We start from the raw sequence: 56439 nt of genomic DNA on the forward strand, positions 1-56439 counted from the left end.
AAAACGACCCAGCGTTGGGCGCCCGACCCCCACCCCGCCAGCCAACGGCCACGTTGGTCCCCCCGCCCACCCCCAAGCCCGCCACCGCGCGGCCATTTGCGGGCGGGGGCTACCGCGTCTCCTGATCTGCGGCGCCAGGAGAATGCAGCTTCGCTCGACTGATGAGGGGCAGCTTGATCTGTTCCGCGCGCGCCCCAGCGTCATCACGCCACGCGACGCGCAGGATCTCATGTCGTGGCCTTTCTTCTCGCTCGCCAAATCCCGCCGTGTGACACCGATTGACTTTCGCATGGGCGAAGTCTCGATCCGCGTCGAGGCGACGATCGAACATGGCATGGCGACGATCTGGGACGCCGACATCCTGATCTGGGCAGCCAGTCAGATTGTTGATGCACGTGACAAAGGCCTTCGCACGTCGCGTCTGATGACGGCCACGCCCTATGAGATCCTTGCCTTCATCGAGCGGGGCGATTCCGCCCATAGCTACGACAGACTGAAGGCCGCGCTGGACCGCCTGCAATCGACGACGGTCGCCACATCTATCCGCCAGTCGTCCGAGCGACGGCGACATCGCTTCTCCTGGATTAACGAATGGAAGGAGCGAATGGACGTCAGCGGGCGCCCACTCGGCATCGAGCTCATCCTGCCCGACTGGTTTTATGCCGGCGTCATCGACGATGCACTTATTCTCACGATCGACCGCCAATATTTCGGGCTAACGGGCGGCCTGGAGCGCTGGCTTTACCGTCTCGTCCGCAAGCACGGTGGCCGCCAGACCTATGGTTGGAGCTTTGATCTCCGCCATCTCCACGTGAAGTCGGGCAGCCTGTCGCCCTTCAAGCGCTTCACCTTCGACCTGCGCGAGATCGTCCGTCGCCAGCCACTGCCGGGCTACCGGCTGGCACTCTCCATCGATCCCGACGGTCGGTCACGCCTGAACTTCCAACTCAACTCGGTCGATCCATTCGCGAGCGCCAGCGCAACGCCGTGCGCGCCACGTGGCCGCACCACTAGGGCTGTGAAATGACTGTGGACAGGCCCGTGCTATCAGGAACCGCAACACCCGTGCCATCAGGAACCGGATTCCCGTGCTATCAGGAACCGGAATCGGGCTTAAGCCATTGCAGCGATTGCCGAACCCGCTCCTCTAACGTTTCTAACTGTGAATCCTTCGGATTCTTTCTAACGGAAAGCGCTCATCCACGAGGCTGTGGACGACCGCGGAGCCAGGATCTTTCGGCCAGGCCGAGAATAATCATTGTCCGTTGTCCCTCGTGGAGCACGACTGTTTTCTTCGCCCCTCGTTGCGCCGCACTGACTGCTGGCCTCCGGTCATGGCGGCCAGCATGAGCAATCTCACCCATGTCGAACTGGTGTGGCTGAAGAAGCGGATCGAGAACTACATCCGGTTCGGCCAGGTTGCTTCCAACAGGAGCATCGACCGTAGCCGTCGTGTCGTCTCCTTTACGCCAGGCAGCATCTTCGCCTTTGTTCGCTGGACAGCGAACGACTTCGGCACTGTCGCTTCCCGCATCGATATCCTACGCGCTGTTGCCACCGGCGAGCGCAGCTCGACTGTCGCCTACGTGCGGCCTGGCGCCGGCCTCCTGCTTACAGCTATCGGATGGCCGAACGTCGAGAAGGTGCTGAAGATCATCGACGCTATCGAAGCGATCGGAATCGATGCCGTTGATGTGTCGCCGGATTACTGGCGGCATGCCCACAGCCGGCTCGCCGCGCGTGAGTCGCCCAGGCCCTATACTCGCCAGCGCCATGAGGCATGGCTCCTGCGCCGCCGAGTTGAGCCATGAGCATGCGCGCAACGATCATCGTCGCGATGTTCGGCGGCGCGGTCCTCGTCGCCGCACCGGCATGGATCGACCATCGACCGAAGTTGATCTGGAACGCGTCAGCGAGCGTCCCGGTCGGCCTCTACCGCGTCGAGCCTGTCGACAGGATCGGCGTTTCCGATATCGCCGTCGTCATGCCGCCCAAGCCACTGGCGGACTTGCTTGCCCAACGCGAATACCTGCCGAACGGCGTGCCGCTGCTGAAGCACGTGTTGGCACTCGGAGGCACGACGGTCTGCCGGCAAAGCGCAGCCATTATCGTCCGCGGCGTGACCTTTGGACATGCGCATGAGCGTGACAGTCGGGGCCGGCCACTGCCCGTCTGGCAGGGCTGCCACATCATTGCCGATCGAGAAGTCTTCCTCATGAACTGGAACTCGGGTGACAGTTTCGACGGCAGGTATTTCGGCCCACTCCCGCTCAATTCGATCATCGGTCGCGCGGTCCCGGTCTGGACCAGAGACGGCATTTCGCCGGTACCAGATGATTCTGGGGAAGCGGATCGCGGCGAGCGGTGACGGCTCGCACCAACCCTCACGAACGCTCATGAAAGGAGCACTGCAATGGCCCAGATCGGTACTTTCACCCGCAATGATGACGGCTTCTTCGGCAATATTTCGACCCTGACGCTCGACGCGAAACTCGCCATCCTGCCTGCCGAGAAATCGGACGTCGAGAACGCTCCCGACCATCGCGTCTTCTGCGAAGGCATGGAGATCGGCGCGGCGTGGGATCGCACTGGCGAGAAGGCCGGTGCCTATCTCTCCGTCTCCATCGACGATCCATCCTTCACGCAACCGATCCGCGCCAATCTGTTCCAGTCCGATGCCGAGAAAAGTGTCTGGGCCTTGCACTGGAGCAGGCAATCGAAGCGCGACGAACGGGGCTGATCGGATGCTCCGATTTCGCCTCAGCGAACTTTCTGCGACAAACCCTTTGATCGATTGGGCGCCGCTCAAACCCTCCGACCCGATCGCCCGTCAGGCGGCCGCCGCGCGCAGCGAAGGTCAAGGGGGGCTGAACGCTTGCCCGTCGTTCAAGACGTTCATGGCGACGCGGTTGGCGGCAAGCAAGTCCGGCCGGCGAAGCCTTGCCCTTGACGGAAGCGAGCACGGTGGCAGGCTGCAGGCGCGTCAGGATCGTGGTGCATGTGCTTTTATCTGCCGAGCCATTGCAGCACTGTCTGCAAGCGTCATGCTCGCCCTCCCAGCGTCTACTGTCCGTGCAGAGCCTTCCACGCATCGTGAGCGGCCGGCGCACTTCGGCAGCGTCATCTCGTCTTCTGATCCCTGGTCGGCGTATATCCGCGAGGCTGCCAAACGCTTTGCCATTCCCGAGCGGCTGCTCCGCGCTGTCATGCATGTCGAGAGCGTTGGTGACGTTCATGCGGTGTCGGGCAAAGGCGCAATGGGCTTGATGCAGATCATGCCGGCGACATGGGAGGAACTGCGCATCAAGTATCGCTTCGGCGATGATCCTTATCAGCCGCGCGACAACATTTTCGCAGGTGCAGCGTATCTCCGCGAGATGCTCGACCGCTTCGGTCGCAAGGGCTTCCTCGCGGCTTACAATGCCGGTCCTGGGCGATACGAAGAGCACCTTGCAACCGGTCGGCCGCTCCCGCGTGAGACGATCGACTACGTCAGGAAACTCGCGCCCCTGATCAATGGTTCGGTTGCCATTCCGATGCGTGCACGTGAAGGAGCGGGCAGGGCGAGCGCACTCGAAGCGGCGATATTCGCGCAGGTCGTGAACACACGGAATAGCTCGGCACCGCAGGGTGAGCGCGAGGCTAATGTTTCCGTTGAGACCGTCTTCACGGCGATCCGTTCACCCAGCGTGCGAGCACCCGTGGACAAAGCGGTCACCGATCTTGCGGCGCTCGTACCTCAACCGGACGGCTCGCGCAGTGAAGATGTATCAGTTCCGAACTCCGCTATTCGCAGTGCGTTTGTGCAGACCTCCGCCGCCACTCCACAATGACCTCAGCATTCCTGGTCAATCGCATTCCGACCTGTTCCGTCGTGGAAATTGCGGCAGGAGGGTTGGCCGTGAGAGAGGACGAAGAGGGATGGCAGGATAAAGGGCCGCGATGTGCGGCTCGGTCGGTTGGTTGTTTTTCTTATGGTTTTTGTCTCGCTTTGCGATGTGCTCGCGTAATTGGCGATGTGCACGCTCGCTGTTTTCTCAAGATTTACAATGGAAATCGCACCTCGCGGGCTCAGCGCCTATGAATCGTGACGACAGTTTTCGTGTGCGCCCCGGCCGTATCCGCTCCCGCACCGGCCAGCGCGCTCGCCCGTTCATATTCCAGGCGCTCGCAGCGGCACAGCGGGCGGGTGGTCATATCTCGCGAAAAGGCCGGATCACCTCCCCAAGCGCCTCGACGTTCGGTCGCGGCAGATCGGCAAGCATCCGCGCAAATCGCCTCATCACCGGCCGCTCACGCGGTGCCGTCGTCAAGGCGCGGGTGGTCCGGCAGTTCCGAGGCTCGGCTCCGCTCGCCGCCCATCTCGGATATCTCCGGCGCGAGGGCGTGACGCGCGACGGAGAGAAGGCGAAGATGTTTGGCCCGGATACGGACAAGGCCGACCATGATGCCTTCTCCGAGCGATGCAAGGACGACCGGCACCACTTCCGTTTCATCGTCTCACCTGACGATGCCCACGAGTTGGGCCACCTCAAAGGCTTCGCCCGCAATCTGATGGTCGACATGGAGCGCGATCTCGGTACAAAACTCGATTGGCTGGGCGTTGACCATTGGAACACCGAACATCCGCACGTCCATATTCTCGTTCGGGGTGTCGCCGATGACGGCGAGAACCTCGTCATATCGCGTGACTACATCCGCCAGGGCATGCGCGACCGGGCGAGCGACATCCTCACCCAGACACTTGGGCTACGCACCGATCACGACATCCGCCAAACAATCGAGCGGCAGATCGACAGCGAACGGTGGACACAGCTCGACCGCCAGCTTGTTCGTGATGCCGATCGCCATCGCATTATCGATCTCGCACTTCACCCTGATGGCCAGCCGGACGAATTTCTGACGCTCAAGGTCGGGCGGCTCCGCAAGCTTGAAAGCCTCGGCCTCGCCAGCGAGGTCGGCCCGGGCCACTGGATCATGGCGGATGAAGCCGAACCCACCTTGCGCGCGCTTGGCGAGCGCGGCGACATCATCAAGCGCATGCATCGCAGCCTAACCGGCCATGGGATCGACAAAGGCGCAGCCGATTATGTCCTTGCAGCTGAGCAGATCGACACACCTATCATCGGTCGGCTGTTGGAGCGGGGGCTCGACGATGAGCTACAAGGCTCGGCTTATGCCATCGTGGACGGCATAGACGGTCGTGCCCATCACATCCGGTTTCAAGATCTAGACGCTACCGGCGATTCCGCCCGGGGCTCGATCGTCGAGCTTCGTCGCTACGAGGATGCAAAGGGCTGCGGCCGCGTTGCACTCGCCGTCCGCTCCGACCCCTCGATTGAAGAACAAATCCATACCCATGGCGCGACCTGGCTCGACCGACAGCTTGTCGCGCGTGCACCCGTCGAAATTGGGGAGGGCGGCTTCGGCAGGGAAGTGAAGCAGGCGCTAAGGGATCGCGCCGACCACCTTATTGAGCAGGGCCTCGCACGGCGCGAAGATCAACGCATCGTCTTCGGTCGCAATCTGATCGACACGCTACGCGACCGTGAGGTGAACACATTCGGCGCTCAGCTCGCTGCCAAGATCGGACTGCCGTTCACGAAGGCTTCGGAAGGCGACCAGGTAGCTGGCATCTACCGGCAACGTTTCTCGCTCGCGTCCGGCCGCTTCGCCATGATCGATGACGGGTTGGGCTTCCAGCTCGTGCCCTGGTCACCATCGGTCGAGAAGCAACTCGGCAGTCACGTTGCTGGTGTTATGCGCGCCAATGGCGGCGGTGTGGATTGGAGCTTCGGAAGGAAGCGCGGACTCGGACTGTAGTGGATCAACGGTGACAAACAGGCAGCTACGATGGACCGGGCGAGCCACTGGGGATGCCTTGGCCGACGCTGCGATCATGCTGCTTGTGTCGACGCAGCTGGCCGACGCATTGGGGAAGTAACAGGTGGTTACGTCGTTGGAATCGGAGAAAACCGTGTCGCGATGTCGCGCGCGTCGACCTCCGTTATGACGTCGTGGACGAACCTGCGCTTGCTCACCCAATAAATGCAAGGCAGCCCTGACTCGTCATAGATTTCAAGCCTGGCCATAAGCTCGCCGCCGAGGTCGATGTAGACCGGGCAAGTGGCATCCAGCCATGTGCGGCGAGGCCGGATCCAGTCGTACTGGTGATGCCCTCGGTAGGACTCGATCACCTGTTGCCTGATCTGGTGCATGAAATAATACGTCCCGCCACGAGTGCGCGCCTTCGTGGCTTCAGGGTATTCCTGCCTGCATTCGGAAAGCTTGACGCACATTCCGACGGTCCCCCCGCGCATGTGCCGCTCGGCCTTTTCCCACACGAGATCTTGACCCAGTTCAGACTCCGGAGCCGGAAGCTCGTGGTAGATGTCGAAGTTATGTTTGAACCCGCTGCCGTCCACTACCCAGACCAAGTTGCCGTAGAAGGTCTCACGAGACAGCCGTTCGTCGTCCGTCATCGATGAGTGCTGCACCTCGATCACGATCCCTGTCGAAGTCTTTATGTCGGCGCGGTGGATTTCCCCGTCGTGCGCGACGTGGGAGATCTCCCTGCACTCCTCGGGAAACCTGCTTTTCCATTCACGATGCCACGGGGTTTCGTTCTCCCACCATGGATCGCAGTTCCGGCGGCCGAAATGCGCCCAGTGATGCAGGATGCGAGGACCGCATTTCGATACCATCGCCGACCCGCATGAGGGACAGCTGCCCCTACCTCCTGGAAAGGCCTCCCGGCGGTTACCGTCGACCAAGGCGTATTGCATGGCTCTATTTCCCGAGTCCTTCGAGCGTCTCGGCGACGAACGCCCAGCCGTCCTGCGTGACTAGGAATTCCCCGACGCTTTCGTCAACTGTCAGGTAACCTTTCTTGACGAGGGCTCCGGCCACCCATTTGTCGGGACGAAACCATGTACCATGCATCTCAATGCCGCGCAGCGGGATGCGACCTCCAGCGAAGACAAGGTACGACAAAAACAGTGCTCGCGTGCGGGGCGTATCATGCTTGGAGTCGTTGTTGTCCTGCCCCCAGTTGCCGTAATCGGCGAGGTTTTCGTACGGATAAGAATCGAAGCTCTTCGCCGAAGAAGGCTTGCCGTCGATGGACATGGCGATCGCGTCGATAATCCGCTTTGCTGTGTCCTTCTCAATATCCAGCATGCCTGCCCCTCCCTGTTGTTGCTGTCGCGCCCTTGGACTGGCACTCGGTCTAGCACATCATGGAGGCTTCATACGGATCGTTCGCGCATACCACGACGAACACTCCGCGGAATCGACGCGCGCCTCGGCGCACAAGTGGGTCGTGGCGATCAGGAAGCCAAGCGGAACGCTAAGTGAGGCTCGTCACCTTTCGGAAAGTTGGAAGTTCTTCGTCCGGCTCTTCACCGCTGGATGATCGACCTCAAGGACCACATTCGCCTGTTCGGCCTTCAGGCGCACGTAACCCCGGATCATCTTCTCCGTGAACTCGTACCAGCCTGCCCTCGTTCCGGTGAGGATTCGCGCATGGCTGGCCTGCTTGAGGCTGTTGATGCGCTGGTTGAACCTGTCACGGTCAAGCGCGTCCTCTGGACGATCCCTCATGATCCGTTGGTACGAGTCGAAGATGTCCGTGCTGCGCCGTCGCAGCTCGTGCCCGTCGGCGGCCGCCCAAAGGACTCCTTCGTAATCGTTGTTGTACTTCTGGGTCGCCTCCTCGTATGGGCCCCTCAGCCTCATCTCCATAGAGCTGGCGGCATCGGACATGGCCAGTTCGAACAGCTCTCCGGTCACCTTGCCCTCGTTGTCGGCCCCGTACACGCGCCAGAAGAGCTTCTCGGTCACGAAGTGGACGTAGTGTGGGAAACCGTCGCTGATCCTGGCGATGCGGTAGATAGTGTTGTCGTCGATCTCGATACCCAGCCTGTCGGCCGCGACCGTCACGATGTCGAAGCGGGCCTCCCATGGCAGTTGCGCCAGCCCGACCGTATGGAAATATCTGTCAGCGCTGCCGTGCGCAGCCATGATCGCATCGACGCTCTCGCCAATGCCGCAGAAGATAAACCTCGCAGTGACATGCTTGTCTGAAACTTGCTTTATGAAGTTAGTGAAATACTCCTGCTCCTCCTTGCTGCCGATCTGATCGAACTCATCGATGACGACAACAGGGCTGCCCGCGTAGCTGTCGCAGAGGAACTGCACCAGACGAACGGCTTCGTTTACCGAACCCGGCTCAGTCGCCGACGTCTCATAGGTCGTTATCTTGCCTCCGGCGGCGATGCCGAACCTGGCGAAGCCTCCTGCCCATTCCTTGATCTTCTTCTCGACCGTCGGATTCTTGTTGACCGCCTCGTCGAACATATCGCGCATGACGCTACCGAAAGTGCTCTTGCTGTCGCAGCCTATGACGATGGGATCGGCGCCTGCCGAAAGCCCGTAAGCGGCGGTCTGCGCCAGCGACGATTTCCCTACGCCCCGGAAGCCGTGGATCAGGACGTGCCGTCCCGACTGGTAGAGCGCCCTCTTGATGCCGCTGAGCTGCTCCTCGCGGCCTCTAAGGAACTCCTCCGACTGCAACGGCTGGGCGGGAGAAAGAACCTTGCCGAGCAACAGGCCGAATTCGTGTTCGGGTTGCGTGATCACAGGGCGCAGGTTTCTAAGTTGAGTCGTCATGGGCGTAAATGTACACGTGCGACGGGATGCCGCAAAGGCTGACAAGGGGCTATCCCTCGGCGATCACGCGAAGCCTTATGCGGACGATGCGCCGGAGCCTTTATGCGAACGATGGTTCACAGCGACAGGTTGATCTCTAATGGTACTACAGCGACATCCCTGTGTCCGCATCCATGCCTGTCGAATAGAGCAGCGGTCGCCCCAAGGAAAAGTTCTTCGAGGGCCATTTCCCATCGGAGGCGGGTTTCTTCTCACATCGACAGGCCCCTGAACCAAGGTAACAACCCGGAATCCGGCACCGCATCCAGCACGTCTCTCTAGGTCCGGGCGCACCATGCTGTCCTGACCTGCCCTTTAGCCTTGCATATCCGGAAACTCGACATTCTCTATCCACTCCCGATTATGCAGCCCGAGAGACGAGACGTGCCGGCGACCAGGATATTGTGGGGTCAGGTCCTTACCGTCCTTCTGATCGTACTCCTCACCACCTGGGGCGCGACGCAGTGGACGGCGTGGCGGTTAGGCTTCCAGCCGCAACTTGGCCATCCGTGGTTCGAGCTTGCCGGCCAGTCTATTTATCCACCGCCTGCATTTTTTTGGTGGTGGTTTTTCTACGACGCCTATGCGCCAGAGATTTTCCTGGAGGGTGCGCTGGTCGCGGTGAGTGGCAGCTTCATTGCGATCGCTGTGGCCATCGGGATGTCGGTGTGGCGGGCACGGGAGGCGAAGAACGCAGCCACCTATGGTTCGGCACGCTGGGCGACGCGCAAGGAGATCCAATCCGAGGGCATGGTCGGTCCGGATGGCGTTGTGCTTGGAAAACTCGACCGCGAATATCTCCGTCACGACGGTCCTGAACACGTTCTGTGCTTCGCGCCGACCCGAAGCGGCAAGGGTGTCGGCCTCGTTGTGCCGTCCCTGCTGACCTGGCCGGGCTCGGCGATCGTCCACGACATCAAGGGTGAGAACTGGGAACTGACGGCCGGATGGCGGTCGCGCTTTGGCCGCATGCTGCTGTTCGATCCGACCAATCCCGCATCGGCTGCCTACAATCCCCTGCTGGAAGTCCGGCGAGGCGAATGGGAAGTGCGAGATGTGCAGAACGTGGCCGACGTGCTCGTTGATCCCGAGGGGTCGTTGGAACGCCGGAACCATTGGGAAAAGACCAGTCACGCACTCCTGGTCGGCGCCATCCTGCATGTTCTCTATGCAGAGAAGGACAAGACGCTCGCCGGCGTTGCGAACTTCCTCTCCGATCCGCAACGGCCAATCGAGACGACGCTGCGCACCATGATGCTGACGCGGCATCTGGGTGAGGGCGGGCCGCATCCGGTCGTGGCATCTGCGGCGCGGGAACTGCTCAACAAGTCGGAGAACGAACGCTCCGGCGTGCTCTCGACCGCCATGAGTTTTCTGGGCCTTTACCGCGATCCGGTTGTGGCCAAGGTGACGTCTCGTTGCGATTGGCGGATCGCTGACCTTGTCGAGGGCGTGCGGCCGACGACACTCTATCTGGTCGTGCCGCCGTCAGACATCAGTCGCACAAAACCGCTCATCCGCCTCGTGCTCAACCAGATCGGCCGCAGATTGACGGAGGATCTCCATGCGAAGGATCATCGCCAGCGCCTGCTGATGATGCTCGACGAGTTCCCGGCACTCGGCCGTCTCGATTTCTTCGAAAGCGCGCTGGCATTCATGGCGGGCTACGGCATCAAGAGCTTTCTGATCGCGCAGTCGCTCAACCAGATCGAAAAGGCCTATGGGCCGAACAATTCCATCCTCGATAATTGTCATGTGCGGGTGAGCTTTGCCACCAACGACGAACGGACGGCCAAGCGAGTGTCGGACTCGCTGGGAACAGGAACCGAGATGCGAGCCATGAAGAACTATGCCGGGCACAGGTTGTCGCCCTGGCTCGGGCATCTGATGGTCTCGCGGCAGGAGACGGCGCGCGCCTTGATGACTCCGGGCGAGATCATGCAACTTCCGCCGACCGATGCCATCGTCATGGTGTCAGGTCTGTTCCCGATCCGGGCGAAGAAGGCGCGGTACTTCGCCGATCCGCGCCTTGCCGAGCGCGTCCTGCCGCCACCGAAGCCAGAAACGGCCCAGGGAATGTCGCGCCCCGACGACTGGACCGGCACAACAGTCCTTCCGGCGTCGAAAGACAATCCTAAGCAATCGAAGCCGGCCATGAATCCACAGGACGAGGATCCGGCGAATGGCGGCATCCGCCGCCAGCCCGAGATTCCCGAGCATGAGGACATTGCACCGGAGCGAACAACACAGCGCGACGACGAGTTCGACCTTGACCAGGACGAACCTGACGACGACGCTGTTCGTCGGCGCTCGGTAGACCAGATCATGCGGCGCGCCGCACGGCAGGCCGCCCTTGATCCCAACGACGGCATTGAGTTGTGAAGAACGCGAAGAAGAAACGGCTCTCGGCCTATCTCGATCCAGACGTGATGAACGCGCTCGCCGACTACGCCGCGCGGCGCGACGTCTCACTGTCGCTGATCGCCGAGGCTGCAATCGCCTCCTTGCTTTCGCCGGACGCCGACGAGCGAAAGGAAGCGGCGATCGCCCGACGCCTGGACCAGATCGACCGGCGCGTGCAGCGAGTCGAGCGCGACGTCGGCATCGCCATCGAGACGCTGGCGCTATTCGTCCGCTTCTGGCTCACCTCAACTCCGGCCTTGCCGGAAACCGCCCAGGCCGAAGCTCGCGCGAAGGGCCTGCAGCGCTACGATGGTTTTGTCGACGCGCTCGGTCGCAGGCTGAGCAAAGGACCAAAGCTCCGGCAGGAAATCGCCGAGGACGTGCCCGCGGCACCGCCGGCCGACACGGATGATTTGTCTGCGGGTTAGGTCTGAGCCGAGTTCGCCATTTCCGCCGCACCGCATTTCGCAAGTCTTTTCACGTCGCATCACGATCGCCGGTTTTGCTTGTTGCAAGGCCGATAGTCCTGCCTCTTCTAATCATCCCCGACAGCGGCACGACCAACTCGCCGCGAGGAATGGGGATCATCGTGGCAACCAGTCATCAGCCTGGCAGGGAAGCGGTTTCGCGCGGCGCGCGCATGCTGCGCACGGCGCTCGGCCCCGCCATCGCCGGCTTCCTTGAAGACCCGGCGATTGTCGAGGTGATGCTCAATCCGGACGGACGGCTGTGGGTCGACCGGTTGAAGGAGGGGCTGTCCGCCACCGACGAAATCCTTATCCCGGCCGATGGCGAGCGGATCGTTCGGCTGGTCGCGCATCATGTCGGTGCGGAAGTGCATTCCGGCAGCCCCCGTGTATCTGCCGAACTGCCGGAGACCGGCGAGCGTTTCGAGGGCTTGTTGCCGCCTGTCGTCGCGGCGCCGACCTTTGCCATCCGCAAGCCGGCCGTCGCTGTGTTTATGCTCGAAGATTATGTCGCGGCCGGCATCATGACAGAGAGCCAGGCCGGCGTGCTGCGGCTTGCGGTCGAAAGGCGGAAGAACGTGCTGGTCGCTGGCGGCACGTCGACCGGCAAGACCACGCTGGTCAACGCGCTTTTGGCAGAGGTGGCTAAAACCGCCGATCGCGTCGTGCTGATCGAGGACACGCGCGAGCTGCAATGCGCCGCCCCGAACCTCGTGGCGCTGCGCACCAAGGATGGCGTCGCCTCGCTTTCCGATCTGGTGAAGTCATCGTTGCGACTTCGCCCCGACCGCATCCCGATCGGCGAAGTACGCGGCGCGGAAGCACTTGACCTGTTGAAGGCCTGGGGCACCGGCCACCCCGGCGGCATCGGCACTATCCACGCCAGTTCCGCCCTAGGCGCACTCCGTCGACTCGAGCAGCTCGTGCAGGAGGCAGTCGTCACGGTCCCGCGCGCCCTCATTGCAGAGACGATCGACATTGTTGCCGTGCTCGCCGGCCGAGGCTCGTCCCGCCGGCTCGTTGAGATCGCTCTCGTAGACGGGCTCGATCCTGCCACCCGCGACTACCGTACGCTCGAGGCAAAGCTCGAGGCCACACCAACCGTGAATCCCCGATTCCCTATGGAGTCTCAGAATGAATCCGATCCGCTTCACTTCGTCATCTATCCGTAAGCTCGGTGCGGTGCTCCCGCTGGCCACGGCGACTGCTGCGGTCGCGGCCATGATGATCACGCGCGCTGACGCGGCCGGTTCTTCCATGCCGTGGGAGCAGCCGCTTCAACAAATCCTCGAATCCGTCGAGGGGCCAGTCGCTAAGATCGTGGCGGTGATCATCATCATCGTCACCGGCCTGTCGCTGGCTTTCGGCGACACGTCGGGCGGATTCCGCCGGCTGATCCAAATCGTGTTCGGCCTGTCGATCGCCTTCGCGGCGAGTTCGTTCTTCCTGTCGTTTTTCTCGTTCGGCGGCGGGGCGCTCGTCTGATGACAGGGTCCCTGCTGCAAGTCGACGAAGTCCGCGGCTTTTTCGCGCCGGTACACCGGGCGCTCACCGAACCGATCCTGCTCGGCGGCGCGCCGCGCGCGGTCGCCATCGCCAACGGCACGCTGGCCGGCGCGGTCGGATTGGGACTTCGCCTGTGGATCGTCGGCCTCGCCATCTGGGCGATTGGCCATTTCGCGGCCGTCTGGGCGGCAAAACGCGATGCGCAGTTCGTCGAGGTCGTTCGCCGGCACCTGCGCTATCCCGCGCATTTCGGCTGCTGAGAGGTTTTTCGCCCATGATGAACCTCGCCGAATACCGCAAACGCTCGTCCAACCTCGCCGACTACCTGCCCTGGGCAGCACTGGTCGCGCCGGGCGTTGTATTGAACAAAGACGGCTCCTTCCAGAGAACCGCCCGCTTTCGCGGTCCCGATCTCGACAGTGCGACGCCGGCGGAACTGGTCGGCACGACGGCGCGGCTGAACAGCACGTTGCGCCGTCTCGGCTCCGGCTGGGCGATCTTCGTCGAAGCCGTTCGGCTTGCCGCGCAGCACTATCCCGAAGGTCTCTTCCCCGACAGGGCCTCGGCGTTGGTCGATCTCGAACGTCGTGAACAGTTCGAGGGTGAGGTCGACCAGGAATCGTCCCAGTGGGGCGGTCGCCGGCCGAACGGGGAGCTGTTCGAGAGCAGCTACTTTCTCACCTTCGTTTGGATGCCGCCGGCTGAGGAAGCTTCTCGCATCGAGAGCTGGCTTTACGAAGGTCGGGAGAAGAGCGGCGTCGATCCGTGGGAACTCCTGAAGGGTTTTGTGGACCGCACCGACCGGGTGCTCAACCTGGTTGAAGGTTTTGTCCCGGAGGCCGCATGGCTCGACGATGCCGAGACTCTGACCTACCTGCATTCGACGGTCTCGACCAAGCGTCACCGCATCCGTGTTCCTGAAACGCCGATGCATCTCGATGCGCTGCTGGTCGATCAGCCGCTCGCGGGTGGATTGGAACCGAGGCTCGGCGATGCCCATCTGCGCACGCTCACCGTCATTGGGTTCCCGACGACAACTTTTCCGGGGATCCTCGACGATCTCAATCGGCTTGCCTTTGTCTATCGCTGGTCGACCCGGGCGATCATGCTCGACAAGGCTGACGCCACGAAGCTGCTGACGAAGATCCGCCGGCAGTGGTTCGCCAAGCGCAAGTCGGTCGCCGCCATCCTCAAGGAGGTAATGACCAACGAGGCATCCGTTCTTTTGGACACCGACGCCGCCAACAAGGCAGCCGATGCTGACGCCGCCCTTCAGGACCTTGGCTCCGACCAGATCGGCCAAGCTTATGTCACCGCGACGGTGACGGTGTGGGATGCCGATCCGTCGATCGCCGACGAGAAGCTTCGGCTGGTGGAAAAAATCATCCAGGGCAGGGACTTCACAGCAATCGTCGAGGGCGTCAACGCCGTCGAAGCATGGCTCGGCAGCATCCCAGGCCACGTTTATGCGAACGTCCGCCAGCCGCCGCTGTCGACACTGAACCTCGCCCACATGATCCCGCTCTCGGCGGTCTGGGCGGGACCTGTCGAGGACGAGCATTTTGGCGCCCCGCCACTGTTCTTTGCCAGGACGGAAGGCGCTACGCCGTTCCGATTCAGCCTGCATGTGGGCGATGTCGGCCACACCCTCGTCGTTGGCCCCACCGGTGCCGGCAAGTCGGTCTTGTTGGCGTTGATGGCGCTGCAGTTTCGGCGGTACGAGAACAACCAGATTTTTGCATTCGACTTCGGCGGCTCGATCCGCGCGGCCATGCTTGCCATGGATGGCGACTGGCACAATCTCGGCGGCAATGCGTCGAGCGGGCAAGGGCCGGACGATCCGCTCGCTCTGCTCACCTTGGCGGACCTGTCGGATGATTTCGACGCCGTTTCGCTGCAGCCGCTTGGTCGTATCCACCACACGTCGGAGCGGGCCTGGGCGGCCGACTGGCTCGTCGACATTCTTCAGCGCGAGGGCGTCCCCGTTACGCCGGTGGTCAAGGAATATCTCTGGTCGGCGCTGACCTCGCTGGCCAGCGCGCCGGTTCAGGAACGGACACTGACCGGCCTGTCGGTGCTGCTGCAATCCTCGCCACTGAAGCAGGCACTCCGGCCCTACTGTATCGGGGGTCCCTATGGCCGGCTGCTCGACGCCGAGCACGAGCGGCTGGGTGAGGCGTCCGTCCAGGCATTCGAGACCGAAGGCCTGATCGGCACGGGGGTTGCTCCGGCTGTGCTTGCCTATCTCTTCCATCGGATCGAGCAGCGGATGGACGGGCGGCCGACGCTGCTGATCATCGATGAGGGTTGGCTGGCGCTCGACGATGGCGGCTTCGCCGATCAGCTGCGGGAATGGCTAAAGACTCTTCGCAAGAAGAACGCCTCCGTCATCTTTGCCACGCAATCGCTCTCCGATATCGACGGCAGCAGAATCGCACCGGCCATCGTCGAAAGCTGTCCGACGCGGCTCTTTCTGCCGAACGAGAGGGCGATCGAGCCGCAGATCACGGCCATCTATCGCCGCTTTGGTCTCAACGATCGCCAGATCGAGATCGTCGCCCGGGCGACGCCGAAGCGTGACTATTATTGCCAGTCGCGGCGCGGCAACCGGCTGTTCGAACTGGGCCTTGGTCCGATCGGGCTGGCGCTGTGCGCCGCATCGTCCAAATCCGATCAGGCGGCGATCGACCGGGTCATCGCCGAGGGCGGTCGGCAATACTTTCTCGAGGCCTGGCTTGCCGATCGCGGTCTTTCCTGGGCGGCCGACCTCGTTCCCGATCTCACCAATGTCATCGACCAATCCGCAGAGGAGACCTCGTCATGAATTCCGTTCGCAAATGTCTTCGCGCTCGTCACATGGCAGCAGCCAGCGTCATCGCAACCGGGATCGCGCTGTCATCGGCGCCGGCGTCGGCGTTCATCGTCTTTGATCCCACCAACTACAGCCAGAACCTGCTCCAGGCCGCTCGCGCCCTGGAGCAGATCCAGAACCAGATCACCTCGCTGCAGAATGAGGCGCAGATGCTGATCAACCAGGCCAAGAACCTCGCGTCGCTGCCGACTTCGCTGGTTGGCCAGATCGAAGGCAATTTCTCTCAGATGAAGACCCTGCTCGGCGAGGCCGACAAGCTCGCCTACAGCGTCCAGGACATCGAGAGCCAGTTCACCTCGACGTACGAGAGTTTTAGTTCGGATCTCTCCAGCCAGCAGCTTGTCGATGGCGCGCGTGAACGCTGGCAGACATCGGTGTCGGCCTTCGAGCACTCGCTGAAGACCGGCGCCGTCGCCGTGGACAACATCGAGGGGACACAGGAACAGACGAGCGCGCTGGTCGGCGCCAGCCAGTCTGCCGTCGGCGTGCTACAGGCGACGCAAGCCGGCAACCAGCTTCTTGCCGTCCAGGCAAGGCAGGTGTCGGACCTGACGGCGATGATGGCAGCGCAGGGACGCGCCAACGCACTGGAGCAGGCGAGGCGGGCAGCTGCACAGGAACAAGCACGTGAACAGTTTAGCCGCTTCATGACAGGCAGTGGCTACAGCCCGTCATTCGTGAAGATGTTCCACGACTGAGGCGAGAGTCGCATGGATCTCAAGATCGCCGCCCGGATGACAGCCGTTCTTGCCCTTGGCGCCGCCATGACCGCCGCCTTCATGGCGTTGCGTGGCGACGGCCCGCAGGACGCGTCCTCCCCGCGCTCCGCACATCCGGGCGGCGAGCCGGCGCGAGTCGAACTTGCGCGATGCCGGAACATCGGCATGGCCGCGATAGCCGACGAAGCCTGCAGGAAGGCCTGGGCGGAAAACCGCCGGCGTTTCCTTCAGCCGACACGGTCCGCGGCACCGTACGCAGTTCCGTCAGTCGACAAAGACCAGAGCCGGCTCCTGCCCCTTCAGTCCTCGATGCCTCAGGGTGAGCAAGATCAACGCCGCCCGAACACGGTGACGCCATGAATGACACCGGCGTCATCGACCGCTTCCTGGAAACCTTTACCCGGTACATCGATTCAGGGTTCGGCCTGCTCGGCGGCGAAGTGGCCTTTCTCACGTCCACCCTGATCGTCATCGACATCACGCTCGCCGGCCTGTTCTGGGCCTGGGGCGCTGACGAGGACGTACTGCACCGGCTGGTGAAGAAGACGCTCTACATCGGCTTCTTCGCCTTCATCATAGGCAACTTCAATCGTCTCGCTGGCATTGTCTTCGAGAGTTTTTCCGGGCTCGGCCTGAAGGCGGGAGGATCAGCACTTTCCGGCTCCGCACTGCTGCAGCCTGGGCGCGTCGCCCAGGTCGGCATCGATGCCGGCAATCCGATCCTTGAGGCCGCCAGCCAGCTGATGGGCTACGTTTCCTTCTTCGAGAATTTTGTTCAGATCGCGGTGCTGATGATCGCCTGGGCGATCGTTCTCATCGCCTTCTTCATCCTCGCCGTCCAGATCTTCGTAACCCTGATCGAGTTCAAGCTGACGACGCTGGCCGGCTTCGTGCTGATCCCCTTCGCGCTCTTCAATCGGACCGCCTTCCTCGCCGAGAAAGTGCTCGGCAACATCGTCGCCTCCGGCGTCAAGATTCTCGTGCTCGCCGTCATCGTCGGCATCGGTTCGGGTCTCTTCGGCGAGTTCACTCAAGGTTTTGGCGCTGAACAACCGACGATCACTGATGCGCTGTCCCTTGTGCTGGGTGCTCTTTCGCTGATGGGGCTTTCGATCTTCGGTCCCGGCATCGCGACAGGTCTTGTTTCCGGCGCGCCGCAACTCGGCGCGGGTGCTGCTGTGGGCACCAGCCTCGCTGCCGCCGGCCTTGGTGCTGCCGGAGCCATGGGCGCCCGCGCCGGATTGAGCGGCGGCGCAAGTGCGCTCAGCGCAGGTGGGCGCATGTCGGCGGCCGCCGCACGTGGCGGCGCGCATTTGGCCGGCAGCACCTCGACAGCTTACGGCCTCGCCGCCGCAACATCCGGACAGAGCGGTGCAGGCTCGATCACCGCCGGCATTGCCGGTGTCGCCAAGGCTGGTGCCGGCACTGCCGTTCAGCCGGTGAAGCAGGCAATGTCGCGCGCGGCTTCAGCCCTGTCTTCCAGCCAGCAGGCTGGCCGCTCGGCCGCATGGACCGCAACGGGTGGAGAGCAGCCAGCAGCAGCTGCTTCAGGGCGTGCGTCGACTGCTGAATCTGGTGCCGAATCGCCGCCGGCATGGGCCAATCGCATGAAGCCCGGCCAGGCCATGAGCCATGGCGCCAGCATGGCCGCGCATTCCGTCCGATCCGGCGATCACGGCGGCGGCTCGACGAATGTTTCCCTCAATCAGGATGACCGCCGATGAACCTCTTCAAACGACCTTCCGTTCGTTACGGAACGACGCCTCAGCCGGAGACGCCGTATCAACGTGCTGCCCAAGCCTGGGATGAACGTATCGGCTCGGCTCGCGTGCAAGCGAAAAACTGGCGGCTGATGGCCTTCGGTTCGTTGGTCCTTGCCAGCGGCTTCGCTTCCGCCTTGGTCTGGCAGTCGACGCGCGGCTCCGTGGTTCCCTGGGTCGTACAGGTCGACAAGTTTGGCGAGGCGCAGGTGGTCGCCGCGGCCGTTGCTGACTATCAGCCGACCGATCCGCAGATCGCGTGGCATCTCGCTCGTTTCATCGAGCAGGTGAGAAGCATCCCGGACGATCCGGTCGTTGTCCGCCAGAACTGGCTGCGCGCCTACGATTACACGACCGACCGTGGCGCCATTTCTCTGAACGACTACGCCCGCTTGAACGACCCTTTTGCCAAGGTCGGCAAAATCCAGATCGCGGTCGAGGTCTCCAGCGTCATCCGTGCCTCGCCGGACTCGTTTCGTGTCGCCTGGATCGAGCGCCGCTACGAGAACGGTAGTCTGGCCAGCACCGGACGCTGGACCGCCATCCTCACGATCGTCACTCAACAACCCCGCGATGCCGACCGGCTGAAGGCCAATCCGCTCGGCGTCTATGTCAACGCCATCAACTGGTCGAAGGAGCTTTCATGAAGCGCGCGATACAAGCAGGAAGAGCAAGGGGACATGTTACCCGCAACATGACCAAGGCTCGGGTGCTTGCCCTGGCACTGCTGTCGGCGACGGCGCTCGCCGGCTGCGCTTCGAAAAAATACATTCCGCCGGAGATCGACTACGACGATGCGGTGCCTGCCGTGCAGAAGGTCGATCCGCCTGGTCCGGTGAAGGTGGTGGAACTGCCGAAACCGCTTCCACTGCCCGGTCAGTTGAAGCCGATAGAGACCAGCAAGGCGAAGGCGGAACCAGCCGATCCGAAACAGCGGATCAGCCAGGCGAACGAGGCCGCACGAATGCAGCCCGTCCGCGACGGTTTTATCAACGCGATCCAGCTCTATCCCTGGAGTGAAGGCGCGCTCTATCAAATCTATGCAGCACCTGGTCAGGTCACCGACATCGCGCTGCAGCCCGGCGAGCAGCTCGTTGGCTCCGGACCCGTCGCCGCCGGCGACACCGTGCGCTGGATCATCGGCGATACGCAGAGTGGGGCAGCGGACCGGCTTCAGGTCCACATCCTCGTCAAGCCGACGAGGTCCGATCTCCAGACCAACCTTGTCATCAACAGCGACCGTCGCACCTATCATCTCGAGCTGCGATCGACCGAAAGCACCTACATGGCCTCTGTGTCGTGGCAGTATCCTCAGGATCAGCTGATAGCGCTGCGGCGCCAGAACGCGCAGGCTTCCGCAGCCCAGCCGGTCGCTGCCGGCATCGACATCCAGAAACTCAACTTTCGTTACCGCATCGAGGGCGACGCGGCACCATGGAAGCCGCTACGCGCGTTCGATGACGGCTCAAAAGTCTATATCGAGTTTCCGTCCGGTATCGGTCAGGGTGAGATGCCGCCGCTCTTCGTCATCGGCCCATCGGGCGGCTCGGAACTGGTCAACTACCGCGCCCGGAAAAACTACTATGTCGTCGACCGCCTCTTCGCCGCGGCCGAACTGAGGCTTGGCGATAAAGATTCGGAGCGGCGTGTCAGGATTGTGCGCACCGATGGGAAAAGACCGCCGCGCAGCGCGGGGCTGTTCCGATGAACGACGTTGCAAATCCCCCCAACGTGGACATCAGGGCCGACCTGCGTCTGAGGCCTGAGCCCGCCAGGGTCACGCGCCTTTCGCGCAAGGTGCTGATCGGTCTAGGCGGAGTGGCCAGCGCTGCGATCCTTGGCACACTGATCTGGGCGCTCGACACCAGGCGGCGCAGCAACGACGAGCCGTCCGAACTCTTTACTACTGAAAACCGCACCACTGCCGACGGGCTCCAAACCCTGCCAAAGGACTATTCCGGTGTGCCAAGAATCGGCCCGCCTTTGCCCGGCGATCTCGGCCGGCCGATCCTGCGCGCGCAGGAGCGTGGACAGCCGGTGGCGGTGCCGAACATCAGTGCGCCGCGCGCCGATCCGGAGGAGCAGCGCCGCCTGGCGGAGATCGAGGCCGCGCGGGTTGCGAAACTCTTCACCGACACCAATGCGCGGGGAAATCCGGTGCGGCAGGATACTGGTGCGGGAAATATCGTCGCGGACACCATGTCGGGTTTGATACCCCCAACCGAGCCTTCGGCGCTCGATCCAGGCTCCGCTCAAAACATGCAGGATCGCAAACTGGCCTTCGTCGATACCGCACCGGATCGCCGAACCGTCAGTCCTGATCGTCTGGTGGACAAGGCTTCGCCCTATGTCGTACAGGCCGGCACGATCATTCCGGCTGCACTCATCACCGGTATCCGTTCCGATCTACCCGGTCAGATCACCGCTCAGGTCACGGAGAACGTTTACGACAGCCCATCAGGATCCTACATGCTGATTCCGCAGGGTGCGAGGCTGATCGGCAAGTATGACAGCCAGGTCGCCTTCGGTCAGTCACGCGTGCTTCTGGTCTGGAACCGACTGATCATGCCCGACGGCACCTCGATCGTGCTGGAGCGCCAGCAGGGCGCGGACACGGAAGGATTTTCCGGGCTGGAGGACGAGATCGACCATCACTGGGGTCAGCTGTTTCGTGCAGCGGCGCTCTCGACGTTATTGGGCGTCGGCACCAGCCTCGGTTCCAACAACAACGAGAGCGATATAGCCAAGGCGATCCGTGAAAGCACGCAGAATTCAATGAGCAATATCGGTCAGCAGATCGTGGGCCGCCAACTCGATGTCCAGCCAACGCTGACAATCCGGCCGGGTTTCCCGGTCCGCGTGATCGTCAATCGCGACATTGTGCTGGCACCATATGCCGCGCCGAAGGAACCATCATGACCAAGCTGAAGCTCTCCGCCATTCCCGACGACCGGCCCATTAAGATCACGGTCGAGCTGCCCGCCGCCGTTCACCGCGATCTTGTCGCCTACGCCGAAGTGCTCGGACGCGAGACGGGCCAGAAAGTTGTCGATCCGGCAAAGCTGATCGCGCCGATGCTGGCACGATTCATGACGACCGATCGCGCGTTCAGCCGAGCCCGGCGCGAAACTAGGTCAGGGTAAACGGGACGCGGCTCGTTTCTCTTCCACGAAGCGCAAGGCGATATCCGGCCTGCTCCGAATGAAGTCTGTAACTGCATCCAGAAACTCCGTTGCCTGCAGGGACGCGTCGAAGCCGCTCGACACCCTGCCGGCTTGTCCTTCTCGGACCGTCTTGACCATGGCGAGTGTATCGTCGAGGTCAGTCAGAACGCGGCGAAGGTTACGCAGGAGTTCGGTGCCGGCCAGGGTTGGTCGGACACCGCCTGTGCGACGTTCGAACAGGACCGTTCCAAGCGAGTGCTCAAGGTCACGGATGCGCCGGCTGAGAGCGGAATGGTGGAGCCCCAAGCGTCGGGAGGCGGCGAGAAAGCTGCCTTCCTCAGCGATGACAAGTGCGCAGTCAAGCGTAACGAGCTGGACGCGTCGCGGCATCGACCCTCCCTCATCTGGAGAAGTTATGACCCAAACGTTCACGAATGCGAGCTGCTGAGTCGCCCCGCCCACCAGCCGCGTTGAACCCCCTGGGGGAGCACTCTCTCAGGCTGTGTCGCGAGTGTTAATTGTCGATTGCGCCAGCCTGTGGGCCTGGCTTCCGCACTGCGTGCAATCGAGCAAGCGTCCGCTCGTCAAAGCTCGCGGTCACGGCCAACGTATCCTCGTTGCCGACGATCCGCGGCAGGCCGAGCGGCGTGACCCTGAAATGCAGCTGTACAAGTCGCAGCAGCCAAAGCGGGTTCATTTCGATGATGATTGTGTCGACGCCGCGGCCCAAGCCCCACTCGACAATACCGGACAAAAGCGCGTTCGCGACAGGACTGAGCATCCGTCCGCGTTCGCGATACTGTGGCTCGACACAGTATCGCGTCCATTCCCAGATGTTGTCTCCGCTAGGCCTGGCGCCATCGCACAGGTCCGGCAACACCTCCGACAGCAAGTGGGGTCGGGTCAAAGGGAGCATCCGTTGGTAGCCGACGACGCGCTCCTCGACAGTAAAGAGCATATGAACTGCATGCTCGTCGTCGAAGCCATCAATTTCGCGACCATCTTCGCGCCGCAGATCCGTCCAGCCCTTTTCTTCGACGAACACTCTGTGTCGAAGATGGAAAGCCTGGTCCATTTCCCGCTGATAGTTCACCGCGTTTTGCACTGTAACGATAAGAAGCATGTTGGTTGTCCTCCGGTTTCGAGGTCAACCAATGGTCGTTTCCGGAGGATGGCGGCATCACGCAATTGCGTGAGTTAGGCGATCAGACCGTGGCGAAACGCTTCCGCGACCGCATGTACGGTGTTTGCCACCCCGAGTCTCTCCCGCGCCGATCGCAGGTGAGTGTCTGCCGTATTACGACTGATTCCAAGGCGATCAGCGATTTCGTCCACGGTGAAACCCTCGGAGGCCCAACTGAGAACGTCCCTTTGTCGCGGAGACAGACGTATCGGTTTCGGGTGCCATTTTCTATCGGCGAGATTAGCCGCGCAGCCGAAAGCACAAGCGGCAACGAACTGAAAAGCGAGGCGGTCGTGAGGATCAGGATCCAGCTTTTCGCCTGCAATGGAGAATCCGACCGGCTGCCCCTCCAAGGTCGCGAATGGTATCGTCAGACCTTCGCATAGCTTGAATTCGGTCGCCTCCTCCATGATCCGACGACCGAGGGGGCCCACCTTGGACACTTTTTCGATCTCGCTCCAGAGGAATGGCGCGTTGCCGCGATTTACAAGTTGAATGGTCGGATCGCGAAAAAGATAGCCCTTGGAGAAGTAGCGCATGAACCATTGTTCTGGCCAAGCGTCGAGCAAAACATGTGAGGCCTGTTCATGTCTCAAAGCATGAAGCGGCGGAATTGGTCCCGCCAGAAGATTGGTCGCGCCAAACCTCTTCGCATAACCAAGCAAGGACCGACAAAGTTGTTGTTGGGTTGAGCTATTCCGGACGTCATTCAGAAATTCGAATGTGTCGTAGAGGCGCCGCCGCCAAACTGCGGTTGCTCCTACGATTGGTATTGTCCCAGATCGAGAACGGGTCATTGCTACTACCGGGCTGGCGCGCATGACTCGCCATGAGCGGGCGTAAGTTTGCGCAGTTCCGCCAGGAACAAATCTCAGGATTTGGAAACTTCGCTTGCCATTTTCAAAAACGATCTTGGCACCACTTTGTAAGATGGTCATCCAAACTTGGCTGGGGAAGATTTTAAATCTTGGACGATCAGAGACCGCCGATCCAACTCGCCGACACCCTGCGTAAAGGCGGGCTCAAGCTTCAGGTCCGCGACCTCCGCAAACTTTTCGGAAATCTGGAAGTTTTAAAAGGGGTCTCGCTTGACGCGAACGAGCACGATGTCATCTCGATCTTGGGCGCAAGCGGCTCGGGGAAAAGCACATTCTTGCGCTGCATAAACTTCCTAGAGTCCCCGACTAGCGGAACGATCACACTTAACAATGAGTCGATTAGGACCAAGGTCGGCCCGAACGGAAATCAACATCCCGCGGACCCAAAGCAGTTGCAGCGCTTCCGCGCAAAACTGGCCATGGTTTTTCAAAGCTTCAACCTGTGGTCTCACATGACGGTGCTCGAGAACGTCATTGAGGGGCCCATCCAGGTGCTGGGCATCGAGCGAGCTCAGGCGATCGCAACCGCCGAAAGCTTGCTCGACAAGGTAGGGCTAACCGATCGCAAGAACTACTACCCAGCCTTTCTCTCTGGCGGCCAGCAGCAGCGCGCCGCGATTGCGCGGGCGCTCGCGATGGATCCCGAAGTTCTGCTGTTCGACGAACCGACTTCAGCCCTGGACCCGGAGCTTGTGGGCGAAGTTCTGTCCATCATTCGCGCGCTGGCAGAGGAAGGCCGAACAATGATCATCGTTACGCATGAAATGGCTTTCGCGCGCGACGCCTCAAGTCGCGTCATCTTTTTGCGGGATGGGCAGATCGAAGAGGAGGGTGACCCTCGGACGATCATGACACGCCCATCGTCACCCCACTTCCAGCGCTTCCTCGCGCGAACGCATCGGTGATAAAACCACGGGAGGACTACTATGATACCTCGATTTGCAGGTGCTCTTCTGACGGCGGCCGCCATTTTTCTCATGGTGGGCGAAGCCGAGGCTGATCAGACTATTCATTTCGCCACCGAAGGAGCTTTCCCCCCATTCAATGAGCGGGCTCCGGACGGATCCCTTGCGGGCTTCGAGATCGATCTCGGCATGGCCATGTGCGCGAAGATGGGCCGTCACTGCGAATTCATCGCTCAAGAGTGGGACGGTATGATCCCTGGCCTGCTCGCTCACAAGTATGACGGCATATTCGCGTCCATGGCGATCACCGAGGAGAGAAAGAAAAAGATCGACTTTTCCAACAAATATTATGAGTCCGGCGGTGTTTTCGTGGCCCCGGTTGGCGTGACCATCGATGTTGCGGACAAGCAGCTCAAAGCCAAGACGGTGGGGACACTCTCCGGGAGCACCTATCTCTGCTATCTCGAAAAGACCTATCCAACGGCGAAAGTCGTTACGTACCCCAACGCCGACGCCCTCTATCTCGACCTGACGTCCGGCCGTCTCGACGCCATCTTTGCCGACGCTGTCGCTTCGGATTTTGGTCTGCTCAAGACCGACGCCGGCAAGAACATGGCGTTCGCGTCCAAGATCGTCACCGATCGCGGCTGCTTTGGAGAGGGAGCCGGCATTGGACTCCGGAAGGAGGACGCCCAACTGCGCGGGGAACTCAACAAGGCGATCACCGAGGTCCGTCAGGATGGAACCTACGACAAGATCGCGAAGAAGTACTTCGGCTACGACATCTATGGCAACTGATCGGACCATATAGTCGTGGAAGCAGTTCTGCAGTTCTCCCCGTTCCTGTTGGCCGGCCTTAGGGTGACAATCGCCTTGAGCATTCTGTCGGTCATGGTGGCCGTTACCCTGGGCCTCCTTGGCGCCTGGGCGAAGCTTTCAGGTTCAAGGAGAGCTCGGCGGATCGCAGAACTCTATACGACGCTCGTGCGCGGCGTGCCTGATCTCGTTCTCATGTTGTTGCTCTACTTCGGTGGCCAAATGGCATTGAACCGGATCGGCGCCGCCACAGGCTTGTGGGACTATGTCGAACTCGATGCGTTCACCGCTGGCTTCCTGGCCATCGGGTTCATTTTCGGATCCTACATGACAGAAACTTTTCGAGGAGCCCTATTGGCAATACCACGTGGTCAGATCGAAGCAGGTATCGCGGTTGGAATGGGCCGGTTGACGCTCTTTCGTCGCATAATATGGCCGCAATTGGTCCGATACGCCTTGCCCAGCTTCACCAACATCTGGCTCAGTCTTATGAAGACGACTGCCCTCGTGTCGGTGATGGGACTCGAAGATCTTGTCTACAACGGCTATGCCGCCGGCAAGACCGCACATCAACCCTTCACCTTCATGTTCGTTGTGCTGGTAACCTACCTGATCCTCACGTCGATCTCGGATTTAGGACTTCGTTGGCTCGATCGGCGCTATAGCGCTCACCTGCACCAGGCGTAAGCATCATGAACCTCGCCGATATCACCGCAGAACTTACCAGAATAAGCGAGACATGGTCCCCGGTCGATTTCATGTTGGCAGCAAAGCATGTCGACCTCTTCCTGCTGGGCCTGCGGAACACGATCATATTGCTGGTCGGCTCCCTGTGTCTCGCGAGCCTTCTCGCTATTCCGCTTGCTGTCGCCAGGGCGATGCGCACGCCAGTCTTGAGCACATTTGTATTTGCCTACACCTATCTGTTTCGGGGTACGCCACTGCTGGTCCAAGTCTACCTGCTATACTACGGCGCGGCGCAGTTCTCCTTCGTTCGAGACTCATATCTTTGGGTTATCCTGCGTGAGGCTTGGTGGTGCGCCTTCATTTCCCTAACCTTGTGTAGCGGCGCTTACATCACCGAAGTTTTTCGGGGAGCGATCGAAGCCGTACCCCGGGGGGAGATCGAGGCCGCCAAGGCTTGCGGCATGTCGGGCTTCACGGTTTTTCGTCGTATCACACTTCCAAGCGCACTAAGAAGTGCGCTTCCGGCTTACGCGAATGAGGTCATTTTTTCGGTCCACGCGACCGTGATCGCAAGTACGGTTACGATCATCGATATTCTCGGCGCGGCTAAGCAGTTCAACAATAAATATTATCTCGCCTTCGACGGCTTCGTTATTGCGGCGACTTTCTACATGACGTTGGTCTTCATTATCAGCCGTGGCTTTCATTTCTGGGAGAGCAAATGGCATCGCCATCTACCTCGGCGACACCACTCCTGATGTTTGCAGATTGGATTTTCAGAATTTGATGGAACATCTTGGCATCATCGATGCTTCTCTACCGGCTGACATACCTGAAGAAGGAGGGGGCCCGGCTCGCAAGCTGCGGTGCAGGTGAGATGAGCATTCGGCTTGACATCGATCTCGACGCGCCAGGACGGCAAATCGGCACAGTCTCCATATCTCTGGACTCTGCTGACGGATGCGAGCCTCAGGATATAGCGATGCCCATCGTTTCGGTGCGCTCTGGCGTCGGGCCAACATTGGTGCTGACCGCCGGAGTTCACGGGGACGAATATGAGGGGCAGGTCGCGTTAGCGGAGCTTGGCCGCTCGCTTGATATAAGCCGTGTAAACGGCCAAGTCATTATCATGCCAACCGTGAATGGTCCCGCCTGTTTCGCGGGGCAGCGCAATACACCACTGGATGGCATGAATTTAAACCGTGCCTTCCCTGGTACCCCCAACGGAACTTTCACAAGTCGACTGGCCCATTTTATCGAAGTCGAACTATTAGCACGCGCCGACTATGCCGCCGATTTTCATTGTGGTGGGGAGATACTCCATTTTCTGCCTTCCACGCTTTTTGTCGTCACCGGTGATGCCGCCGGGGATCAGAGGAGGATGAATCTCGCCGCAGCATTCGGAGCTCACTACTGCATGCTGTTTGGGTTCAAGACGATGGGCGTGGAAGTGGGAATAGATGCGGCGATGCTGCGGCAGAACGTCGTGGGCATCAGCGGAGAGTATGGCGGGTCGGCCGAACTGAGCATTGCGACGCTTGGACTTTGCCGGCAGGGTTTGCACAGACTGCTTTCTCATGTCGGGATAACAAAGCCTGAAACTCCACCAACGCTAATCCATCCGAAGTTGGTGGATGTTCGGGCCGACGAATGTTATGTGGTCGCTAAGCGCGAAGGGCTGTTCGAACCCTTGGTTAGGCTTGGGGAATACGTCAAATCCGGTTCCCCTGTCGCGCGGATGCACCGGCCTGACAGACCAGCAGAACCGGCCACTTTTGTCCGTGCGCGTTGCGACGGCATTGTAATGGCAAGTCGGGCGCGAGCCAAATCATCACCAAGCGACTGGCTCTTCGTTATCGGGCAGCCGGCGCAGCTTTGATTTTTGAATCGCTGAAAGATAAGGACTACGGAAATGCGTGCCTCACGGGGATTGGTTTGATGAGTGCATCACCCTCGTTTCTTGGTTTGCCCGCACGACTTGCAAACCAACGTTCGCCTCGAATCATCCTATTCGGTGTCGGTCACGGCAGCTCGTATACAGGGACGGACACCAGAGGGTACGCGTTGGCGCCCGACGCCATTCGCGCCGCAAGCAAGGATGGCGCTCGGGACGTCGAGAACTGGGATTTCGATCTTGGAGGGCCTCTCTTCAACGGTGAGCCCGGATGCTGCATCGACGCTGGCGACGTCCAGACCACCATGCATAACAACACAGGCAACCGGTTCGAGATCGAGGCGAAGACGAGAGCTGTACTGGCGCAGCAGGCAGTACCGGTTGTAATCGGCGGCGACTGTTCGGTAACGATTCCCTTCCTTGCAGGCTTTAAAGACCATGGGCCGATCTGGGTATTGCAAATCGATGCCCACATAGATTGGCGCGACGAGATTGACGGGGAACGCTACGGATCTTCAAGTCCCATGCGTCGGGCGAGTGAGATGCCACATGTCGCCGGCATGGTGCAGGTTGGATTGCGGAGCGTCGGTAGCGCGCGCACCGCCGACGTCGAAGACGCGCTTCAATACGGAAGTCTCTTTGTGACGTCTCGTGAAGTTCACGCGAGCGGCGTCGAAACCGCGCTGCAATGCATTCCGGATGGAGCGCACGTCGTCGTCACGCTTGATTGCGACAGCATCGACCCCGGTGACATGCCGGGCGTCGTGGCGCGCACGCCCGGCGGCCTCACTTACATTCAGATTGTCGACCTGATCGCAGGCCTTAGGCGCCGGACGAAAATCGCCGGGTTCAATCTCGTCGAATTCTTCCCCCCGGCCGATGTTGACGGGATTTCGGCTGTCATCGCCGCGCGCATTGTCACCAATGTCATCGGTTCTATCGTTCGGCAATACCGGGACTCGCGTTGAAGCCCGATCCCTCGCTCCGCTCTTTTCAGTGGTCGCAGAACGCAGGTAGCGGGGCAACGCGCTCAAGTCTGGTCCTGACGATGCAATTACCGGCAGGAGATTCGGTCACCTAGAATGAGGGGTGAGCGAGCAACACTCGAAAAGCCAGAATAGCTCGCGGCCGGAAAAACGCCTCAGGTGTCGAAGGAATTCTCATTCGAACCGCTCTATAAATATGCAAGCCTGTAGAGCGTTCCTGCCAGCACCTTGATGCTGGCGACGATGTCGGGAATCGAGGAAAATTCCTCCGGGGTGTGGCTTCTACCGTCCTTGCTACGAACGAATATCATCCCAGCGCGAGCGAGCTTGGACATCTGCTGTGTGTCGTGGCTGCCGCCGCTTGACAGCGCGCCCAGCTGGACGCCTTGATCCCCCGCGGCGGCCTTGATCGCCGTGACGATTTCAGGATGGCAGACGAGGGGCACTTGGTCTTCAACCACCGAAATCTTGACTTCCAGGCCGCGGCGATTGGCCACTTCATGGATCAGGGTTTCGTGCAAGGCATAAAGCCGCTTCAAGGCATCAGGACCAGGATGCCGGACATCTATCATGAAGGTTATCTTCGCTGGAATGATGGCCGGCAGGTTCGGTTCGACCCGGACTTGGCCGACGGTTGTTACGGCCGGTCGTCCCCACCGTTCCGCAGTTGAAATGACGCCGCTTGCGATTTCGGCGAACCCCGCCATCGGGTCGCGGCGCGAATCCATCGGAAAGGCGCCTGCGTGATTGGCTTCTCCGGTCAATTCTATTCGGTAGTGGCGAAGGCCGTTGATCGCAGTGACGAGACCGACCGCAAGGTCTTCGGCTTCGAGCACAGGCCCCTGCTCGATATGCAGCTCGATAAAGGCGCCGATGTCATTGCGCTCGGCGGTCGCCAAAGCATTCGGGTCCAGGCCAGCATCCTTCATGGCCTGGCCGATCGAGACGTCGTCGTCATCGACCAGTTCGTCGAGCTCGTGCCGCTCGATGCAGCCGGTTATGGCGCGCGAACCCCACAGGCTGGCGGCGGCGAAGCGGCTTCCCTCCTCCTCGCAAAGTGCAAGCACCTCCAGAGTGCGACGAGGCCTGCCGAATTGCTTGTTCAGCGCATCGATCGCGACCAGCGCCGCAATCGCACCGAGGGCGCCATCGTAGCGCCCGCCGGGCGTCTGACTGTCGATGTGCGATCCCGATACGATGGAAGGCCCGGCTTCTTTGCCTTCGAGTCTTCCCCAGACATTGCCGACAGCGTCCTGATGCACGGCAAGACCTGATTTCCGGCACCAGCCGGAGAAGTGATTGGCGGCCTCGACCCACTCCGGCGAATAAACCGTGCGCCAGACACCGGTCCCGCTATGAGCACCGAACCTGCCGAGGTCGAGGATCAATCGTTCGACATGTTCAGGGTCGATGTGAATCGGTTCTACCATGTCGTTCTCCCTCGCGGTCGATGAACCATAAATGCGGCCAGCGCCTGCGTCGTTTCCATTGTTCCGCACCCCGTTCAGTACGGCGACGCCGTTTTCGCTACGTGTCTGGCTTCCGCCGGGACGAAAGTCGGACTTCTCATCCGAGCCCTTTAGATTATACGAGCCCTCTAGATTAAACGGGCGACAACCGCTTTGGCGATCATGATATCCTGGACCGCCACGCCCGTCAGATCGGCGACCGTGATGTCTGCGCGCGAGCGCTGGGCAACCTTTCCGGAAATGACATTCCCGAGTTCGACGACGCGGTCGCCGTCTATGGCGCCGGCTCCAATCGCTGTATGGATCTCGCCGCGCAGCAGGCACTGCTGTATGCTGTCGGCAACCACCATGCTGGCATTTCTCAGGAGCATCGGATCGAGCTCGCTCTTTTCCGGCGTATCCGAACCCATCGCGGTGATATGGGTGCCCGGCCTCACGAAGCTGGCGAGCAGGTAAGGCTCATGGGACGCGGTCGTCGTGACGATCAGTTGCGCGCAGGAGGCTACTTCTTCTGGACTTGCTGCAACGCGTGCGGTGTAGCCCATCCGCCCGATATCGCGCACCGCGTCTGCCGCTCGCGCGTCGTCGCGCCCCCACAGAACGAGGTTTCGGCACTCGGTCACGCGGCGCAGGTAGTCGGCCTGCAGGCGCGCCTGAACGCCCGAGCCGCAAATGCCGATGGTTAGCAAATTCGGCGGCGCAAGATGACGGGCTACGACGGCGCCCGCGGCCGCTGTCCGGTGATTGGTTAGCTCGCCTTCTTCGAGCAGGACGCAGACGATTTGCCCAGTCTTTGCGGAAAACACCAGCATGCAGCCGGAGAAGGGCGGCAGGCCCAGTTGCGGATTGTTGAAAAATCCCGTCGCGAGCTTCACGACAAAGACGTCGTCACCGCGCACGGCGCCATACTTGATATGAAGTTCGCCGTTTTCGTCCGGGAAAAGTAGTTCGCCGACAGGAGGAACCTCGACCTTGCCCTCGGACAAGGCGACAAACCCACGCTCGATCTCGGCCACGACATCGATGTCTGGCAGGGCCTTCAAGATCTGCTCAAGCGGCACGACTCGCGTCAACTTCATCTCCCCAAGCAAAACAATAATTCAGATCGACCTGCGCGGCCCTAGCACATGAGGCCATCCATTAGTTGCCGAGTTTGGAAACCTGGCTTGAGGATTTAGGTAACGCACGCGACGTCGGCTTGACCAACGTTAGAGCCACAGATGGACTGAAGCGGCCGAGTGACCCTCTAGACAGAGGGCGGTGAGCATTCGGCTTGCCGATGGGCTCAAGGGGCGGTCCGTCAACTCGCTACCAAGATACTAAACTGAGGGGAATAAAATATGAAAAACAAACTGCTTGGCTTCATTGCCGCTGTCGGAATTGCTCTCACCCCGATCGTAGCGGCGGCCGCGGACATAACACTCGCAACCGAGGCAGCGTATCCGCCGTTCAACTTTAGAGCCGCGGACGGATCGATCGCGGGCTTCGAGGTCGATCTGGGGCAGGCTCTGTGCAAGAAAATGAATCGCACCTGCATATTCGTCGCGCAGAACTGGGATGGGATGATCCCCGGGCTGCTGGTGAAAAAGTTCGACGGCATCTTCGCCTCCATGTCCATCACCGAGGAACGCAAGAAGCAGATCGACTTCACCGATCCATACTATCAGACCGCCGCCTCCTTCGTTGCGCCCGATGAGACAAAGATCGATTTTTCCGACAAGACACTTGGCGGGCTGAAGGTCGGCACGGTTCCAGGTGTGTCGGAATGCTATCTGGAGAAGTCCTACCCGAACGCCTCCATCCAAGTCTATCAGAACTCCGAAGAGATGTTCCTTGACGTCAGCTCGGGCCGGCTGGATGCCGTCTTCTCAGACAAGATCCAGCTCGACTTTGGCCTTTTGAAAACCGAGCGCGGCAAAGGGTTCGGCTTCCAGGGCGATTCCATCAGCGACCCGGGTTGTTTTGGCGAAGGCGTCGGAATCGGCCTCAGGAAAGAGGACACGGAGCTTCGCGAGGCCTTGAACAAGGCCATCAAGGAAGTCCGCGAAGACGGCACCTACAAGGCCATTAACGACAAATATTTCAGCTACGACATCTACGGCAAGTGACCCGGTGCAAACGCACTCCGGCGCGCTAAACAGGCGGGGAAGGTGATTGACCGTGGCTAGCGCGGGCGACTACCTGCCATTCGTTCTGCGAGGCATCTACGTCACCGTCGCATTGAGCGTCTGCTCGCTCGTGGTTGCGACAGGGTTGGGATTGCTTGGCGCATGGGGCAAGTCATCGTCGGTCACGGCTCTGCGAAGGACGGCCGAGACATACACAACGCTGGTCCGGGGTGTCCCGGACCTCGTCCTGATGCTGCTTCTCTATTATGGCGGGCAGGCGTTCGCGAACTGGATTGGTATCACTACGGGCTTGTGGACACGGATGAACCTCGACCCATTTACGGTGGCCGTTGGGGCGATTGGCGTGATCTTCGGCTCTTACATGACAGAGACCTTCAGAGGCGCCTATCTGGCAATCCCGCGGGGTCAAAGCGAAGGCGGCAAAGCTCTCGGCCTGAGCAGATGGCAACTCTTCAGGGTGGTTATCTGGCCCCAGCTCGTCCGCTACGCCCTGCCGAGCTTTTCCAACAATTGGTTGAGCCTTATGAAAACAACGGCTCTAGCCTCGGTGATGGGACTAGAGGATATCGTCAACAAAGCCAACGCTGCCGGGCGGGCAACGCATCAGCCTTTTTCGTTCATCGTTATCGTCCTCGTCATCTATCTGGCTATGACGGCGGCCTCGGATCTGGGGCTGGGTATCCTGACGCGGCGGCTACGTATTTCGGGTCCCGTGTGATATGGTAGAGGCGTTGTCCCGCTTCCAAGCTGTCTCGCCTATCGACTTCAGAGTGATCCTCGACAATTGGCATCTGTTTGCTCGAGGCCTGGTGAACACGCTTCTGCTTGTTTCGATACCGCTGCTGCTTGCTACCGCTCTCGCCATTCCCCTGGCGGTGATCCAGGCACGGAAGGTCCGCGTCCTTAGCCCGCTGGTGTTTTGCTACACCTATGTCTTCCGCGGAACTCCGCTGCTCCTTCAGCTATATCTTCTCTACTACGGCGCCGCCCAGTTCGATACCGTGCGCCACTCCTTTCTTTGGCCGGTGCTCCGTGAGGCGTGGTGGTGTGCCTTCATTTCCATCGCGATCTGCTCGGCCGCCTATCTGACGGAAATCCTCAGGGGGGCAATTGAGAACGTTCCGCAGGGCCAGGTGGAGGCTGCCAAAGCACTAGGCTTGTCCGGCCTGCAACAATTCTGGCTGATCGTTTTCCCGTCAGCCTGGCGCCAGGCTCTGCCGTCTCTGTCCAACGAGGTGATCTTCGCGCTGCATAGCAGTGTCGTTGCGAGCACGATCACCATTATCGACATCCTCGGCGCAGGCAGGATGCTCAACAATAAATATTACCTCGCCTCCGAAGGCCTGTTGACCGCTGCCGTCATCTACCTGGCGCTTACTTTTCTGATAACCGCGGTTTTCCGACGGGTTGAGCGCAAATATCTCTTACACCTGCAACTGCCACGATCGTGAAAGATCCGGGCTTTCAATGAAGCTCGCTTGCCGGCACGAATTCTATGTCCATCAAGACGCGGCACCGGTCGGGCTTCGACGCGCAAGGCGGCGACCGAGGCCATCAATCGCAGATAGCTTGCCGGTGGCGGGACAGTGACAATCTTGGACAAGGAAGCCGAGGTCGGAATGGTTCGGCGAACTCGACTCTGCAATTACGCAGCGCCCGCACACGGAGCCTGCTGACATTGCGGGTCTAAGGAAACCGCGCAGATGTCAGCAGAAATGCAAGAGTTCTTAGCATCAGACCGCGAGGTCTACGCGCGTTTATGGCGCCGCGTCGTCCGGGATCACTGCAATCGCTTCTACTTCAATCAAGTATTCCGAGTATGCGAGCGTTTCTACGCCTACGAGCACGTCCGTTGGATGATGGTTTCCGAACACGGCCCGACGGCCTGGATCAATCATCGCCAGATATTCATGCTTGTACTTCGCCACATAGATACCAAGCCGCGTTACGTCCTCTGGCTTGGCGCCCGCAGCGCGCAGAGCCAAGTCCAAATTTGCGAAAGCCTGAGCCGCCTGTTTCGCCATGTCGCCTTTACCAACAAGCTTGCCGCTGGGGTCTTCCGGGTATTGTCCGGCAATGAACACCATTCGGCTCCCTCGCGCTATTATGACATGGGTGTAGTTGTTGGGAGCATCTATTCCTTCAGGGTTTATGCATAAATGCGCCAATGTTCCCTCCTCTTTGAACGGCTGCCGTAATATTTCAAATCGAAAAACCGAAACTCATTCCTGCCGATCGATAAACTCTTCTACGATCTGCAAATATCGTTTGCCGTCGAAACTTGGGTAATGCCCGGCATGACACGCTTGTACGGGCAAGTTACGGATCCGCTCGCAAGACGCCAGATACTGATCATGATCTGAGTGGTACCATCTGGTGCGTCCAATTCCGCGTGGCCCGTTGTGAACGGCATCACCGCTTAACAGGATTTGGTCTCCGCGATCGTACAACATGATCGATCCCGGCGAATGTCCAGGTACGTGGATCACCTCAAACGCCCGATCACCTAGGTCGATGACATCTCCATCTTCCAGGACCCTTGTCGGTGCAGCGGGGGCGATCCTATGGTCTTTGATCTCAAGGGGATCGATCGGAACGCCAACCATCTCCGGCACCGCATAGGGCTCGTAGATCGTGTTGGCTGCGGTGGGGTTCGCCAAAACGCCGGCCTCGGCAGAGTGGGCGCAACGGCACTCAAACTCGTGATTGCAGCCGATGTGGTCGCAATGGCTATGGCTCGAGACCGCCACGACATTCCGGCTGACTTCCTCGCCAATAAAGCGGCGCAGGGAAACAAATCCAAACCCCGTGTCGAAAAGCAGATTTCTGTCGCGCCCTCGCACCAGCCACATATTGCAGCCGTGACCTTCGTCTATGTACGTCTCACGGATTTTCCATATGTTTTCATGGACGCGATCCGAGCTGTACCATTCCCGACTTGTGAACTGAGAGAAACGCCGAAACATCAAAACCACTCCGCGATCAACGTCTCAAATCCTAGATTTGCGAGATGAATTTGGTGGACAAGTAGGCGTCTATTCCCTCCGTGCCCCCCTCGGACCCGATGCCAGAATCCTTGATCCCGCCAAAAGGCGTTTCCGGAAGGCTCAAGCCCAGATGATTGATCGATACCATTCCGCTTTCGACGGCCGATCCCACGGCGGCGGCGGTTTTTGCCGAGCCGGTGTAGGCATAGGCAGCTAGACCGTAGGGGAGCCGATTTGCTTCCTGGACCGCGTCATCAAATGTCCGGAAGGGCCTGACCAGGGCGACAGGCCCAAAAGGCTCCTCATTCATCGCCCTGGCGTCAATGGAAGGGTTAGCGATCACCGTGGGCTCGTAGAAATAGCCGCGGTTACCTATCCTCTTGCCACCGGTCCTGATTGCGCCGCCGGATTGCACGGCATCCGACACAAAGGCATCAATGGCGTCCAAACGGCGGTTATTTGCCAGCGGCCCCATCATCGTGCCACTGGTCAGTCCGTTGCCGACCTTGATAGCCGCCGCCTTCTCGGAGAACCTTTCAACGAAATCCTCGAATATGGATTCCTGAATCAGGAACCGGGTGGGCGATATGCACACCTGGCCAGCATTCTTGAATTTCGCGGAACTCAGGCTATCGACCGCCGCATCGAGATCGGCGTCGGCGAAAACGATCGCCGGCGCGTGTCCCCCAAGCTCCATTGTGGCACGTTTCATGTGCAGCCCTGCCAGCGAAGCGAGCTGCTTTCCCACCGCGGTTGAGCCCGTAAACGAGACCTTTTGAATAAGCGGATGTGAAATAAGATATTTTGAGATTTGCGCGGGGTTGCCGAAAACCAGATTGATCGCTCCTGCAGGGACGCCCGCGTCGATAAATGCTTGCAAAAGTTCTGATGGAGAGGCCGGCGTTTCCTCCGGCGCCTTGATGACTACCGAGCATCCAGCCGCCAATGCCGCCGACATTTTGCAGACGATTTGAATTGTGGGAAAATTCCAGGGCGTAAAAGCTGCAACGGGGCCTATCGGCTCACGAACCGTGAACTGATGAATGCCTTCTCCACGGGAAGGGATGACACGGCCATACGTGCGCGTTGCTTCCTCGGCGAACCAGTCATTCGTTTCTGCAGCCGACCGAACTTCGTTGAGAGCTTCATGGAGTGGCTTGCCCTGTTCGATCGAGATCAATCGGGCAATCTTGCCTTCACGTTCGCGAAGAAAGGCAGAAGCGCGAAGCATCACCCTTGCTCGTTCGAGCGCAGGTATTTTTCGCCAAACCAAGAAGCCCCGGTGGGCTGCAGTCACGGCCTCTTCAAGATCGCTCTCATTTGCTTTGGCAACCGTTCCAATCACTTCTTCGGTAGCAGGGTTGATCACCGAAATGGCCTCGCTGGCCGATCCCGAGCGCCAGGTGCCATCAATGTGCAGCAGGGTGTCTTGGTACATTTGAGATCCTCTTATCAAGCGGACACGCTTATTCCGTCCGCCATCAGTGTCGATCAGGCGTGCGAGATACCTCGTATGAGGTCCGCGCCTTTTTCAGCGATCATGAGTGTGGAGGCATATGTATTTGCGGATGGCATGGTGGGCATCACAGATGCATCGACAATGCGTAGCCCAGTGAGCCCGTGAACCCTGAGTTCCGGATCGACCACAGCTCGGGCGTCGCTTCTCGGGCCCATGCTGCAGGCGCCTACAAAGTGATAGCCGGTATTGCCGGTGCGTCGCGCGAACTCCAACAATGCTTCGTCGCTTTGAACGGATTGCCCAGGCTCCTCCTCGCCCTCCGCGAAACGAGCGAGGGGCTTTGCAGCGAGAAAGGTGCGAGCCAACCGAAGTGCTCTGACTGCAACGATTTGATCCGTAGAAGCCGAAAGGTAATTTGGCTGGATGACCGGAGATGCCGTTGGATCAGGCGACGCGACGGAAATGTACCCAACGCTTTCAGGACGGTGCTGACTGAACCCGCAGGTGACCGCAGGGAAATCATCCAGAACGTAGACATGACCCGGTTTGTAGCTTCCGGGCGTAAAAATGTACTGTAGATCTGGCCTGTCGACCGAGGCGTGCGACTTGCAAAACGCGTATACCACCGACGGACTGAGAGAGAGGATGTTCGGCGCCCCTGCCAGCCATTTCAAGATCTCGACGCCAAGCCGCCATCCTTTCGCTTGCTGGTTCAGGGACAGCACGCCCTTCTTCATCCGTTGATTGATGTGAATGAAGTAGTGATCGCGAAAATTTTGGCCCACACCGGGCAAATGGTGCCGGGTCTCAATGCCGGCTTTCGAGAGCACCGCCCCGTCGCCGATCCCGGCGAGCTGCACGAGGCGCGTCGTGTTGATCGTACCCGCGCAGAGGACCACCTCGCGCCGGCAGTGCACGAGCGTGCGCAGCGACGGATTGCCGTCCTTGAAGTACCAGACACCTGAGACCCGGCCATTTTCGATAAGGAGGTCGCACGCCTGCGCGAAGGGACGGATCTGCACGTTTTTACGTTTCAGGGCGGGGTGAAGGAAACCTGTGGCGGCCGAGATCCGGAAACGGCCCCCAATCATGCGCTGGAAGTAGCCCACACCCGCTTGCGCCTCGCCATTGTAGTCTGGATTGCGCGGGATTCCTGTCGTCTCCACGCTTTCGATAAAGGCCTCGCAAAGCTCATCCTTCCAGTTGGGGTCACTTACAGTGATATTTCCTTCGCGCCCGTGGTAGCGCGCTTCACCCGGACCAATGCGTCGCTCCGATCGACGGAAGTACGGAAGAACATCCTCATACCCCCAACCTGAATTTCCCATCTGTGCCCACTCATCGAAGTCGGCTGCTTGCCCCCTATTGTAAACGAGGCCGTTGAGCGAGCTCGAACCTCCGTAAACTCGCCCCTGGGGAAGAGTTATTGCTCTTCCACCGCTACCTGGGCTTGGCTCTGATCTGAACGGCCAGGTTAGTTGGGGGTTGGTTAGAGTCTTGACGTAACCTGCGGGGATATGGAGGAAGGGATTGCGATCTGGTCCGCCAGCTTCGAGCACTAGAATATTCGACTTGCCGTCGTCACTAAGACGATTGGCGATCACGGATCCGGCAGTGCCGGCACCTACAACGATGTAGTCAAAACTGTCTTTCGGCGTCTTTGCCATCGCGTCCATCCAAATAAAAGTTTCTCAGCTGAGCTAGGAGCGAGCCGATAACTCATTCAGGCAATGGAGTGACGGCGCCGGGCAGTGGAACAACGACTACAGGTTGATCCATGGAAAACTCGTCCGATAGGCCAGGCTTGCTGGGAAGATGGACCTGGAGCGGAATATTTCCCTCCAGGGTTACATATGCAACGGATCGCGACCCGAGATAAACCACCCGGTCGATCCTGCCCTTGAGTCCTTCGCCCTCGTGATTCTCCAGGGATTGGGTAAGGCTCAAATGTTCTGGCCTCACGAAAACCGGGCACTTCTCGCCCTCCCGTGCATCGGGATGAGGAATGGTTTCGAGCTTGATGGTCCCCGAGGCGCCACAGTCGAGGTACCAGGTCTTTGCCCGTCGATCCTGACGCAGTGTTCCTTCGATTCGATTGCAGCGGCCCATGAAGTCCGCGACGAACAAAGACGATGGGGCACTGTAGACCTGCTTGGGCGTACCGATTTGCTCGACTTTGCCACCATTCATGATCACAATGCGATCTGACATGGCGAGGGCCTCTTCCTGGTCGTGCGTGACAAGGACCGTCGCGATGCCAAGACGAAGCTGAAGCTCGCGAACCTCTTCCTGCATTCGCCCGCGCAGCTTTGCGTCGAGATTGGAAAACGCCTCGTCGAGCAACAACATCGACGCTCCGCCGGCCAGGACACGCGCGATCGCGACCCGCTGCTGTTGGCCGCCGGACAACTCATTCGGCCGGCGGTCCTCGTAGCCCTCGAGTTTGACGAGGCTCAAGGCCCAGCGAACCTTGTCCGCGATGACGCTGCTTGTTGCGCCACGCATTTTCGGGCCAAAGCCCACATTTCCCCGGACCGTCATGTGGGGGAAAAGTGCGTAGCTTTGAAATAGCAGGCCGACGTCGCGGCGGTATGACGGCGCTTCGGTTATGTCTTTGCCGCCCAGGATGATCCGGCCTTCGTTAGGAGGGATAAAACCTGCGATCATTCGCAGCGTGGTCGTTTTCCCGCATCCCGATGGGCCAAGGAGCGAAACAAACTCTCCCGGCCAGACGTCCAGAGAAACGTCCTTGACGACATTCATCGCCCCGAACGACTTGGACAGGCCGTGCAATTCCAAGACAGGTTTAGCGTCAGCTCGGGGATTTCTTTGGCCGGAAACATTCATTTGAACAACGCTCATTTGGACACCGACACCACTCGACCGAGTGCTTGCAGGCGATTGATCATCAACAGAACGGACAGTGTAATCAAAAGGACGCAGGTGGAGAGGGCCGCGGCGCCCGGGTCGATGTAGTATTGTATGTATTGGTACAGCCAAGGAGGAAGCGGGTTCATCTCACCTGAAAATAAGAAGAACGTCACAGTGAAATTTGAAAATGACGTCAGCCATGCGAAAATCGCACCGGCGAGCACGCCACCTCGAATGCTTGGCAGCGTGATGTAGAAAAACGTTGCGACCCGATTTGCCCCGAGGTTCATGGCCGCGTCTTCCAAACTCCTATCGAGAGTCTCGAGACTTGCGGTCACCGTGATGACGACGCAGGGCAACGTGATGATCAGGTGCCCGAGCAACAGTCGCACCCAGGTCGGAACACCACCAACCGCGCTGAACCACAGGACCAACCCGATGCCGGTTACGATTTGGGGGAACAGCAGCGGGAGCAGGAATAACTGCCGCAGTATCTGGGTCCCTGGCAGCTTAGCCCGCTGCAGCGCATACGCTCCCAGCGTCCCCGCGATCACCGCTCCAATGGTGCTCGCCAGTCCCAGCCAAAGACTGGTGAAGACTGCGTCCATCAGACCCGGCTTCATCCCCGGAGTGTTCCGCACAAGATCGAGCAACGCGCCGTACCATTTTAGCGAAAAGCCGTCGGGCGGGATCCGAACGATCTGGCCACTGTTGAAGGAGGCGAACACGATCACGGCCAGCGGGCCTTCAAGATAAATGAAGAATGCCGTGACATAAGCCAGAAGGAGCCCATTCCTCGTGACGCGGAATCTCATGCGACGCGCCTTCCCTTTGAAAGCACCCATCCGTAGATCGTGAGCAGAATGAGGACGAGCCCCACAAGGACAACGGATTGCGCAGAGCCTTGCGGCCAGTTGAGTGTCGTAAGCATCGACTGCTGCATAAGGGTGGTCATGACGCTGACGTTTCCTCCGCCAAGAACCAGTGGCGCCACGAACGCACTGGTCGATAGGGCGAACACCAGCAGGGTGCCCGCTATGACACCCGGGCGGCTCAGCGGCAAAGTGACATGAAAGAATGCACGGGCAGGTGATGCGCCGAGATTCATCGCTGCGTCGTTCAAGGCCGGGTTAATTCGCTCCAGAACTGCCGCCAGTGGCAGGATCATGAAGGGAATGTTTTCATGAATAAGCTCCAGAACCACAGCGAGTTCTGTGTAGATCAGCCTTTTTGGCTGGGCCCATAGCCCGGTCGCCGTCATCAAGCTGTTGACCGGTCCGTTAGGCCCCAAAATCACCATCCAGCCGTACGCCCGGATAAGGACGTCCGTCAGCATAGGCGCGACCAGGAGAAACATGAGCAAGCCGCGATAGCGGCCGGATCGAGAAATGGCGACCGCCACGGGATAGCCGATTATAAGGCACACCAGCGTGACGGTCAGGCTGATCCTCAGTGTCGTGAGAAGTCCCTTGATCTGTGCAGGATCGGTGAAGATGAAAAAATAGTTCTTCAGGGTCCAGGTAGGCACCATGGCCTCCATGGGATCCCAGTCGTTGAAACTGTATCGAACTAACATGCAGCACGCGCCGACCAGTGGTACGAGAACCAGTACCCCTGGAGCAAATAGAGCAAGTGCATGCCAGTCAGTCTTAAGGCGCGTTTTCAACTGCATGAGATCCCAGCCATTACGATCGTTGTAGTTAGCTATTGAAGACCTTGTTCCAATTCTGCACGATCTCAGGCCGTTTGCTGACCAAGTCGAGACGTGGCACTTGAATGGCCTTCGCGAGCTGTTCGGGTGTATGGACCACGTAGGGCGCGGCGGACTCTGAAACGACTGTCTTTTGATTGGTGGGACCATACCAAATGTCGGTTGCGAAGCCGGCCTGAGCTTCGGGCGAAAGAGCCTGATTGATGAAGGCGTGGGCAAGGTCGCGGTTGCCTTTCGACCCCTTCACAAGTACGGCAGCGCCCGTAATCGCGAAATAGCCCTCCTTTAAGGCCGTCGTCACGCCGATGTCGGACCCTTCGGACATGTATGGCTTGAAGTACGAAGGTATATCAACCGCTGCCGTTGCCTGGCCCGCCTGCAGCACCTGAGCGTCAAGCGCTCGGTTTTCGATGAAGGAGAAAACCTGAGGCTTCAGCGCTTTCAATTTCGGCCACGCGGGAGCAAGATTTTCAAGGCTTCCGCCGCCGAGCTGCGCTGCCATCACGGTCAGAAGGAGAGCCTGCGTATCGTTTATAGACGGCACAAGCAGTTTGCCCTCATAGGCTGGTGACCACAGGTCTTCCCAAGACGTTGGCGCCGGACTTTTTGTATTGTTGAGAATCGTGGTGATGTAGGTCCAGAATCCGATGCCAAATCCGCCGTCGAGGATGAAGTTTGGATAAACATCCTTGGCATTCGGCACTTTTTCCAGATCAATCTTGTCAAGCAACCCCTGTCGATTGAGAGCGAAGACGCCGACGTCGTCGAGGAACGCGACGTCAATTTGCGGGTCACTCTTCTGAGCCGTGACCTTGGCGATCGACGCTGAGGTCACACCTTCTTCCACCACCACCTTGGCACCGGTGGCCTTCATAAAAGGATCAGCAACGTATTTTTGGATCGCAAGCCCGTCACTGCCGCCCCAGAATTGAACGCGCAGGGTTTGGCCTTCGAAAGAGCCGGCGTGCGACTTGAAAGTGCCGGCCATGGCAGCAGCGGCCGTTGTCGCGAGAAACGTTCTCCTGGAAATCATAGTTACCCTCCTTTGTTGGGGTCAAAGCCCGATTGCAGGTATCTGCTTATCAGACAAGTGACCGATCTGTAAATAGGGAGAGGCGGCCTTGATGACGAAGATCGCGCCGAAACGGAGTTGCGTTTCTGTGATGCGACGAGGGATGATTCTCTATGATGTTGTTATATTGCATAAGTTCGCCCATGCGCCAGGCCGTATCGCGGCGAAGGTGTGATGCAAGTGAGCCCAATAAAGAGGCAGTCCACATTGCCAACGAGCTAAAATTGCTCGCTTGAGAAACTTTCTCGCTTTACATTTAGCGAACATGTCTGATAAGCAGATGGCGAATTCTTGGCGTGGCTTTCGGTGCGCATTTCATGTGGCGTGACAGCAGCGGTTTCCCCGCATTAGGTTCAGTCGGCGCCGCCACGCGCCGGAGCGGATCTGCATGGTTTTAATGAGGAGGAACTTCCGTGGGTCGTTCAACTAAATCTAAGTCCTTGCCGGAGGCCGAACGTCACGCGGAAAGCAGCGATCGCGTCGGGCCAGAGCCGACGCGCTTTAAACCCCCCTCGCGCACGTCAATGAGTCAAAATGTGCTCGATCAGATTTTGGCGGAAATTCGAGATGGTCGGCTCAAGCCGGGCGAGCGATTGCCATCGGAGCGACTGATGATGGAAGCCTTCTCCGTGGGCCGCTCGACTGTGAGGGAAGCAATGCGTGGCCTGGTCACTCTCGGGCTGGTTACCAACCGCCAAGGTGTAGGCGCGGTGGTGAGCACGCAGGCCTCCAGTCCCTTTGCCTCCATTCGACGGAGTGTCGACGTCGATCAACTCAATAGGCGTGCTCTGCTGGATCTTCTTGATGTTCGAGAAGCGCTTGAAACGAAGGCTGCAGAATTTGCAGCGCGGCGCGCCACGGCTGAAGATCTCACAGAACTGCGGCAACAGCACAAAGCCGTTGAACGCGAGGTACAAGCCGGCCGGGTCTATTTTCAGCAGAATGCCTTGTTCCACAAGGCTATCGCAACGGCCGCCCACAATGCTGTTTTGGCTGAATCGATAAATCTCGTGGTCGTGCAAGTGCGAGAGTATCGGGAAAAGATGATGCGAGAGACTCCGCTCATGCCGCAACGCGATGTGAAGGAGCATCTCGCAATTCTTTCAGCAATAGAACGCCGTGACCCGATCGCAGCCCGTGAGGCAATGGCCGCTCACATTCTCAGCTCGGCTCGCGTTATTGAGAGTCACGGCGACCCAGAACGAAACTAAGCACCCCTGTACAAGGAAAATATTGTTGCGCCCTTGCCGGCGGACGGCCTTCCTTGCGCATTTTTTGAAAATGAGGAAGCAACTAAGATGATTTCCACGAGCCAGATGGACTGGCGGCTACGGTGTCAAACGTGCCGCACGGTCTATGATGTCGGCCCGATGGTGCGCGGCTGCCCGGAATGCGCCATACACGGCAAAATAGGTTTGCTTGAGCTGGTGCGTGCCGCTCCGCTCAATCCAGATGGTTTCACAAAACGTGTCGGACGAGGGCTCGATCGCTGGCTTGATTTTTTGCCGGTTCAAGACAAAGGCGCATTTCTGTCACTGGGCGCAGGTGAAACAGCATTGATTCCTTCCCGCATCATCGGCAAGCGGCTGGGAATTCCCCACCTCTATTTCAAACTTGAGCAGCAGAACCCGACAGCCTCGTTCAAGGATCGCTTCGTCGCGATGTCCGCGAATGCCGCTCGGTCATTCGGCTTTGGCAAGATCGTGGTCTCGTCAACGGGAAATCTCGCTATTTCAGTTGCAGCTTACGCGGCAGCCTTGGAAATGGAGAGCATGGTGATCGTGCCGCACGGAACACCGGCCGGAATTCTGGCGGAGGCCAGTTTCTATGGCGCGCGCATTGCCGTTACCGATCGGGACCTACGATTTGCCGCACTTGAGACGGCTGCACGACGGGCGGATTGGTTTCCGATTGGCCTGTTCTTGGCAAAACCCGTTCAAAATGCTTTCGGCGTGGAGGGCTATCGCACATTCGCCTATGAAGTTGTTGAACAGCTCGGGGAAGCCCCTGGTGCGATGCTATTCCCATGCGCGCGAGGAAATGGCCTCTACGGCGCATTTAAAGGTTTCGTAGATTGTCGAGATGCAGGCGTCATAGCAACCTTTCCTCGCCTTGTAGCCACCCAGCCTGAGAAAGCTAACTCCATCGAGGTGTCCCTTGCACGTGGGTCCAACAGTGCCATCGAATTGCCGCCCTTTCAAAGTGTGGCGAAATCCACTTCCGAAACGGTCAGCAGCGACGACGCGCTGGACGCAATCCGAGCATCCGCAGGATTTGGCCTATCTGCTAGTGAAGAAGAAATCCAAAATGCAGCGTGCTTGCTCGCCGAGGAGGGCCTCAACGTTGAAAGCAGCTCGGCGCTGCCGGTTGCGTGCCTGCCTAAGCTTTGCAGGGCTGATGGATTTGACCGTGATCGGCCAGTGGTTTGTGTCCTGACTGCCGGGGGCCAACGGTGGATGGATCAAACCAAAAACGCGTCACCACGCGTGTTCGAAGCCGCGACAATAGCCGAATTTGAGAAATTGCTCGACGCGAAGTGAGCACGTGGTGAGTTGGAAAAACTATAAAGGGATAGGTTGTGAGCGAGTTTGACTTTGAAGTCGTCGAGTATGAGAACCGTCTTGAAGCGGCTCAAACGCTTATGCTGCGTGACCGCCTTGATGCCATTCTGATCACCAGCGAAGACCATTTCAGGTATTTCACCGGGTTTAACAGCCCAACTTGGGTAAACCTGACGAGACCGCGATACGCAGTTTTGCCCTGCCAAGGCGAAATCATCCTTATCATCCCGACCAGCAATGCCGAGATCGCGTTGCGCACTTCCTGGGTCAGGGACGTTCGTACTTGGATTTCACCTCGGCCGGAGGACGACGGGATTTCGCTCCTTCGCGATGCCATCAGGAGCGTACCCACGCGCTATGGTCGGGTCGGCGCCGAACTCGGTCCAGAAAGTCGTCTTACAATGCCGGCCGGCGACTTCCTTCGGCTGGGGCGCGAAATATCCTCCACCGAGCTGGTCGACGCATATCCCTTGCTGCGCGAATTGCTGATGCTGAAGTCGGCGGCTGAGGTGGAAAAGATCCGGGCGATCGGCCAGATTGCGTCTTCGGCATATGAGGCGCTGCCCGCCCTTTTGCGACCCGGAATGAGCATACGCGAGGCATGCACGGCGTTCCGTCATGAATTGCTCGAGCGCGGCGCTGAAACTTCTCCCTATGTGATTGGAGTGGCGGAACGCTTCGGCTACCCCTGCATCAACCTGGATCCATCGGCCAAAAAGATTTCGAAAGGCGACGTCCTTGTGATCGATACGGGAAGCACGCGACACGGGTATTTCTGCGATTTCAATCGGGAGTATGCATTCGGGCCCCTCAACGAAAAGCTTCGGCGGATTTATGAGATTGTTTGGAACGCCACCGAGGTTGGAATCAACGCGACTGAACCGGGGCGCACGATGGGGGACATCTGGCAGCAGATGTCGGATTCGATGCAACAGGCTTCAGGGGCACTCGGCCTGCCGTTCGAACCATTTGAGCTTGGACGTATGGGGCATGGTCTGGGGTTGCGGATGTGCGAAAGCCCGTCTATCGCGCCCGGCGTTGATACAGTCGTCGAGCCTGGAATGGTTCTGACCATCGAACCCAGCATGGCCTATCAAATCGACGTCGACGGCGAGACACGCAGATACGTGTCCGTGCACGAGGAAAACATTGCTGTTACCGCGAATGGCGTGAGTTTGTTGAACCGGCGCGCACCTCGTGAAATGCCAATAATCGGCTGAATTGCACGCCGAGCGCGGCAGCGATGGTTCAAGGTGCTTGGGTTCGTTACCCAGTCCGACAAGGTGGTCTCCGTATGTCCAGAAATGCGAATTCTAACTCCCTTCAAATGCTGGCGGGCCACGTCGATCAAGACCGGCTCTGGCGGCGGCACCTCGACATGGCGAGCATCGGTGCTACCCCACTGGGCGGCGTACACCGGCTTCCGTTCAGCAAGGAAGACGCGGAATCCCGGCGGTTGTTCCTGTCCTGGGCCACCGCACGAGGATTTGGAACAGAGATGGACGATTTTGGAAACATCTTCGTGCGTCGGGAAGGGAGTGAGAAGGACTTGGAGCCGGTCGTGAGTGGTTCTCACAGCGACACACAACCAAATGGCGGGCGGTTCGACGGCATTTACGGGGTGTTGGCGGCATTCGAAGCGCTCGAGGCAATTGACGATGCGGGAATTCCAACACGACGCCCGATCGAAGCCGTGATCTGGACAGCAGAGGAGGCCGATGCCCAATTCGGCGTTGGATGTCTTGGCTCTCAAGCCTACGCGAACCCCTCCAAGTTGCCGAGGCTTTTAGAGATCAGAAACAACCAGAACATTCCTGTGAAGCAAGCGCTCGCGGAATTGATGGAAGACCATCCCTGCGTCGGCCACAGGGCATTCCAATCGCCTATCGCGTACTATGTCGAGGCTCATATCGAGCAAGGCCCCGAACTCGAATCGCGAGACAAGACCATTGGCATCGTCACGGCGATACAAGGTCACCGAAGCTTCAAGGTCCAGGTGACCGGGGAAGCGGGGCATGCAGGCAACACACCTGAGCGGCTCAGAAAAGACGCGTTGGTTGCCGCGATGCAGATTTTCAGCGAATTGCGGAAGGTCTTCCACGACCCCAACGATGTCGTTCGCTTTACGGTTGGTGAGATGGATGTGGTTCCAAGCGCGATGGCGGTTATTCCGGGATCAGTGACATTTACGATCGACTTTCGGCATCCGGATCCAGAAACCCTCCGATCTCTGGGCGATCAGATAGCAGTCGTGGCGCGAGAAAACGTAGGGAAGTGTGGCGTAACAGTAAGTGAACTTCGTCATTCAAGTCCTGTTGCCTTCGAAGGCTCTGTTCCGAAAGCGATTTTGAACGCCGTGGAAAGCCTCGACTATTCGTTCATGCGCCTTCCTTCCGGAGCCGGCCATGACGCGCGCTATATTGCAGAGATCGCACCGGCCGGAATGATATTCATCCCCTGTTGGCGCGGCATAAGCCACAACGAAGCGGAGAGCGCAAAGCTCGACGACATGGTGGCGGGGACCCGCGTGCTCGCTCGAACGCTTGTTGAACTTGCCAATCTCTAGCGAAGGGGTTGCAAGATTTGGAGAATGTTATGTCAGGCTTGCGTGAAGCTCAGCTGATCCAGCGCGGATTGATAATGCCAACAGCGCCGGTTCCGGCCGCGAACTATGTCCCCTTCAAGCTTTCTGGCAGCATTCTCTACATAGCCGGCCAGGTGCCCCGCCTAAATGGCAAAACCGCGTTCGTGGGAATCCTGGGTAGGAATATCGACGTGGAGGAGGCGCAAAGGGCTGCACAGCTCTGCTGCTTGAACATCTTTTCGCAGATAAAGGCGGCAATCGGGGACCTCGACAAAGTGTCCTCCGTCATTCGCCTCGTCGGCTATGTCGCATCGACGCCAGATTTTAAGGAACAGCATCTGGTGATGAATGGAGCCTCGGATCTGATGGTCGAGGTGTTTGGGGATGCGGGAAAGCATGCAAGAACCTCTGTTGGCGTTGCCGCTCTTCCTCAAGGTGTACCGATTGAGGTGGAAGCGACCATTGAAATCACCGCGTAGGGGGCTCGACCAACTCTACGACGCGCAATGCGTCAAAGGCTTCAATGTTGGCCCTGGTGACTTGAGTGAGAACATCGTTGCTCAGGGGCTTGATCTACTTTCCTTGCCACGCGGTGCGCTGCTTAGGCTCGGGACGCAACATGCATGCGGCTCGAGCCGGCGCCGTGCGCGGGTCAATTGATACCCCATCCACGAGGCCGGTGGCTTGGGGATCGTAGACCTGCTCTTTCTGATTAGATCACTCACAATGACACTCCGCCAATGTGGTGGGAACGTGCACGGAACGGTGTTTTATCGTCTTCAAGACGACGGCGTCAGACAGCAGATGGCAACCCTACTTTCCAAAAAGCGCAACCAATTCATCCAGCCGAAGTGACATCGTTAGCGGAGTGCCAATGCACAGGCCCATAAACTCAAGCGAACGGTTCCACGCACATGTCAATCGATACAGACTTTCCAGCCACAGCCAAGTTGACATACCTGAACGCGGCCAACGTTGCCCTGATGCCGCGGGCCGCGTCCGACTATGTCGAAGCCTGGCAGCGCGATATCGCGGAGAACGGCTCGCTGAATTTTGACGAGGTTGCAGAAGACCTTGTGTTCGACAAGGTTCGTGGAGCGTTTGCCAAGCTCATCGGCGCGGGTCCCCATGATATCGCCGTTGCTTCATCTGCGAGCGAATTTGTCTCATCCATCGCTTGGGCAGTCATGCCACCAGCTGGAACGCGGATCGTAACAACCGATATCGTATTTCCGAGCACGTCGTATCCGTGGGCACGGGTGGCACGCCATACGGGAGCTGAGATGCATTACGTTGCGGCTCGCGATGGCGTCGTTGACGAAGAGGGGCTCATCGCCGCGATCGACGAACGAACATCGGTCGTTTCCATTTCTCATGTCGAGTATTCCACCGGCCAACGCTTTAACTTGAAACGCATCTCGGATGCAGCGGCCCGCGTTGGTGCTTTTTTCATGGTCGATGCGTCGCAGTCGCTTGGCGCAGTGCCGCTCGACGTGCGTGAAGTTGCTATCGATGCCTTGGTAACTACGTCTTACAAATGGCTCTGCGGCCCATTCGGTGTCGGCCTCGCGTACATATCACCCAAGCGTCAGCAAGCGATGGACCCAGGTATTACCGGCTGGAGATCTCATTCCGAAATCTACGATCTGCAAGCTGAGCGTTGCGTGTACCATAACGACGCTCGTCGCTTTGAGTTCTCAACCATGGCTTACGGGTGCGCGGGAGCGCTTGCGGAGAGCATCGAATATCTACACGCGATCGGCATCCCCAACATCATGAACCGGAATTTGGCGCTGGCAGACCAGCTAATCAGGGGGATTTCCGGTCTCGATATTCACGTGGTTTCCCCGCTGTCTCGCGAGGCACGTAGCTCGATTGTAAGCTGCAAGTTCCCGCATATCGAATCCAAGACTGTTGTCCAGCGACTTGTCGAGAAGCAAATCTTTGTGTCGCCGCGCCGCGATTACTTCCGTATTTCTCCACATCTCTACAATACGTCCCGGGATATCGACCGCCTGGTGGAGGAACTTGCCGCTATCGGCAAGGTCAATAAACGAGCCTCTAAATAAGTGCGGTCCAGCTGTTAATCTCGACGCGGGGACGGTCCGTAAAAAACAGCGATCTATCGATCAGGCAAACCGTGACCTTTGTGGATCACGAGAAGGATGCATCCATGCCCAGTCCGGAAATGCAGACAATCATCGACTTCTTGAAGAAGCGCCGGATTATTCGCGCGAGCAGCCCGCCACGGCCGCTTGCTGTATCCCGCGACAGTTTCGCGCCTGTCGGCCAGCTGCGCGCGCTTTCAGATGACGTCGCTGTCGATATCCTGGACGCGGGCGGCGTCCCAGCATATTGGTTGACCCCGCCAGAGGCGGCCACGTCATCGAAGGTCATGTTGTATCTGCACGGCGGAGGCTATTATTTGGGGTCGCTGCGCAGTCATGGCCCGATGGTTGCTCATTTAGGTCGAGCCACTGGCCGCCGGGTGCTGTTTCCTGAATACCGCCTCACCCCGGAGCATTCTTATCCTGCCGCTTTCGACGATACTCTGGCCACCTGGCGCTGGCTCGTAACCAACGGCGGCATCGATCCTGCCAACGTGCTCCTTGCCGGCGACTCAGTCGGAGCTGCACTGGCGCTCGCACTGTTGCATACGCTTCGCGACGCTGGCGAACCGTTGCCAGCCGCCACGTTACTGATCTCCCCACTGCTCGATCTAACTGCTTCGGGTGCTTCCATGACCACGCGCGCCGAACAAGATCCTGTTTTTACCCGGGAGGCGGTCACTAGCCTGGGAGTTACCCATCTGAACGGTGCCGATGCTCGCAGCCCGACAGCTTCTCCGTTGTTTGCCTCTCAGACCGGACTGTCACCCCTGCTCATCCAGGTTGGCGGTGCCGAGGTTCTGCTGAGCGACTCCGAACGTCTCGCCGAGGCTGCGGCAAACGTTGGGGTCGACGTTACACTCCATGTCGCCGAAGGACTGCCCCACGTTTACCACGGCGCGCTGGAAGCGCCCGAAACCGCTGAGGCCATCAAACAGATCGTCGAGTTCGCTCGCCGATTCTGAGGGCAGATCCCGGTGTAAAAATCTGTTCCGCGCGGGTGGTGGGAGGCTGATGCAATCGCCTCTGAGGCCGCTAAGATTCTCCATACCAGGGCTGGATCGTTAAGCATTCCTGGTGAAGCACGATAGGGTCGGAGATGAGCTCATATTTCAAATCGTCTGGGTAGGTCACCGCAATGTGCGCATTGGCTCCCGCAAACCGGCGGATAGACGCCCAACAATCCCAATAGGTAATGAGAAAGATGTGGGTGAACTCACCTTGAGTTTCTAGCCGGAAGAACACGCCAAGATTGCCGGGCAGGTCCTCGATCTCATCGATGACAACTTTCCGAAAGTAAAGGTCGAATGCATCGCCGAGTCGACTGGGCACGACGCCATGCCAAGAACGAAGAATCATTGATAAGTTGGCTCCGGTTTCCGTTCAATCGAGCCGCGCGTTGTTCCTACTTATCAGACAAGCTGATAAGTAGGAACAACGCGCGGCAAGCCCAGGCAGACGGTGGTCTGACTGGAGCCCGTCACCAGTTGACGGAATACCTGTCGATCACCCAGAGCCACGTTCCATCCGCTTGGCGCCGCGCAACCTCCGACGTTATGTCACCATCGATGCTCCGCGTTGAGGTGAGAGCCAGATCACCGCAAATAAGTGCTGGACGCTGCTCCCCGAGCCTGAATCGTCGTCCTTCCGGTCCTATCCCGGTAACCTGGAGTTTGGAGAAAAACTCATGAATCGCTTCTGTACCTCGCAATAGCTGGCCGTCGTTCATCCCGTCGTTGAGTTCAATGACTGCGTCCGGCTCAAACAGGGCGGTCATGCCATCGACATCACCCGCGTTCTCTCTAGATACCAACAGCCGCTCCAACTCCTGGGGATCATAGATCGGCTCTCGTTTGGTCAGATCATTCATCATGGCGCTCCGAAAATATTATGAGAACACGTGCACGGATCCTATAGTGAGAGGGTGCACGGGACGGAGTCTATCGCCTCGAGACGATAGCGTCACACAGCAGATGGCAACCCCACTTTCCAAAAAGCGCAACCAATCTTTCCTGCAGAAATGGCAGACGGTTACCTCTGTGTATTGTGGGCAGAGTCCATCAATGGCTGCCTGGTGCGATAACGTCACACGGGCCGAAAAAGACTTGTTAAGTCCGACTCCATCATTTCGTCTGACCATCGCGTCTTTTCATCATTGCGCTCGCACAAATCGACAAGCGCATCCTGGATATTCACGGATCCGCTTTACAAAACGTCGACTCATCAGATAAGCTGATGGGCGTTCAACTTGTCCGTACTCTAGGAAAACTCATGCCCAGCGAAGTCCGACACCGTGAACGAGAATTTCGCCGTAGGTGCTATTCGTGAGCTGGCCTCATCGCATATTTGCCAACCAGTTTACCGATTTCGAGCTCAAGCTGCTTCGGGTGTTCCGCACAGTCGTGGACTGCGGTGGCTTCTCGCCGGCAGAAGTCGAGCTTGGGCTCACCAAGTCTGCAATCAGCAAGCACGTCACTGACTTAGAAATTCGACTTGGGGTCCGCCTATGCGAGCGAGGGCGAAGTGGATTCGCACTCACCCCGGAAGGACAAGTTGTCTACGATTCAACAACTCAGCTCCTAGTGGCGCTTGAGGAATTTCGCTCACGAGTTAATACATTTCATTCCGAGCTTGTAGGCACATTTTATATAGGATTCATCGAAAATCTAGTTACTAATGAAAATTTGTTACTTCATCAGATCATGTCGGACTATGTAAAAGCTCACCCCGGCTTGACGCTAAAATTAGTCATCGGTTCCGGTAGTGAGATTGATCGTGCCGTCCAGGAGCGCCGACTTCATATTGGCGTATCTATGGTCTCGGATCGTTCCACAAAGGTGGTCTCTATTCCTGTGCTGAAGGAGACTAGCTATCTATTTTGCGGGCGCGATCACGAATTGTACCGCATCGACGATTCTGCAATCACCAGTGGCATGCTATCGCGATGTATGTACACTGGTTCAGCACGGCTACTCGGCCGCGGAGACCAGCCTGATCACCAAACTCGATCTTAAACCGCGGGCGACGTCGCACCAGACCGAAGGGATACTGTTTTTGGTGTTGGCTGGCCGTCACTTAGGCTTCCTGCCTTCGCATATGGCGAAGCCTTGGGAAGCGGTTGGGGCGATACGCGCAATTCATCCTTCGGAGATCAAAAAGGAAACTCAAATCGCGATCAAGGCGCAGCGCGCGTCCCTCAGCAATCCCATGGTTCAAAGCTTCCTCTCTATTGCCCGCAAGCACAATAATGAGCGCAAGACGGCTTCGTCCGATTCATTGCGGCATCAACGCATCGGTGTCGCAACAAACCGTACCCAAGGAGATCTAAAAGTGGTGACGGCGCGATTAGGAATCGCAGATCCGGCGTTGTTGTAACGCACGCCCGCAAACAATCTCGCTCGAGGTCCAGGCCCCGAAGCGCATACGCAATAGACGAAGCGGACCCTGAGCTGAGCAACGATAGCCGTGGCTACTCGCGCGTCGGCGGAGATGAGACGATGGAACCGTTCTGGATGCTGTATCTGGATAGTTCGAAAGATGGTCTGGCCGTCGGCGAGCAAGTCGCGGAGCCAACCCTGTATAATGCGTTGCACAAGGCTTGCCGCACGGCTCTTCGCGCACTCCTAACGCTTCGATGTCCACCAAGTGGAGTGGGTGTTCAGCCTTCGGTCCCGCTGATGCAGGCTGCCTGGTCACGTACACATTTCTAATGGTCTACCATCGCACGGGGCATCAGCTTCGCCCCCTAGCGTCATACCGCCAAATCATAAGGTCTCACCATGGAAGGCGCCGTATTGTATATCCCCCGCGAAGACAATGCGGGTGAGGGCTACGAGGCAGGGGATGGCGTTTTGAATGCGAGGCAGAAGAGGACGCTAAAATATTGCTTTCTTATTTTGTCGGGCACGATGAGGTTTGTGCTGTCAGGAGGTCAGGTCTGTTTTCGCGCGTTGAGGCGCGTTAGCGGCGAACCGTGGGCTTGAGGATTCTGCGCCCACCATTAGCGCCAGCATACGATCGCTACCCGCTATCTCGGATCCGGTGATGCAGCCATAACTTTGGACCTATTGCTTCGGACCGGACAACCAGCGGATTGGCCCACCAGGTCGAGAAAGCGTCCACAAACTCACTCGATCATCCCGCTGGGCCTGTCCCTTTCGCACGTCATCGTGTCCGATCTGTACGAAGAGCCGCTTGGCTCGCGTCCTTAACCCTGCACAGCCCGCATCCTTCTCCCCAATCGTTGAACCATGAGGGGGCGCCCAGAACATCGCAGTAGAATTCGAAAGTCTGGCCTGTCCCGTTCTGCCCGTGGCACGCGCACAACGAATGGTTGCCGAAAATCACCTGTCCTATAGCGCTTACCTCGTCAAGATCGTTGCGCCAGTTTCGAGGAGCGACTTGAGGTTTGACAGAATTCGGGGCCAACCGTCCGAGACGCCTGCGATTAACTTGGAATTCTCGACGCCGATCGAATGGGTAACCGTCAGCTTCGCCGCCTCTCCGGCGGCTTCGATCTCCATCACACACCGGCTCTCGCCTTCTGCTTTCATTTCGGGGCGCCATTCATTGCGCCAGGACAATTCAAGCCTGGACGGCGGGCTGAATTCGAGGATTTCCCCGCTGTCGCAAACCGTGCCGTCGGGGTAAATCATCCGCCAGGATGCCCCCCCCTTCCATTCGGTTTCAAAAGTCACGCCGAAGAAATACGACTTCATGAATTCCGTCGTGGTCAGGGCTTCCCACAGTTTCTCTGGCGAAACGCGCATGTAGGTGACATAAACAAAGCGGCTTTCAGCCATGGTCATTCTCCTTCTTGGATGTACTTTCGAGGTGGTCCTTCAAATCCGACAGCGATCGCAGTTGCGGCCGCTCGAACTTGCCAATCCACCGTTCGGCGATGTCATTGATGGGCACGGGGTTGATGAAGTGTAGCTTCTCACGGCCGCGCCATTGAACCGACACCAGATTGGCTTTCTCTAGGATACGCAGATGCTTGGCGACAGCCGGCCGCGACATCTTCAGCCCCTGGCAAAGTTCGCTAAGTGATTGGCCCGCGCGTCCGTGCAGGCGATCGAGCAATCCGCGCCGGCTCGCATCCGCCAGAGCTTTAAAGACCAAGTCTTCATCATTCATATATGGAACTTTATGGTTTCATGTCCTTCTCTTATAGGAAACCTTTTAGCTTCATGTCAAGCCGCAGTCATAACGAACGAGCAATTTGCAGACAGGTGGGCTCCTTTTGGATTCATCATGAATTCCTGTCACGGCGGGCATGCACATGAGGGTCAGGGCGGCCATGCTGCCCGCAACGTCATTTGATGATTTCAGAATTACCGTCAGTGTGAGCGCAGTCGGCAATGAGGCTCAAATCGGCGATGCATGGACACTGGTCATGGAATATCGAAATGCTCACGCCCCTCACCGAAGACGATTTGCGAAAGCACGGCCGAGGCGGAAGCTATAACCTTGCGCCTGCGCGACCCCATCTGCGACGGGACGCTGCGGCCAGGCGATCGTCTGGTGGAAGCTAGCGTCGCCAAGATGCTGGGCGTGAGCCGAACTCCCCTGCGCGAGCCGATCGAGAAGTTGCTAGTCGAAGGCCTGCTGTCGAACAGTCCGAGCCGTGGCGTCGTCGTGACGGAACTCAGCCGATCGCCAGTTATCCAGATCTACGCGCTTCGCGGCGTACTTGAGGGTGCTGCGGCAGGCTTTGCCGCACAGCATGCGTCACAGGCCGAGATCGATGAATTGGTGAGCATCCATGAACCCCTGGGCACTCTCCTCGACGCTCCCGATCGCCTGTTGAAGGCGAACCGGCGCTTCCACAACGCCATCCATTCCGCTGCCCACAATCAGTACCTAATCGAGGCGACGAGCCGTTTGGCCGATGCGCTAAGCCTGCTCCCCGGCACAGCCTATTCCGCGGCCGGACGGCCTCAGGCAGCGCAGGCCGAGCATGGGACGATCATCGATGCGATCGTGCGTCGCGATGCCAAGGACGCGGAGATCCAAGCGCGCGAACACATCGAGAGTGCCCGGCGTGTGAGATTGCGCCCGCTTTTCGAGGCGCAGCAGTCTCAAATAGTTCCTGATGCGTCGGTAGCTCATGTCGACGAGCGGCGCCCTGGCCCCATGGCTTCGGCCCGCCGCGATCAGCGGTTCAGATGCGCCGCGAACTCAAGGATGTCGCGAACAAAGAATGACGGGTCCTCCCAGGCTGCGAAGTGGCCTGCTTTCTCCATGTCATGAAACTGAACCACGTTTCCTGATGTCTGGCGATCCGCCCATTCACGCGGAAGGCGCACGCCACCCGGGATGGGCAGCTCGCTGGCCACCGCAACCGGAACGCCGGTGTTCTTGCCCTTGATGGTCGGCGGTTGCACCACGTTCTGGTTATAGATCCGGAAGGACGAGGCCGCCGTCTCAGTCAGCCAGTAGATCATGATATTGGTGAGCAGTTCATCACGGCCAAAGCGCGCATCCGCTTCGTCGCCATGACCCATTCCGGCCATGAAGCTCATGATCCAGGCTGCGAG

General features: G+C 59.1%; 59 protein-coding genes (1 of these 59 only partly in view). 38 read left to right on the forward strand and 21 right to left on the reverse strand.

The window, feature by feature from the left end; genetic code table 11:
- Positions 1-142 precede the first annotated feature (142 nt).
- From NKJ04_RS12795 to NKJ04_RS12820, 6 genes are all read left to right on the forward strand, one after another.
- On the forward strand, positions 143-1027 hold the full coding sequence (locus NKJ04_RS12795; protein ID WP_352675308.1) for a replication initiator protein A: 885 nt from the start codon (positions 143-145) through the stop codon (positions 1025-1027).
- A 319-nt stretch (positions 1028-1346) separates the two neighbouring features.
- Entirely contained in the window at positions 1347-1811 is a 465-nt protein-coding gene (locus NKJ04_RS12800; protein ID WP_352675311.1) for a DUF2840 domain-containing protein, read from the forward strand.
- A complete protein-coding gene (locus tag NKJ04_RS12805; protein WP_352675313.1) occupies positions 1808-2368 on the forward strand; it encodes a S26 family signal peptidase in 561 nt (186 codons plus the stop codon). Before NKJ04_RS12800 ends, NKJ04_RS12805 begins: the two co-directional genes overlap by 4 nt.
- Before the next feature lie 45 nt (positions 2369-2413).
- Positions 2414-2740 carry a DUF736 domain-containing protein gene (locus tag NKJ04_RS12810; RefSeq protein ID WP_352675315.1) on the forward strand — a complete coding sequence of 109 codons (327 nt, stop codon included), beginning with the start codon at positions 2414-2416 and terminating at the stop codon, positions 2738-2740.
- Positions 2741-2786: 46 nt separating this feature from the next.
- Positions 2787-3833: a lytic transglycosylase domain-containing protein gene (locus tag NKJ04_RS12815; RefSeq protein WP_352675317.1), complete on the forward strand. Its 1047-nt coding sequence runs from the start codon at positions 2787-2789 to the stop codon at positions 3831-3833.
- Between the two features lie 247 nt (positions 3834-4080).
- Complete coding sequence (locus NKJ04_RS12820; RefSeq protein ID WP_352675318.1) at positions 4081-5823, forward strand: relaxase/mobilization nuclease domain-containing protein; 1743 nt, start codon at positions 4081-4083, stop codon at positions 5821-5823.
- Positions 5824-5951: 128 nt separating this feature from the next.
- On the opposite strand, the gene NKJ04_RS12825 is transcribed toward NKJ04_RS12820, so the two are convergent.
- The 3 genes from NKJ04_RS12825 to NKJ04_RS12835 form a co-directional block, all read right to left on the reverse strand.
- Positions 5952-6785, reverse strand: a complete 834-nt coding sequence (locus tag NKJ04_RS12825) for a competence protein CoiA (RefSeq protein WP_352675321.1) — start codon at positions 6783-6785, stop codon at positions 5952-5954.
- 4 nt (positions 6786-6789) lie between these two features.
- Entirely contained in the window at positions 6790-7179 is a 390-nt protein-coding gene (locus NKJ04_RS12830) for a hypothetical protein (protein WP_352675323.1), read from the reverse strand.
- Between the two features lie 183 nt (positions 7180-7362).
- Entirely contained in the window at positions 7363-8715 is a 1353-nt protein-coding gene (locus NKJ04_RS12835; protein ID WP_352675325.1) for an ATP-binding protein, read from the reverse strand.
- A gap of 378 nt (positions 8716-9093) precedes the next feature.
- Here NKJ04_RS12835 and NKJ04_RS12840 point away from each other — a divergent pair, with 378 nt between their 5' ends.
- The 13 genes from NKJ04_RS12840 (at position 9094) to NKJ04_RS12900 (ending at position 21579) form a co-directional block, all read left to right on the forward strand.
- Positions 9094-11091: a conjugal transfer protein TraG gene (locus tag NKJ04_RS12840; RefSeq protein ID WP_352675328.1), complete on the forward strand. Its 1998-nt coding sequence runs from the start codon at positions 9094-9096 to the stop codon at positions 11089-11091.
- A 47-nt stretch (positions 11092-11138) separates the two neighbouring features.
- Complete coding sequence (locus NKJ04_RS12845; RefSeq protein ID WP_352675329.1) at positions 11139-11540, forward strand: CopG family transcriptional regulator; 402 nt, start codon at positions 11139-11141, stop codon at positions 11538-11540.
- A gap of 212 nt (positions 11541-11752) precedes the next feature.
- Positions 11753-12751, forward strand: coding sequence for a P-type conjugative transfer ATPase TrbB (gene trbB / locus NKJ04_RS12850; RefSeq protein ID WP_352675330.1), 999 nt, complete (start codon positions 11753-11755; stop codon positions 12749-12751).
- A 49-nt stretch (positions 12752-12800) separates the two neighbouring features.
- Complete coding sequence (locus NKJ04_RS12855) at positions 12801-13064, forward strand: TrbC/VirB2 family type IV secretion system protein (RefSeq protein ID WP_352675617.1); 264 nt, start codon at positions 12801-12803, stop codon at positions 13062-13064.
- Entirely contained in the window at positions 13064-13345 is a 282-nt protein-coding gene (locus tag NKJ04_RS12860; protein WP_352675332.1) for a VirB3 family type IV secretion system protein, read from the forward strand. Before NKJ04_RS12855 ends, NKJ04_RS12860 begins: the two co-directional genes overlap by 1 nt.
- A 14-nt stretch (positions 13346-13359) precedes the next feature.
- Positions 13360-15909: a conjugal transfer protein TrbE gene (trbE, locus tag NKJ04_RS12865; RefSeq protein ID WP_352675335.1), complete on the forward strand. Its 2550-nt coding sequence runs from the start codon at positions 13360-13362 to the stop codon at positions 15907-15909.
- A gap of 32 nt (positions 15910-15941) precedes the next feature.
- A complete protein-coding gene (trbJ, locus tag NKJ04_RS12870; protein WP_502897916.1) occupies positions 15942-16655 on the forward strand; it encodes a P-type conjugative transfer protein TrbJ in 714 nt (237 codons plus the stop codon).
- Positions 16656-16667: 12 nt separating this feature from the next.
- Positions 16668-17036 (forward strand): putative entry exclusion protein TrbK-alt, encoded by a 369-nt coding sequence (gene trbK-alt / locus NKJ04_RS12875; RefSeq protein ID WP_352675340.1) that lies wholly within the window; start codon positions 16668-16670, stop codon positions 17034-17036.
- The gene (gene trbL / locus NKJ04_RS12880) at positions 17033-18400 is read left to right on the forward strand and encodes a P-type conjugative transfer protein TrbL (protein WP_352675343.1); all 1368 of its coding nucleotides are present in this window, start codon (positions 17033-17035) and stop codon (positions 18398-18400) included. Before trbK-alt ends, trbL begins: the two co-directional genes overlap by 4 nt.
- A complete protein-coding gene (gene trbF, locus NKJ04_RS12885; protein WP_352675346.1) occupies positions 18397-19083 on the forward strand; it encodes a conjugal transfer protein TrbF in 687 nt (228 codons plus the stop codon). Before trbL ends, trbF begins: the two co-directional genes overlap by 4 nt.
- Positions 19084-19130: 47 nt before the next feature.
- The gene (trbG, locus tag NKJ04_RS12890; protein ID WP_352675619.1) at positions 19131-20144 is read left to right on the forward strand and encodes a P-type conjugative transfer protein TrbG; all 1014 of its coding nucleotides are present in this window, start codon (positions 19131-19133) and stop codon (positions 20142-20144) included.
- Positions 20141-21355, forward strand: a complete 1215-nt coding sequence (locus tag NKJ04_RS12895; protein WP_352675349.1) for a TraB/TrbI/VirB10 family type IV secretion system protein — start codon at positions 20141-20143, stop codon at positions 21353-21355. Before trbG ends, NKJ04_RS12895 begins: the two co-directional genes overlap by 4 nt.
- Positions 21352-21579 carry a DUF2274 domain-containing protein gene (locus tag NKJ04_RS12900; protein WP_352675351.1) on the forward strand — a complete coding sequence of 76 codons (228 nt, stop codon included), beginning with the start codon at positions 21352-21354 and terminating at the stop codon, positions 21577-21579. The genes NKJ04_RS12895 and NKJ04_RS12900 overlap by 4 nt, the downstream gene beginning before the upstream one ends.
- Here the strand turns inward: NKJ04_RS12900 and NKJ04_RS12905 are convergent.
- From NKJ04_RS12905 to NKJ04_RS12915, 3 genes are all read right to left on the reverse strand, one after another.
- Positions 21571-21990, reverse strand: a complete 420-nt coding sequence (locus tag NKJ04_RS12905; protein ID WP_352675353.1) for a LysR family transcriptional regulator — start codon at positions 21988-21990, stop codon at positions 21571-21573. The genes NKJ04_RS12900 and NKJ04_RS12905 overlap by 9 nt on opposite strands.
- A 124-nt stretch (positions 21991-22114) precedes the next feature.
- Positions 22115-22723: an acyl-homoserine-lactone synthase gene (locus NKJ04_RS12910; protein ID WP_352675356.1), complete on the reverse strand. Its 609-nt coding sequence runs from the start codon at positions 22721-22723 to the stop codon at positions 22115-22117.
- Positions 22724-22797: 74 nt separating this feature from the next.
- Positions 22798-23721 carry a helix-turn-helix transcriptional regulator gene (locus NKJ04_RS12915; RefSeq protein WP_352675358.1) on the reverse strand — a complete coding sequence of 308 codons (924 nt, stop codon included), beginning with the start codon at positions 23719-23721 and terminating at the stop codon, positions 22798-22800.
- Between the two features lie 29 nt (positions 23722-23750).
- Between NKJ04_RS12915 and NKJ04_RS12920 the strand changes: the two genes are divergently transcribed.
- The 6 genes from NKJ04_RS12920 to NKJ04_RS12945 all read left to right on the forward strand — a co-directional run bounded on the left by NKJ04_RS12920 (position 23751) and on the right by NKJ04_RS12945 (position 28931).
- Positions 23751-24566, forward strand: a complete 816-nt coding sequence (locus NKJ04_RS12920) for an ABC transporter ATP-binding protein (protein WP_352675360.1) — start codon at positions 23751-23753, stop codon at positions 24564-24566.
- Positions 24567-24638: 72 nt separating this feature from the next.
- Entirely contained in the window at positions 24639-25364 is a 726-nt protein-coding gene (locus NKJ04_RS12925; protein ID WP_352675363.1) for a transporter substrate-binding domain-containing protein, read from the forward strand.
- 15 nt (positions 25365-25379) lie between these two features.
- Positions 25380-26069, forward strand: a complete 690-nt coding sequence (locus NKJ04_RS12930) for an ABC transporter permease (protein ID WP_352675365.1) — start codon at positions 25380-25382, stop codon at positions 26067-26069.
- Between the two features lie 5 nt (positions 26070-26074).
- A complete protein-coding gene (locus tag NKJ04_RS12935) occupies positions 26075-26827 on the forward strand; it encodes an ABC transporter permease (RefSeq protein ID WP_352675368.1) in 753 nt (250 codons plus the stop codon).
- Positions 26828-27051: 224 nt separating this feature from the next.
- Positions 27052-27948, forward strand: a complete 897-nt coding sequence (locus NKJ04_RS12940; RefSeq protein WP_352675371.1) for a M14 family metallopeptidase — start codon at positions 27052-27054, stop codon at positions 27946-27948.
- A 59-nt stretch (positions 27949-28007) separates the two neighbouring features.
- Positions 28008-28931, forward strand: a complete 924-nt coding sequence (locus NKJ04_RS12945) for an agmatinase (RefSeq protein ID WP_352675622.1) — start codon at positions 28008-28010, stop codon at positions 28929-28931.
- A 206-nt stretch (positions 28932-29137) separates the two neighbouring features.
- Here the strand turns inward: NKJ04_RS12945 and NKJ04_RS12950 are convergent, their stop codons facing one another.
- Both NKJ04_RS12950 and NKJ04_RS12955 read right to left on the reverse strand, forming a co-directional pair.
- Positions 29138-30379 (reverse strand): Zn-dependent hydrolase, encoded by a 1242-nt coding sequence (locus NKJ04_RS12950; RefSeq protein WP_352675374.1) that lies wholly within the window; start codon positions 30377-30379, stop codon positions 29138-29140.
- A gap of 167 nt (positions 30380-30546) precedes the next feature.
- Entirely contained in the window at positions 30547-31491 is a 945-nt protein-coding gene (locus NKJ04_RS12955; RefSeq protein WP_352675377.1) for a Rossmann-fold NAD(P)-binding domain-containing protein, read from the reverse strand.
- 267 nt (positions 31492-31758) lie between these two features.
- Between NKJ04_RS12955 and NKJ04_RS12960 the strand changes: the two genes are divergently transcribed.
- The 3 genes from NKJ04_RS12960 to NKJ04_RS12970 are packed head-to-tail and all read left to right on the forward strand — an operon-like array spanning position 31759 to position 33998.
- Complete coding sequence (locus NKJ04_RS12960) at positions 31759-32526, forward strand: transporter substrate-binding domain-containing protein (protein WP_352675379.1); 768 nt, start codon at positions 31759-31761, stop codon at positions 32524-32526.
- 52 nt (positions 32527-32578) lie between these two features.
- The gene (locus NKJ04_RS12965; protein ID WP_352675624.1) at positions 32579-33265 is read left to right on the forward strand and encodes an ABC transporter permease; all 687 of its coding nucleotides are present in this window, start codon (positions 32579-32581) and stop codon (positions 33263-33265) included.
- Between the two features lie 52 nt (positions 33266-33317).
- The gene (locus tag NKJ04_RS12970) at positions 33318-33998 is read left to right on the forward strand and encodes an ABC transporter permease (RefSeq protein ID WP_352675381.1); all 681 of its coding nucleotides are present in this window, start codon (positions 33318-33320) and stop codon (positions 33996-33998) included.
- Positions 33999-34304: 306 nt separating this feature from the next.
- On the opposite strand, the gene NKJ04_RS12975 is transcribed toward NKJ04_RS12970, so the two are convergent.
- The 8 genes from NKJ04_RS12975 to NKJ04_RS13010 are packed head-to-tail and all read right to left on the reverse strand — an operon-like array spanning position 34305 to position 42608.
- Positions 34305-34715 (reverse strand): RidA family protein, encoded by a 411-nt coding sequence (locus NKJ04_RS12975; protein WP_352675384.1) that lies wholly within the window; start codon positions 34713-34715, stop codon positions 34305-34307.
- A gap of 54 nt (positions 34716-34769) precedes the next feature.
- Complete coding sequence (locus NKJ04_RS12980) at positions 34770-35513, reverse strand: MBL fold metallo-hydrolase (protein ID WP_352675386.1); 744 nt, start codon at positions 35511-35513, stop codon at positions 34770-34772.
- Positions 35514-35544: 31 nt separating this feature from the next.
- Entirely contained in the window at positions 35545-36972 is a 1428-nt protein-coding gene (locus NKJ04_RS12985; protein WP_352675388.1) for an NAD-dependent succinate-semialdehyde dehydrogenase, read from the reverse strand.
- Between the two features lie 53 nt (positions 36973-37025).
- Complete coding sequence (locus tag NKJ04_RS12990; protein WP_352675390.1) at positions 37026-38660, reverse strand: GMC family oxidoreductase; 1635 nt, start codon at positions 38658-38660, stop codon at positions 37026-37028.
- A 52-nt stretch (positions 38661-38712) separates the two neighbouring features.
- A complete protein-coding gene (locus tag NKJ04_RS12995; protein WP_352675393.1) occupies positions 38713-39855 on the reverse strand; it encodes an ABC transporter ATP-binding protein in 1143 nt (380 codons plus the stop codon).
- A complete protein-coding gene (locus tag NKJ04_RS13000; RefSeq protein ID WP_352675395.1) occupies positions 39852-40679 on the reverse strand; it encodes an ABC transporter permease in 828 nt (275 codons plus the stop codon). Before NKJ04_RS13000 ends, NKJ04_RS12995 begins: the two co-directional genes overlap by 4 nt.
- A complete protein-coding gene (locus tag NKJ04_RS13005; RefSeq protein ID WP_352675397.1) occupies positions 40676-41536 on the reverse strand; it encodes an ABC transporter permease in 861 nt (286 codons plus the stop codon). Before NKJ04_RS13005 ends, NKJ04_RS13000 begins: the two co-directional genes overlap by 4 nt.
- Before the next feature lie 28 nt (positions 41537-41564).
- Positions 41565-42608: an ABC transporter substrate-binding protein gene (locus NKJ04_RS13010; RefSeq protein ID WP_352675400.1), complete on the reverse strand. Its 1044-nt coding sequence runs from the start codon at positions 42606-42608 to the stop codon at positions 41565-41567.
- 452 nt (positions 42609-43060) lie between these two features.
- Here NKJ04_RS13010 and NKJ04_RS13015 point away from each other — a divergent pair, with 452 nt between their 5' ends.
- The 7 genes from NKJ04_RS13015 (at position 43061) to NKJ04_RS13045 (ending at position 50865) form a co-directional block, all read left to right on the forward strand.
- Positions 43061-43858, forward strand: a complete 798-nt coding sequence (locus tag NKJ04_RS13015) for a FadR/GntR family transcriptional regulator (protein ID WP_352675402.1) — start codon at positions 43061-43063, stop codon at positions 43856-43858.
- 33 nt (positions 43859-43891) lie between these two features.
- Positions 43892-45187, forward strand: coding sequence for a pyridoxal-phosphate dependent enzyme (locus NKJ04_RS13020; protein WP_352675404.1), 1296 nt, complete (start codon positions 43892-43894; stop codon positions 45185-45187).
- A 38-nt stretch (positions 45188-45225) separates the two neighbouring features.
- Positions 45226-46428 carry a M24 family metallopeptidase gene (locus NKJ04_RS13025; protein WP_352675406.1) on the forward strand — a complete coding sequence of 401 codons (1203 nt, stop codon included), beginning with the start codon at positions 45226-45228 and terminating at the stop codon, positions 46426-46428.
- 74 nt (positions 46429-46502) lie between these two features.
- Positions 46503-47774: a M20 family metallo-hydrolase gene (locus NKJ04_RS13030; protein ID WP_352675409.1), complete on the forward strand. Its 1272-nt coding sequence runs from the start codon at positions 46503-46505 to the stop codon at positions 47772-47774.
- A gap of 29 nt (positions 47775-47803) precedes the next feature.
- Positions 47804-48271 (forward strand): RidA family protein, encoded by a 468-nt coding sequence (locus NKJ04_RS13035; protein WP_352675411.1) that lies wholly within the window; start codon positions 47804-47806, stop codon positions 48269-48271.
- 435 nt (positions 48272-48706) lie between these two features.
- Positions 48707-49861: an aminotransferase class V-fold PLP-dependent enzyme gene (locus NKJ04_RS13040; RefSeq protein ID WP_352675414.1), complete on the forward strand. Its 1155-nt coding sequence runs from the start codon at positions 48707-48709 to the stop codon at positions 49859-49861.
- Between the two features lie 104 nt (positions 49862-49965).
- Entirely contained in the window at positions 49966-50865 is a 900-nt protein-coding gene (locus NKJ04_RS13045) for an alpha/beta hydrolase (RefSeq protein WP_352675416.1), read from the forward strand.
- A gap of 70 nt (positions 50866-50935) precedes the next feature.
- On the opposite strand, the gene NKJ04_RS13050 is transcribed toward NKJ04_RS13045, so the two are convergent.
- A complete protein-coding gene (locus NKJ04_RS13050; RefSeq protein ID WP_352675419.1) occupies positions 50936-51259 on the reverse strand; it encodes a hypothetical protein in 324 nt (107 codons plus the stop codon).
- A gap of 121 nt (positions 51260-51380) precedes the next feature.
- A complete protein-coding gene (locus tag NKJ04_RS13055) occupies positions 51381-51770 on the reverse strand; it encodes a YybH family protein (RefSeq protein ID WP_352675422.1) in 390 nt (129 codons plus the stop codon).
- Between the two features lie 454 nt (positions 51771-52224).
- Between NKJ04_RS13055 and NKJ04_RS13060 the strand changes: the two genes are divergently transcribed.
- Positions 52225-52914, forward strand: a complete 690-nt coding sequence (locus NKJ04_RS13060; RefSeq protein WP_502897913.1) for a LysR family transcriptional regulator — start codon at positions 52225-52227, stop codon at positions 52912-52914.
- Positions 52829-53275 carry a LysR substrate-binding domain-containing protein gene (locus NKJ04_RS33670; RefSeq protein ID WP_502897914.1) on the forward strand — a complete coding sequence of 149 codons (447 nt, stop codon included), beginning with the start codon at positions 52829-52831 and terminating at the stop codon, positions 53273-53275. The genes NKJ04_RS13060 and NKJ04_RS33670 overlap by 86 nt, the downstream gene beginning before the upstream one ends.
- Positions 53276-54261: 986 nt before the next feature.
- Here NKJ04_RS33670 and NKJ04_RS13065 read toward each other — a convergent pair.
- A complete protein-coding gene (locus NKJ04_RS13065; protein ID WP_352675425.1) occupies positions 54262-54702 on the reverse strand; it encodes an SRPBCC family protein in 441 nt (146 codons plus the stop codon).
- Complete coding sequence (locus tag NKJ04_RS13070; protein ID WP_023808176.1) at positions 54695-55036, reverse strand: ArsR/SmtB family transcription factor; 342 nt, start codon at positions 55034-55036, stop codon at positions 54695-54697. Before NKJ04_RS13070 ends, NKJ04_RS13065 begins: the two co-directional genes overlap by 8 nt.
- A gap of 246 nt (positions 55037-55282) precedes the next feature.
- Here NKJ04_RS13070 and NKJ04_RS13075 point away from each other — a divergent pair, with 246 nt between their 5' ends.
- On the forward strand, positions 55283-56152 hold the full coding sequence (locus tag NKJ04_RS13075) for a GntR family transcriptional regulator (protein WP_352675429.1): 870 nt from the start codon (positions 55283-55285) through the stop codon (positions 56150-56152).
- Here the strand turns inward: NKJ04_RS13075 and NKJ04_RS13080 are convergent.
- Positions 56056-56439, reverse strand: the 3' end of a protein-coding gene (locus NKJ04_RS13080; protein WP_352675431.1) for an epoxide hydrolase family protein. It continues 735 nt past the right edge of the window; only the last 384 of its 1119 coding nucleotides appear in the window; the start codon falls outside the window, past its right edge; its stop codon occupies positions 56056-56058. The genes NKJ04_RS13075 and NKJ04_RS13080 overlap by 97 nt on opposite strands.

The sequence above is a fragment of the Mesorhizobium sp. M0618 genome, from assembly GCF_040320765.1.
GTDB lineage: Bacteria > Pseudomonadota > Alphaproteobacteria > Rhizobiales > Rhizobiaceae > Mesorhizobium.

Bases quoted from the DNA above. Each gene is read 5' to 3' on its own strand.
- NKJ04_RS12795 (WP_352675308.1), top strand. From the start codon at position 143: ATGCAGCTTCGCTCGACTGATGAGGGGCAGCTTGATCTGTTCCGCGCG.
- NKJ04_RS12800 (WP_352675311.1), top strand. From the start codon at position 1,347: ATGAGCAATCTCACCCATGTCGAACTGGTGTGGCTGAAGAAGCGGATC.
- NKJ04_RS12805 (WP_352675313.1), top strand. From the start codon at position 1,808: ATGAGCATGCGCGCAACGATCATCGTCGCGATGTTCGGCGGCGCGGTC.
- NKJ04_RS12810 (WP_352675315.1), top strand. From the start codon at position 2,414: ATGGCCCAGATCGGTACTTTCACCCGCAATGATGACGGCTTCTTCGGC.
- NKJ04_RS12820 (WP_352675318.1), top strand. From the start codon at position 4,081: ATGAATCGTGACGACAGTTTTCGTGTGCGCCCCGGCCGTATCCGCTCC.
- NKJ04_RS12825 (WP_352675321.1), bottom strand. From the start codon at position 6,785: ATGCAATACGCCTTGGTCGACGGTAACCGCCGGGAGGCCTTTCCAGGA.
- NKJ04_RS12830 (WP_352675323.1), bottom strand. From the start codon at position 7,179: ATGCTGGATATTGAGAAGGACACAGCAAAGCGGATTATCGACGCGATC.
- NKJ04_RS12845 (WP_352675329.1), top strand. From the start codon at position 11,139: ATGAACGCGCTCGCCGACTACGCCGCGCGGCGCGACGTCTCACTGTCG.
- trbB (WP_352675330.1), top strand. From the start codon at position 11,753: ATGCTGCGCACGGCGCTCGGCCCCGCCATCGCCGGCTTCCTTGAAGAC.
- NKJ04_RS12855 (WP_352675617.1), top strand. From the start codon at position 12,801: ATGATGATCACGCGCGCTGACGCGGCCGGTTCTTCCATGCCGTGGGAG.
- NKJ04_RS12860 (WP_352675332.1), top strand. From the start codon at position 13,064: ATGACAGGGTCCCTGCTGCAAGTCGACGAAGTCCGCGGCTTTTTCGCG.
- trbE (WP_352675335.1), top strand. From the start codon at position 13,360: ATGATGAACCTCGCCGAATACCGCAAACGCTCGTCCAACCTCGCCGAC.
- trbJ (WP_502897916.1), top strand. From the start codon at position 15,942: ATGGCAGCAGCCAGCGTCATCGCAACCGGGATCGCGCTGTCATCGGCG.
- trbK-alt (WP_352675340.1), top strand. From the start codon at position 16,668: ATGGATCTCAAGATCGCCGCCCGGATGACAGCCGTTCTTGCCCTTGGC.
- trbL (WP_352675343.1), top strand. From the start codon at position 17,033: ATGAATGACACCGGCGTCATCGACCGCTTCCTGGAAACCTTTACCCGG.
- trbF (WP_352675346.1), top strand. From the start codon at position 18,397: ATGAACCTCTTCAAACGACCTTCCGTTCGTTACGGAACGACGCCTCAG.
- trbG (WP_352675619.1), top strand. From the start codon at position 19,131: ATGACCAAGGCTCGGGTGCTTGCCCTGGCACTGCTGTCGGCGACGGCG.
- NKJ04_RS12895 (WP_352675349.1), top strand. From the start codon at position 20,141: ATGAACGACGTTGCAAATCCCCCCAACGTGGACATCAGGGCCGACCTG.
- NKJ04_RS12900 (WP_352675351.1), top strand. From the start codon at position 21,352: ATGACCAAGCTGAAGCTCTCCGCCATTCCCGACGACCGGCCCATTAAG.
- NKJ04_RS12905 (WP_352675353.1), bottom strand. From the start codon at position 21,990: ATGCCGCGACGCGTCCAGCTCGTTACGCTTGACTGCGCACTTGTCATC.
- NKJ04_RS12910 (WP_352675356.1), bottom strand. From the start codon at position 22,723: ATGCTTCTTATCGTTACAGTGCAAAACGCGGTGAACTATCAGCGGGAA.
- NKJ04_RS12915 (WP_352675358.1), bottom strand. From the start codon at position 23,721: ATGACCATCTTACAAAGTGGTGCCAAGATCGTTTTTGAAAATGGCAAG.
- NKJ04_RS12925 (WP_352675363.1), top strand. From the start codon at position 24,639: ATGGTGGGCGAAGCCGAGGCTGATCAGACTATTCATTTCGCCACCGAA.
- NKJ04_RS12935 (WP_352675368.1), top strand. From the start codon at position 26,075: ATGAACCTCGCCGATATCACCGCAGAACTTACCAGAATAAGCGAGACA.
- NKJ04_RS12940 (WP_352675371.1), top strand. From the start codon at position 27,052: ATGCCCATCGTTTCGGTGCGCTCTGGCGTCGGGCCAACATTGGTGCTG.
- NKJ04_RS12945 (WP_352675622.1), top strand. From the start codon at position 28,008: ATGAGTGCATCACCCTCGTTTCTTGGTTTGCCCGCACGACTTGCAAAC.
- NKJ04_RS12950 (WP_352675374.1), bottom strand. From the start codon at position 30,379: ATGGTAGAACCGATTCACATCGACCCTGAACATGTCGAACGATTGATC.
- NKJ04_RS12960 (WP_352675379.1), top strand. From the start codon at position 31,759: ATGAAAAACAAACTGCTTGGCTTCATTGCCGCTGTCGGAATTGCTCTC.
- NKJ04_RS12980 (WP_352675386.1), bottom strand. From the start codon at position 35,513: ATGTTTCGGCGTTTCTCTCAGTTCACAAGTCGGGAATGGTACAGCTCG.
- NKJ04_RS12985 (WP_352675388.1), bottom strand. From the start codon at position 36,972: ATGTACCAAGACACCCTGCTGCACATTGATGGCACCTGGCGCTCGGGA.
- NKJ04_RS12990 (WP_352675390.1), bottom strand. From the start codon at position 38,660: ATGGCAAAGACGCCGAAAGACAGTTTTGACTACATCGTTGTAGGTGCC.
- NKJ04_RS12995 (WP_352675393.1), bottom strand. From the start codon at position 39,855: ATGAGCGTTGTTCAAATGAATGTTTCCGGCCAAAGAAATCCCCGAGCT.
- NKJ04_RS13000 (WP_352675395.1), bottom strand. From the start codon at position 40,679: ATGAGATTCCGCGTCACGAGGAATGGGCTCCTTCTGGCTTATGTCACG.
- NKJ04_RS13005 (WP_352675397.1), bottom strand. From the start codon at position 41,536: ATGCAGTTGAAAACGCGCCTTAAGACTGACTGGCATGCACTTGCTCTA.
- NKJ04_RS13010 (WP_352675400.1), bottom strand. From the start codon at position 42,608: ATGATTTCCAGGAGAACGTTTCTCGCGACAACGGCCGCTGCTGCCATG.
- NKJ04_RS13030 (WP_352675409.1), top strand. From the start codon at position 46,503: ATGTCCAGAAATGCGAATTCTAACTCCCTTCAAATGCTGGCGGGCCAC.
- NKJ04_RS13035 (WP_352675411.1), top strand. From the start codon at position 47,804: ATGTCAGGCTTGCGTGAAGCTCAGCTGATCCAGCGCGGATTGATAATG.
- NKJ04_RS13040 (WP_352675414.1), top strand. From the start codon at position 48,707: ATGTCAATCGATACAGACTTTCCAGCCACAGCCAAGTTGACATACCTG.
- NKJ04_RS13045 (WP_352675416.1), top strand. From the start codon at position 49,966: ATGCCCAGTCCGGAAATGCAGACAATCATCGACTTCTTGAAGAAGCGC.
- NKJ04_RS13050 (WP_352675419.1), bottom strand. From the start codon at position 51,259: ATGATTCTTCGTTCTTGGCATGGCGTCGTGCCCAGTCGACTCGGCGAT.
- NKJ04_RS13055 (WP_352675422.1), bottom strand. From the start codon at position 51,770: ATGAATGATCTGACCAAACGAGAGCCGATCTATGATCCCCAGGAGTTG.
- NKJ04_RS13065 (WP_352675425.1), bottom strand. From the start codon at position 54,702: ATGGCTGAAAGCCGCTTTGTTTATGTCACCTACATGCGCGTTTCGCCA.
- NKJ04_RS13070 (WP_023808176.1), bottom strand. From the start codon at position 55,036: ATGAATGATGAAGACTTGGTCTTTAAAGCTCTGGCGGATGCGAGCCGG.
- NKJ04_RS13075 (WP_352675429.1), top strand. From the start codon at position 55,283: ATGGACACTGGTCATGGAATATCGAAATGCTCACGCCCCTCACCGAAG.